Genomic DNA, 57,671 nt, shown 5'->3' with positions numbered 1-57,671 from the left:
TGGTGGACGACCCGGCGCTGGAAGTCTACACAACCGAGCCGTACGTCCACGCACTGCATCAGGTGATTCTGGCCAAGCAGCCGGCGGTGGTGCTGTACGGTGCGACTGCGATCGGGCGCGACCTCGCGCCGCGTGTTTCCGCGCGTGTGCACACCGGCCTGACCGCGGACTGCACCAAGCTGGAGATCGACCCGGAGAGCAAAAACCTGATGATGACCCGTCCAGCGTTCGGCGGCAACATCATGGCGACCATCCTCTGTCCGGACCACCGCCCGCAGATGGCGACCGTCCGTCCGGGCGTTATGCAGAAGGGCGAGGTCAAAGACGGCGCTCAGGCGCAGATCGAGAAATTCGAGGTTGCAGACCTGGCGTCCCACAAGAATGTGGAAATCCTCGAGATCGTCAAGAAAACTGCGGGCAAGATGGACATTCAGGATGCGAAAATCCTGGTGTCTGGCGGACGCGGCATGGGCGGTCCGGAGAACTTCAAGCTGCTGGAGGACCTCGCAGAGGTTCTGGGCGGAACGATCTCGTCATCGCGTGCATGCGTAGATGCGGGCTGGGTCGAGAAAGACCGCCAGGTCGGCCAGACCGGTAAAACAGTCCGTCCGAACCTGTATATCGCGTGCGGCATCTCAGGCGCAATCCAGCATCTGGCTGGTATGGAGGATTCGGAAATCATCATCGCGATCAACAAGGACCCGGGCGCTCCGATCTTTGAGGTTGCGGATTTCGGCGTCGTCGGGGATGTACATAAAATCCTGCCGCTGCTGACCGAGGCAGTCAAGAAAGAGCTTGCAAAAAAAGAATAAGCCATTTTTTAGGGCGCTCTGCGAGATTCCTCAGAGCGCTCTTTTTTCCTATTTTAAAATTTTGTCCTCAACTTTTGATCCCTGCGGCTATGGATGAAAAATGCCACAATAATTCTACTTAAATTCCCAGTTCCTGTATCATTCGTTCCAGTTCCCTCCAATTTTTAATCATCTCTTGCAGACGCTCCCGGCCTTTTCCAGTGATCCGATAATATTTTCGCACAGGACCTCCGGAACACTCTTTGGTAAAGGTTTCAGTGTCTCCATTCTCATGCAGGCGGCGAAGAATCGCATAAACCGTCCGTTCCTGCAAATCCGGAAATCGCTCCGACATCTGGCGAAGCAGCTCATATCCATAAGGCTCCTGCTGCTCAACAAGCCAAAGCAGAGCCATTTCTACCACTCCTTTGAGCATCTGCCGGTCAATCATCTTTCCATCCTTTCTGACGCAGAAGCGCGTATCCTGCCAGAGCTATCCCCAACCAGAGCGGATTACAGCAGACCAATAGTGCTCCATGCATCTTTTCCGGATCATCCAAATAGTAGAGAAACTTAGAAAGCTCGTACAGCGCGGCAAATAATCCCGCATCGAGAAATGCCAGCCAGTCTACCCCTTCCCTCCCCCAGAGGAAGGAACACTCCCATCCAACCAATGCAATCAACATTCCAGCCACCACAAGCCCGGTTACGAGCGGCGCCAGAATGGATACAGAACCGTGTGGAATCCAGCCGTCTCCTTTTCGGGTAAACCACAGCGGAATGCAGCTGGACACAATCAAGGTCAAAATTGGGAATGCTATGCACCCTGCCAGCATGATTGCGCTTTTTTTCCAAGGGGGCTGCCTGACTGACCGTCCCCGGCCCTTTTTGACACAGAACCACTGAAGCAGAGGCAGGAACGGGATTCCATAACAAAGTACCGACGGTATCCACCAATCCCGGCGGATAAGCGGAAGACAGATCAAACATGCAAGCAGCGGAAAACTGCCCCATCCGATCAGGTTGAAAACCGCCTGCCTGCTTATGTCAGCATCCAACAAGCCTTTTCCCGCTGTTGAAAAAAGGAGTCCCAACGTTGCTGACAATGCAGCAGATACCAAAAGCGGGATGCAGCTTTCCAATATCATCCCGGCAATCGCTTCTGGCGCGTCAAGCCAATGCAGCATCTCTCCAATCTCCTGCATCGTGGAAAAAAGCCCAGCATACAGCATGGCGCTCCAAAAAATACGCCGCCCTCCCCAAACGATGGCAATCCCCCACGCCGCCAGCACAATGAGCATTCCAAATTTCAAAAGATGATGCATCATAGGACCCAACGACGCAGGCCCAAACGGCAGCCAACCGCTTTCTCCACCTGCGACCCGCAAAAGGACATGGATTAGCCCAGCCAAAATCAGAACCGGGACAATCGTGCACCCTGTCATAACCGCTAACCGTCTTTTTTCGGAGAGGAGACTCGATCTGGCATGACCGGTTCCAAGTAGAGTGATCTGTATCAACGGTACAAACAGAAGCCCATAGTGTAAGAAACGCGGCGCCTCCAGTATGCTCCAGCTGATTGGAAAGAGGGTCAGATATGCAAGAAGCAGGAAACTTCCCCAGACGATCAGGTCGAAAAGATGCTGATGCCCATAACTGCCGAATCTTCCTTCCGATTGAAGCTCCGAAACAATCTCAGCCGGCGTGCCAAATGCTCTGCAGAGCGTATTCTCATCGCGCCCCTCTGCGAGACCATCGGAAAAATATTCCCGATAGTCATCCAAAATCTCTTGTACCCGTTCCTCTGGAATCCGCCGTCGCAGCCTCGCTCGCAGTTCATCCAGAAACATTTGCTGTGTCAAACCATTCTCCCTCCTATACTGTATAATATACAGTAGTTTTCTCTATCTTATCATGGCTTCTCTGAAATTGCAAGAGGCCGGTGTGCATTTGCTGCATACCGGCCTCTGTCAATCTGTATTATTTCATATACTTTTTCAGCAGATGCGCCACTTCATCAACGTCAATCGGCTTGGCCACATGCGCATTCATGCCGCTGTCCAGACATTTCTTGATGTCCTCCGAGAATGCGTCAGCAGTCATGGCGATGATCGGAAGGTTTGAATCGCTGCGTTCAAGCGCCCGTATCGCTTCAGATGCTTGATACCCGGTCATCACAGGCATCCGGATATCCATCAGGATAGCGTCATAGAATCCAAGCGGGGATTTCTGGAAAAGTTCCACACACTCCTGCCCGTTTTCCGCGCGCTGCAACTCCAGGCCAAGGTCAGAAAGCAACTCCTCCGCAATCTCCCAGTTGAGATCGTTGTCCTCGGCCAACAGAATATGTCTGCCGCTGAAATGTTCGCTGCTCTCCAGGGTGTCCTCCTGTGCCTGCCACAGAGGGTCAACAAACTTCTTGAGGCCATAAAACAGCGTAGATTTAAAGAGCGGCTTGGAGATGAAACCACTGATCCCTGCTCCCCTGGCATTTTCCTCGATCTCGCTCCAGTCGTAAGCAGAAATCAAAAGCAACGGCACATCGTCGCCTGTATGCTTGCGGATCCGGCGGGCGGTTTCAATCCCGTCAATTCCCGGAAGTTTCCAGTCCAGGAGGATAATTTGATAGTCATCATGCTGACAATGGCGTTTTTTCACCATTTCTACTGCACTTTCGCCGTCCAGCGCCCACTCCGCGTTGACCCCGATCGACTCGAGAGAAGCGACTGTGCTCTCACAGAGCTGCTTGTCGTCATCCACCACTAGCATATTCCAGTTAGGCAGAACCATGTCCATCTCCTGAAGTTCTGCTTTTTCCATATCCAGAGTGACATGGAATTCGGTCCCTTTGCCGGGTGCACTGTTCACTGCAATCGTACCGCCCATCGCATCTACGATATATTTTGTGATCGCCATCCCAAGGCCGGTTCCCTCAGTTTTATGGACACGGGTATTGTCTTCCCTTACAAACGACTCAAAAACTTTTTTCTGGAATTCCTCAGACATCCCAATTCCGCTGTCCTTCACCTGTAGATGAATACGGACATATTTATCCCCTTTCGGGGACTCTTCCTCATAGAGTGCCACCTGTATGGAACCGTCCTCCGGCGTAAACTTAACCGCATTGGACAAGAAGTTCAGCAGAACCTGATTCAGGCGTACACTATCGCAATAGACATTCTCAGTAGAAATGTCATGAATGAACACATCAAAATGCTGCTTTTTTGCTTTCACCTGTGGCTGTATGATACTCACGATGCTGTCCATGACCTCCCGCAGAGAAACCTGATCCATATTGAGGGTCATCTTCCCGCTCTCGATCTTGGACATATCCAACACATCGTTAATCAATCCCAGCAGATGTTTGCTGGAAAGGGCAATCTTTTTCAAACAGTTCTGAAGCTGCTGGGGATTGTCGATGTTGGCTGTGGCAATGGCTGTCATTCCCACAATGGCATTCATTGGGGTGCGGATGTCATGGCTCATGTTAGAGAGGAACTCGCTCTTTGCCTTGTTCGCGTGTTCCGCGCTTTCACGGGCCTCTTCCAGCGCCACCATCTGTTGGTGCATCAGACGGAAATACTTCCAGAAAAGCAGCATCAGCGCGGCCAGAATCAATCCGCAGGCACCCAAGACCATCCATATCCACTGGCTGCTCAGATCGGTGACCATCTCACTAAGCTGGCCATAGGGCATGACCATCACCAGATACCATTCGGAATAGGGCAGCGAGGTGCAATAGACATGACTACGATCGCGTCCGATCTCGAGCACATTGGAATAAATCTCGTTTTTCGACATCGCTTCCTGCAGCTCGGACAGATATGCTTCGGCATCCGCGCCGCTGATCGTCGAAAACTCCGCCCGAATCCGGTCGAAATAACTCTCCCGGAAAACATCACTTCCCCGGATCACCATACTTCCGTCCTGGCGGATGATATGCAGGTTCACCAGATCATTGGTCTCCAGCGCGAGCGTATCCCTGATATAGTCAATCGGAAGCGCCGCCACCAGAGCGATACACACTTCGCCATCTGACATGGGATATTGTGAAGGCACACCCAGCAGCAGAATCCGGTTTCCCTCGTTGTCGGTACCTACCGCCACCTTCTCCTCACCGTTTCTCATCGACTGTAAAAACGGCGGCGGATCGGCTAGCTTCACCCCGTCCCCACAGATCATCTCAAAATTGCCGTCTTGGGAATAGAAAGCCAGCTCAACAAATCCTCTGATCCGCGCATTATAAGACAGCTCTTCCCGCAGGCTGTCCATACTAGCGGCTGTATCAGGCGGGATCATCTCAACCAAAGCCTCCATCTGTTCCAGACGCAGCTTCATCGTCGTGGCAAAATGCTGGGAAACCTGCTGGCTCATCCCCTCCATATAGGTCAACCCCACCCTGCTGATCGTGTCCGAACTTTTCCGGTTCATGATAACCGCCAAACCCGTAAAGGTTACCACGCAGAGGGTCAGCACCAGAATCAGACTGGTCTTCAGGAAACGAGTCGTTTCGTTTTTCAAATAAGATCACCTCAAAAGGTTATTTTCGCGTAGAGTTCTCATTCATCCAGCTGCTGGATTGCTCTGGCAGTCTGCCGGTAGTCGTCCGCTACCTTATCTATCAGCCCGGCAGCTTCCGCGCTCCAGCCGTATCGCAGCGCTTCGGTGAGGCGGGTGCTGGATTCCAGAAGCCTGCTGAACCCCAGATTCTGACACAGGCCCTTAAGGGTATGGGATGCGCGGAATGCCTCCCCATAGTCCCCCTTCTCAAGGGAACTGCAAAGCAGATCATAGCTTTTATCGTTGAGAAATTTCAGTGCAAATTTTTTTACCGTCTTTTCGCTGCGAAGGCGGGCTACTACCCCTTCATAATCTCCTCCAAACGCTGCATAGCATTCCTGTAATGTCATTTGGCATCCTCCTCTTCAGTCGATCCTGCGGCGGATTCGTGCGGATGATGAGCCGACGGCCTTCCTTCGCTTTCAATCGGAGAGATTCGGGAAAGAACATCCCGCATCATGTTATTATAAAAGCGATAGTATCCTCTGCCGTTTCGTTTCACTATGTAAAGCGCCTGATCTGCTGCATGGAACAAAGAGTCATAATCCGCGCCGAGCAGCGACGCTTCCGCAATCCCCATGCTGATTGAAATGTCCAAATTCCCGTAGTTGCCGGAAAGGAACGAGAAGATCCGCTTGATAATCGGCTCCACATCATCCCGATATTCCAGAAAGATCAGAAACTCGTCTCCGCCAATCCGGGCGGCAATATCGCATTTTCGGATCCTCTGCCGCAATTTTTCCGCCATATGTACCAGAACACGGTCGCCAAAATCGTGCCCATAGTTATCATTGAAAAATTTGAAGTGATCCAGATCAAAGATAACCAACGCGAACTGACTGTCAAGGCTGGACTCCATGCGCTTCACGATCTGCTTTTTCGCACTGGCATGGTTCAGCAGGCCGGTAAGCTGGTCGTGGGAAGCCATCCGCTCAAGTGTATCCATCTTAGCCTGAGAATCGTGGATATCAATCGCCTTTCCGATTGCCCCTGTATACTGTGGTGGATCATCGGCCGACCAGATCGACTGGATGATGATCCGTGACCATCTCCATCTTCCATGTTGGTTGACTTTAAAGACATGCGTTACCGTCGGGTTTTCGGGGGTGGTGGCATGCAGCGTCTCGATCATCCGCTGCCAGTCGCCCTCATTGAGCAGCGAGCGAACCCTTTTGTCGTTGAGCGGATCCATAATCAGCTCATCCAGCCCCAGCTGCTCGGCACCCCATGGGGTGATAGTCGCCATCGCGGGTGATACAGTATATTCGAACTGAGTTTCCTGCGTCATCTGCGCAAAGAATCTGTACTTCATCCGTTCATGCTCGAGCAGATAAAGGGTGCGTTCAGATGCCGCCAGCTCCTCATGGCGAACCATCTCGTCTGCGATATTGCGCATCTCCCGCTGGCTTGCCCGCGCCGGCGAATCGCTGCTCAGTTCCCTCTGGATGGTTTCGGCCGAATTGGTCAGGCAATCCAACAGCAGCGGATTGAACGTTCCGCACTGCCCATCCAGAATCATCTTCACCGCTTCCTCATGCGGGATCGCCTTTTTATAGACACGGTCGCTGGTCAGAGCGTCATAGACATCCGCCAGCGCCACAATCTGGGCGGAGATAGGGATTTCGTCCCCCTTTAATCCATCCGGATAACCCCGGCCATCGTACCGCTCGTGATGCCAGCGGCATATCTCAGCGGCAACCCTGACCAGCGGTTCATTCTGGTGAATTGGCATCTCTTTCAGCATGTTCGCGCCAATCATTGAATGGGTTTTCATCACCTCGAACTCCTCGGGCGTCAGCCTGCCTGGCTTATTGAGGATCGCCTCGTCAATCGCAATCTTCCCAATGTCGTGCAGCGCCGAGGCAGTGCTGATGAGTGAGATATCCGCCCGGGAAAGCTTATAGCGGTCAGACATCTGCATCAGCTCTTTGAGCATCAGCTCGGATAGAATATGAACATGGCGGACATGAAGCCCGCTCTCCCCATTTCGGAACTCTACGATCTGGCTGAGAATATCAATCATCAGGTTGCTGCGCTGCTCTTTTTCATAAATCTGATCTGCCACCAGACCCACCAGTTTTTTCTGCTTGGCATAGAGCAGGATGGTGTTGACCACCCGGCGGTGGACGATCAGCGCATCGAACGGACGGCTGATAAAATCGGTGACACCCATCTCGAACGCTCGCTCCATATGGGAGGAGCGGGTTTCCGAGGAAATGATAATCACAGGAATTTCCTCGATCCAGTGACGCTTGTTCATAACCGACAGCACCCCGAATCCGTCCATCTCGGGCATCACGATGTCGAGCAGAACAAGCGACAGATCCATTCCATACTTCTGAAGGGCTGCTACCGCCTGTACGCCGTCTTCCGCCTCCAATATCTCGTATTCCTCTCCCAGCATATCCGCCAGAATCGAACGATTCATCTCGGAGTCGTCCACAATCAGGATTTTCTGCTTCTGCATGTGCTGCAAATGGGATTCCCTTCCTTCTATATCAAAATATAAACTGGAACGAAACGAAAACCAATTTGGATGAACCATACATTGCTATTGCGCTGTTGCCCTTTTGGGGAATACCTGAAATCCGCTGCCCAACTTCCAATACTTATAAAATATTTTAAAAACAATTATTTTTTTAAAAACATCAGGCGCAGGGTAGCCACAATCCCACGTACCCATGTATTAAGATACCACAAAATATGCAGTTCCTGCAAGCAGTCGACACAGATTCTTTGCAGCAAATGATAAAAAAGGTGATATTCCACAAAAAGAGGGCCGACAAATAGTCCACTTTTATCCCAGGGACCATCTGCCGACCCAAAATATCCTGTTATTCTTTGGACATCAGGTCACAAACTGCATTAGAAAATGCAACCGGATCTTCGAGCGACATCCCCTCAATCAACACTGCCTGTGCATAAAGCAGACCCGCATATGCCTTCACCCTATCCTTATCCTCGGCATAGAGCTTCTGGAGGGTCGTAAACACTGGGTGGGACGGGTTCAGCTCCAGGACACGGTCTGCCTTGACCTGTCCTTCCGACCCGGGCATCGAGTTGAGTACCTTCTCCATCTCAAGGGTGATCTCCCCGCCGCTGCTCAGGCAGACCGGATGGGACTTGAGCCGGTCCGAAACCCGGACCTCCTTCACCTTACCGTCGAGCGACTCCTTGAGGAAGTCAAGCAGCTCTTTGTTGTCCTCATTCTGCTTTTTGGTCTCCTCTTTCTCCTGCTCGTTCTCCAGCCCGAGATCACTGTCTGAAACCGAGCGAAACTCCTTGCCGCCAAATTCCCGCAACATCTTGAGCGCAAACTCGTCCACATCATCGGTCAAGTAGAGGATTTCAAAGCCGTTGTCCTTGATCCGCTCGGTCTGGGGCAGGCGGTCGATTCTTTCCACTGTTTCGCCGCAGGCATAATAGATGTACTTCTGTCCCTCGCCCATCCGGTCGGTATACTCGGAGAGTGAAACCAGCTTTTTCTCCTTGCTCGAACAGAAGAGCAGAAGGTCGGAAAGCAGGTCCTTCTTCGCGCCGAACTCGTTATAGACGCCATATTTGAGCTGCAGACCAAAATTTTTGAACAGTTCCTCGTATTTTTCCCGCTCATTGTTAAGCATCGTGAGCAGTTCGGAGTGGATTTTCTTTTCCAGACGCCCCGCAATGATCTTGAGCTGACGGTCGTGCTGGAGCATCTCACGGGAGATGTTGAGGCTCAGATCCTGCGAATCAACCAAACCCTTCACAAAGCTGAAACAGTCGGGCAGCAGGTCCGCGCACTTCTCCATAATCAGCACGCCGGAGGCATAGAGCTGGAGCCCTTTTTCATACTCGCGGCTGTAGTAGTTATAAGGCGCGCGGGCCGGGATGAACAGCAGTGCGTTATAGGTCGCTGCGCCCTCGGTGCTGCTGTGGATCACCCGCACCGGGTCCTGATAATCAAAGAATTTGTCCTTATAGAAATTGTTGTAATCCTCATCGGTGACCTCGGATTTGCTCTTCTTCCAAATCGGCACCATGCTGTTAAGCGTCTCGTTCACCGTATACTGTTCATACTCGGGCTTGTCCTCCGGGCTGCCCTCCTTGACGCGGGTTGCAGGCATATCCATCCGAATCGGGTAGCGGATATAGTCGGAGTATTTTTTCACGATGCCCGAAATCCGATGCGGCTCGAGGAACTCGTCATAGCTCTCCTCGCCCTCGTTCTCCTTGATGACCAGCGTAATCTCGGTGCCATGCCCTTCCTTCTCACATTCCTCGATCGTGTAGCCATCCGCGCCGTACGACTGCCAGCGGAACGCCTGTTCCGAACCAAACGGCTTGCTCACCACGGTGACACAGGATGCGACCATAAACGCCGAATAAAACCCGACGCCGAACTGCCCGATTACGTCGATCTCATCGTTTTTCTCGTTCTCCTGCTTGAACGCCAGCGAACCACTCTTGGCAATGGTGCCGAGATTGCTCTCCAGCTCCTCAGCGGTCATTCCGCAGCCGTTGTCGGTGATCTTCAGGGTGCGGGCATCCTTGTCCACCACAAGGTTGATCGCAAAGTCCGCGCGGGAGAGGCCAGTTGTACCATCCGACAGCGAATGATAGTAGAGCTTGTCAATCGCGTCAGAAGCGTTGGAGATCAGCTCGCGCAGGAAGATTTCCCGATGGGTATAAATCGAGTTGATCATCAGGTCGAGCAGGCGTTTGGATTCCGCCTGAAACTGTTTTGTCTGCATAAAACAATCCATCCTTTATTCTCAATGTTTTAAAAAACAAAATAGTTAGCACTCATTTATTTCGAGTGCTAACTACACTATAATACAACCTGTTGGGAAAATCAAGTATAATTTGTGAACAAATTACCGGAATGTAATCACAGCCTCCCCGCTCATTGCCGAAATTTCGATCCGGTTGGGCTTGCCGGGTTGGCTCTGCTCCTCGCCGCCTGACCCGTCGATGATCTTCACCCGTGACAGCCCCTCCCACGAAGCCGCCTGTTCAATCTCATAGTCCTGCCGCTGCCCGTCAATTTCAAATATCACATCCCCGGACATCGAGGTGATGCTCGTTTTCCCGAGCGGTTTCCCCACAAACTTCAGGTCCCCGTCAACCGCATCGCAGGACAGCTCTGACGTTGTCACCCGCAGCAGGTTCAAATCGCTGGAAACCCCTGCAATCTCGGCATACCCGAGGTTCGAGTCCTCCACGTCGGCCCTCCCGCTGACCGTATTAAATTCAAAGGAATCGAACCGGCAGTTTTTCAGATGCAGGTCTCCCGAAACAGACGCATGGGAAAACTTCCCCGCCTCCAGCTTCTCTGCATTCATATCCCCATCGACCACCGAAAAAACAGCCTGTTCGAGCGCGGCGCCCTGCGGCAGATAGACGGTCACTTTCCCTTCCCAGTCCATCTTCTGGTTTGTAACGGCACCCATGAAATCTTTGAACCCGGTCTTTCTATCTTTTTCTTTCAGCTTCAGCTCTCCGCCCGACACAGACCACGATGTCCTGGCCGCGCTGCCGCGCCCTTTCCCCTTCAGGTCGGCTTTCAGCCCGTAGTGGTCGGAATAGACAACCTCAATATCCGCCGTTATCACCGCGATGTCGATCTCCTGGAACGCTTCCAGGTTCTGTTCATCAATATGGAACGTCTCGGAAACTGCGCGAACGTCCATCCCCAGCAGGATCCCCGCCAGTGTAAAAACGCCGCCCATCACCACCAGCGCACAGCACATGCTCCAAAATACTTTTACCGACTTTTTCATTTGTCAGACCTCCGTTTCATCCATTTTGCCGTCAGGCGGGAAATCCCGACTACCGCCATACGTGCCAGCCAGCAGGCCACCCAGAGGATTGCCGCGCCGAAACCCAGCGCAATCATCCCCCTGCCCACATAATAAAGCGTGCTGGCCGGGTCGGATACAAGGCTCGTCATCCCCACGACCGCGGAAAATATACCCACTGCCGCGGCCACCAGCCCGGCGGCCCCCAACCCAAGGAGAATCCCAAGCACCGAGACAATAACCGCGAAAAATACAGCCAGGATCGCGATCCCAACCGGCAGGGCGATTGGCGACGCAAGGACGATCAGCACCACCCAGCCGATGGGCCCCATTCCTTTTTTGCTGTCCGGCTGGTTTTCGAGCTGTTTGAACGCAAACTCCCGGATGATCTTGCCCGCTACCTCGGACGGGGACCCCAGCTCCTTGATCACCTCCTGTTCGTTTTCCGGGCCGGCGTCGTCAAAGTAGCCCTGATAATAGGCGACCGCATCCTCCGCGTCGCTCTGCGGCAGCCGTTTGAGCTTGGTGCGCAGCTGAAACATAAATTCATTCCTGGTCATCCCCGATACCCCCTAAAAGCAGTTTGTCCACGCCCTCCTGGAATGTTTCCCATTCCGAAACATACCGCGCCAATCGTTCCCTGCCAATGTCGGTCAGGCGGTAGTATCGCCTGTTCCGCCCATTGAACGGTTCATCATAAACGGTCAGCGCACCGTCCTTTTGCAGCCTGCGCAAAACCGGATAGAGCGTCGACTCCGAAACCTCGACAACCGATTTGACTGTCTGGGTCAGGACATAGCCGTAAGCATCTCCCCGGTTGAGCGTTGCAAGTACGCAGGCATCGAGCAATGCCGAGCCAAGCTGAAAAACCATGCAACCACTCCTATAAATAATATTATACAATGTATAGCATTGTCTTTACCTATATTATATGATGTATAATATAGTTTGTCAAGTAATTTCTATCAAAAAAAGACAGCGCACATTTCACTTTGAATTGATATGGGATTTTCCTCTGTGTCGATTGCCGATCGGATAAACCATAAGAGTTCAGACAGGGCCTAGATTATCTATTTCGTAGTATAGCTAATAAAAGATGTCATGGCTATCTCCATTCTCTGCATATAAATAGCCTATCATCCTATCATCAGAAACGCTGAAAAGAATCATCGTCAGTCTGCGACAGTACGATCGCAGAGGGTTGCTTAACAGCGGTAGGAACTTCCGTAGGAATGCGCCGCCCCCTTCACCCACCGTATCACAGAGCGCTCGAACTCGTTTCCAAGCGCCTTTCCGATTGACTTTCCGGGAGGTGGATGGTATGATTTTGATATCGAAGGAGACTGGTTAATGGAGGGATTTTTTCGGACACTTACTGACCTGAACAGCCTGTTGAGCGGCCTTGTCTGGGGGCCGGCGATGGTCGGGTTTATGCTGCTGGTTGGGATTTATTTCACCTCCGGCACCGGTTTTTTTCAGATACGGCATTTTGGATTGCTGCTGCGGGAAACGCTTGTCGCAATTTTTCTTGACCAAGAGGTGCATGACAAGCGGGACCCTCACTCGATTTCACAATTTCAGGCGCTTTCGACCGCACTTGCCGGGACGCTCGGCACCGGAAACATTGTCGGGGTCGCAACCGCGATCGCCGCAGGCGGCGTGGGATCCATCTTCTGGATGTGGGTTTCCGCATTCTTTGGAATGATGACCAAATACGCCGAAAACGTCCTCGGAAACCACTACCGCTACCGGGATGAACGAGGTGCCTGGGTCGGCGGTCCAATGGTCTATATCGAGCGTGGATTGGGCTGCCGATGGCTGGCTGTGTTGTTCGCACTCTTCTGTATGTTCGCTGCCTTTGGAATCGGAAATATGACTCAAGCCAATTCGATCGCTGGTGCACTCGAGTCCGCTTTACGGATCGCTCCCCTTTCGACCGGCATCGTTGTCGCCCTGCTCTGTGGACTGGTCGTACTCGGCGGGATCAAACGGATCGCATCGGTTGCCGAACGGTGCGTCCCGCTGATGGCAGTTGTATACACCGCGGGCGCAGCGGCGATTCTCTGGCTGCATCGAGACCGGCTTCCCGATGCATTCTCCGCAATCTTTCAGGAGGCATTTAGCCTGCGGGCAGTAGGCGGTGGTGCAGGCGGCTATGCGATGATGCGCGCTGTCCGGTATGGAGTGGCGCGCGGGATCTTTTCCAACGAAGCGGGATTGGGCAGCTCAGTCATCGTCAACTCGGCCTCCAATGTGAAAGAGCCGGTGCGTCAGGGGATGTGGGGGATCTTTGAAGTGTTTGCCGACACGATCGTTATGTGTACGATCACCGCTCTCGCAATCATCGTTTCGGGCACGCATCTTTCCGGCGCGGAAGGTGCAGGAATGTCGATTGAAGCATTTGAAGGAGCATTCGGACGGGCAGGAGGATTGTTTGTTGCCATAGCGATTGCATTTTTTGCATTTTCCTCGATCCTTGGCTGGTCCTACTACGGCGAACGGGTGGTTGAATACCTGTTCGGCAGAAAACTGGTCGGCATCTATCAGCTGCTGTTTATCGGGATGACCGCTGTGGGCTGTGTCGGACATCTCGAATTGGTCTGGAGTCTCTCAGATACTTTCAACGGGCTGATGGCCATTCCAAACCTGATCGCGGTTCTCTTCCTCTCCAACCAGGTATTCGCGATTACCCGCGATTATGTCCGGCGAGTCTCCCAACGCCGCCATGCCAAGCACGTCGGGCAGTGGAATCCCGGCCCAGAACCTTCGCCCCGCTCTTGGAGGCTGTTTGAAAAAGAAAAGGAGCTGTCCAAATGAACTACCGTGTCATCCTGATGGATGCGGATGATACCCTCTTCGACTTTCGAAGGGCGGAAGATGCCGCGATACGCCGTCTCTGTGAGCTGCACCGGATTCCGGATGCAGATGCAGTCGTCCCACTGTATTCCCGAATCAACCTTGCGCAGTGGAAGCGGCTTGAGCAGGGAGAGATCACCCAGTCGGAACTGCGGATAGAACGGTTCGCCGAGCTTTCCCACGCGCTTGGACTACCGCTCGATCCGGACGCACTCAACCGGGATTACAGCCGGGCACTCGGAGAAGGGGCCTTTCTGCGGGACGGGGCGCTCTCCCTCTGCCGCATCCTGTCCGAATCCCTGCCGCTCTACATCGTCACCAACGGCATCCTGGAAATCCAGACCAACCGGTTCAACCGTTCCGAACTGCGGCCCTATATCCGCGAGATGTTCGTTTCGCAGGAGATCGGGTATTCCAAGCCTCGGCGGGAATACTTCGATGAAGTGCTGCGCAGGATCGGAAACCCGCCTCGGGAGCGGGTGATTCTGCTTGGGGATTCCCTCAGTTCTGACATGCGGGGCGGACGGGCAGCGGGAATCACGACCTGCTGGTATTGCCCAGATGGAGGGACGCCCACTTCCGACTGCGATTTTTCTATCTCACATCTCTCTGAGTTTCCGTCTGTTATCGGCCTTTGAAGAAAAATTCAGGAAACTGGCTTGAAAAGATTGACAGCTTTTTGGTAGTATGCTATAGTAGGAGCGTCAAAGTGAACTGGATAGTCCGGGGGAGTAGTCGGCACACCTTAGCTGTGTGCAGTTAAATCAACAGCATTGGCTCTGATGGGCCATGGTTTAACTTGAAATGGCAAGACCTGTGTTTCATTGAAGTGGAACGCAGGTCTTTTTCTATCGCGAAAAAAACTGGGCATCCTTTTACAAGAGGGGAAACAGCAGGAATCTCCGGCGGTTCCTGTTCAGCATTCCCACGCTCAATAGAGGCAAACAATCCAGTCAAGTTGAAAGGGGAAAATCAAATGGATTTCTTACTATCCGGAATCATGTCGGTCACCTGGCAGCAGATCGTCATGTATGGTATCGGCGGGCTTCTGATCTATCTGGCGATTGCCAAAGAGTTTGAACCCGCGCTGCTCATGCCGATGGGCTTCGGCGCCATTTTGGTGAACCTGCCGCTGACCGGCGTACTCGATCAGGTTTTACAGGGTGGGATTGAGGCGCAGGGGATCATCCAATGGCTGTTCCAGACCACCATTGAGGCGTCCGAAGCGCTCCCGATCCTGCTGTTTATCGGCATTGGCGCAATGATCGACTTCGGCCCCCTGCTTTCCAATCCAAAGATGATGGTATTCGGCGCAGCGGCACAGTTCGGCATCTTTTTCACGATTTCTCTGGCGGCGCTCTTCGGCTTTGACCTCAAAGACGCGGCCTGCATCGGCATCATTGGCGCGGCGGATGGCCCCACTTCGATTATGGTTTCGCAGATTTTCAAATCCCAATATATGGGTGCTATCGCAGTTGCGGCCTATTCCTATATGGCGTTGGTGCCAATCATCCAGCCAATGGCAATCAAGCTGGTCACTACCCGGAAAGAACGCTGCATCCGGATGCACTACAATCCAAAAAACATCACCAAAACCACCCGCATCCTTTTCCCAATCCTTGTGACAATCATTGCGGGGCTGGTTGCACCGATGTCGGTTTCGCTGGTCGGTTTCCTGATGTTCGGCAACCTGCTGCGGGAATGCGGGGTGCTTAACTCACTCGCCCAAACCGCTCAAAACGAGTTTGCGAACATCATTACCCTGCTGCTTGGCATCACAATCTCGTTTTCGATGCAGGCAGAACAGTTTGTCACCTGGGAGACCTTCCTCATCATGGGACTGGGTCTGATCGCATTTATCTTCGACAGCATCGGCGGCTGCCTGTTTGCAAAGCTGCTCAACCTCTTCCTCAAAGAGAAGATCAACCCGATGATCGGCGCAGCCGGTATCTCGGCTTTCCCAATGTCCGCACGTGTGATCCAAAAGATGGCGTTGAAAGAGGATAACCAGAACCACCTGCTGATGCACGCGATCGGCGCAAACGTCTCCGGACAGATTGGGTCCGTCATCGCGGGCGGAATCGTTCTCTATCTGGTTCCGCAGTTTGTGAAATAAGGAAGGAGGGAAAAACGGATGTTTGGTGCACAGGCAATGGCCAACTTTATGATTTCCCTGGAAATCATGGGTCTGGGGATGGTTGGCATCTTTGCGGTGATCCTCCTGATCATCGGGATTGTCACCCTGCTGACCAGATTGGGCGGCAAAGCTGACCGTCAAAACACTTCCAAATAAATGGAGATACGAAAACCGGACTGACGGGACACACCCGACAGCCCGGTTTTTTACAGGAGAAGCATTTCCAGCTTCCCCATATAGAAAAAGCAGGCTTTTCAGCCTGCGATTTGCCGGACAAACGGCGGAGGAGAAAGACGGTTGCGCAGCATCCGGCCCAGTGGCATCACTGGGATACAGAGCAGAAACCAGAGGATCGCGTAAAGCGGACAGATCTGCCCAAACAGGTTGCCCTGCTCGTCCGAGTAATCCCAGACATCCAGCCCCAGCAGCTTGTTGACCACGCAGCCCGCCGCAAATTCGACCGAGGTGAGGATGGCACAGCCGGTCAGCGCGCGCCGTAAAAGTGAACGCCCCTGCATCCGCAGATCCGCCAGGTAGAGCAGCAGGAATCCTGCACCGCCTGCTATCCCCATCGACCAATGGGTAAATCCCCGCCAGAGCAGTTCGAGCGTCTCGTAACCGAGCGAACCAATAGCGCAGACGGTCAGATATTCCTTCGCCGGCCTCATGCTGCCGCCCCCCTGCCCTCATTGTCCCCGTTGATTCGACGGTAGACCTCCTGCTTTTTCTCCGCACTCAGATTCCAGATGAACTGGTAGGCGAACCACGCAATCAGCATCCCGATTGCGGGCAGGCCCAAGGTCAAAAATTTGATGCCGAGCAGCGTCCCTGCACTCTGCACCGCCAGATCGGCGTTATAGCCAACCAGGTCCAGCCCCAGCCCCGCTAAAAACCCGGCGAATGCCTGACCGGTTTTTCGGACAAAGCTGTAGGTTCCATAGATAATCCCCTCCTGCCGGTTCCCAGTGAGATACTGGTTGTAGTCGATGCAGTCGGAAACCATCCCCCAGACCAGTGAATTGGGGATATTCATAGTCAGTGTGGAGAGGAAGGACAGGACGATATACAGCCAGATGTTATCGGGCAGCAGGAAGGTCAGCCCGAAAAAGACTGCCGAAAGGAGGCTCCCAACCGCTGTGACCGCCTGTATGCCGAACCGCCTGACCAGCCTCGAAAGAAACGGGGCGATCAGCAGGGACGGCACCATACTGATGATCGTCGTGACACCCATCAGCGTGAATGCATTCAGGTTGTTTTTGAAATAATAGATCAGCATGGCACCGTTGATCATGGTGCCGAAGATCATCGCGAGAGACGCAACCGAGACCGAGATAAACGGGCGGTTCTGCCCGATCACCCGCAGGTATTCGACCGGCCGTACCTCCTCCCGCGCCTTGGGAGGTTCGGTCGATCTGATATTCTCCTGTACGGTAAAATAGGCGATCACATAGGAAACGATGCCGATTGCACCCATTGCCACCATAGCCATCAGATAGCCTTTCGCCTGATCCTCCGCAAAATAGCTGAGGATCAGCGGCACCAGCATCCGCGGGATGAGGTTTCCCACCGTACTGCCGATTCCGCGCGCCACCGAAAGCGAAGCGCGTTCGGCGGTGTCCTGCGTCATCACTGCGGCCAGAGAGCCGTACGGAATATTGACAAACGTGTACGCCATCCCCCAGAGAATATAGGTCGCATAGGCCCAGACCAGTTTCTGGATCGGCGTCAGCCCGGACGGCATAAAGAACATCAGAATGGCGCAGGCAATCACGATCCAGGAGCCTTGCAACAGAAACGGACGGAATTTGTCCGCCGGTGCTCCCCGCTGACGCCGCAGACGGCGCGCAAACATCCTGTCGGTAAGGACACCCATGAACGGGTCATTAAACGCGTCCCAAAACCGCGCCACCAGAAACAGCACACCCGCTGCCGCCGCAGAAATTCCTGCTACATCGGTATAAAATGCGAGCAGGAAGGAAGAGGACATCGCAAACGACATGTTGTTTGCCACGTCACCCAGCATATAGCCCAATTTGTTTGCAAAGGTAATCTTTTTCATAACTTTCAGCCTTTTCTTTTTCCTTGCGGTCAACCGCATACTGAAAGTATGGAGCGGGGGTATTGAAATATGCGGCACGCCTGAATTTCCCTGCTACGCGCGAAAGTTGGATGGAAAAAATCACCAATCAATGCAAGCAAAAAACGCCCCCACCCCATCAAAGGCCGTGTAGGTACGGCCTTTGATGGTACGGAGGCGCTCCTCTATGGAAATCTATCTATTGCATCAGCAAGTGGAACCCTGCCCAATCATAATTTTGAGGATCTCGGTGTCGGTTTCCCGCATACCCTCCGCCGCCATCCGGCCAATGCTGGCAATGGTCTGTTCCACGCTCTCCTTTACCAGGCCTTCCCCGGCCCCGAAGGTATTTCCGTCCATAGACATCTCATGCGCCAGAATGGCCGCATCCACCGATGCAGCAATCTTGGCGGCGCAGCTGCCCTTGGCACCGTCGCAGACGATACCCGAGACGTTGGCCAGTGTGTTGGTGATGGTGCGGCCTATGGTGTCATAGTCACCACCGTGGAGATAGGTGATCCCCGCCCCGCTGCCGCAGGCGGCGCAGACCGCCCCGCAAAACGCGGAAAGACGTCCAATCCCCCTCTTCTGGAGCAGGGCCACGAGATTGCTCACCACCAGAGCGCGGTACATGGTTTCGTCCGCGGCGCCCAGGTATTTTGCATAGACCACGATCGGCACCGAGCAGGTGATCCCCTGGTTTCCGCTGCCCGAATTGATGACTACCGGCAGGACACAGCCGCCCATCCGGGCGTCGCTGCCAGCGGCAGCCATGGCCCGGGCGCGGATGCGTACGTTATCCCCATAGTGGCGCAGGAGCGTCGCCCCCACCCTGCCGCCATAGATATGGGTCATCCCTTCCTGGGCAATGCGGGTATTGTATTCCACCTGCCGGGACAGCATGGGCAGAACCTCTTCCAGATTCACTGTATTGGCAAATTCCAGAATATCAGCCAGATTCAGCGCATCCAGATCGGAGGTTTCCTCCTCCTCGGCGGCCTCTACCGGCTCCTGATAGAAGAGCTTCTCGTCATCCCGCTCGATGCGGATGATATTGGTATGCTCGTCCCGGATTTCTGCCAGAGCGGTATGGCCGCCCCCTTCCATCCAGATGACAATGTGAAGGCGGGAGGGGGTGTCCAGCAGCTCCTCGGTACAAATCCCGGCTTCCAACAGTTCCCGGGTCTTCTGAAGGTCATCGGGCCCCACTTTACTGAGAACTTCAAGTCCGAGGCTGGGGTCTCCAGCCACAGCACCCAGAATGGCGCTGGTATTGATGCCCTTCATGTTGCCGGTGGTCGGGACGATAACGCCCTTGGCATTCTTGATGATATTCCCGCTGCATGCGGCCCGGATTTTCTCGGGCATGACTCCGAGCGCCTCCCGGGCTTTGGCGGAGGCCAGCGCAATGGCGATCGGCTCGGTGCATCCCAGGGCGGGAACCAGCTCCTCCTCAAGGATGCGGATATAGGTTTCGTAAGTGCTTTTTTCCAGCATTTTTTACACTCCTGATTTTGAAAGAATGTTTGGATTCCTCGTGAAGCCTGCGGCACTTTGGCCGCTGAGAACCGCTTCTAATAGCTCTGCGGCGCACTGCATAACCAGCAGCACAGCTTGCGTACTTTATATGATCCTATTCCTGTTTCCCGCAGGAGGCACAGCTCTTCTTTTCAGCGTCAGCCATACCGGCGAGGTCTTTCCGATAAGCGGAATACAGGGTATAGCCACCAGAAAGGTTGTGGACCTCATTGGCTCCGCTCTGGGCAAGGATCCGCTGGGCGACATACCCCCGCAGACCCACCTGACAGGTGATATAGAGCGGTTTGGAAAGGTCGATCTCATCAAGGCGCTGGCGAAGCTGATCCACCGGTATGTTCACAAAGCCGGGAACCGTACCCAGTGCTTCCAGCTCCCTGGGTGCTCTGACGTCGATGCAGACCGCATTTTCCGGGAGATTCTCCACGTCCTCGGCGTAGAAGGGGTTCATGGTCCCTTCCAGGACGTTCTGCGCCACAAAACCGGCCATGTTCACCGGGTCCTTCGCGCTCGAGAAGGGCGGCGCATAGGCCAGCTCCATCTCCTGAAGGTCATAAACGGTGAGCCCAAACCGTACGGCGTTGGCCAGATGGTCGATCCGCTTGTCAACACCGTCCCCTCCCACGATCTGAGCGCCCAGTACCTTCCCTTCATCAGGGGTGTAGAGCAGCTTCACGATCATCTGGCTGCTCCCGGGATAGTATCCCGCATGGCTGGCAGAGATGGTAAAGGTCTTGTGGAACGGAATTCCGGCGGCTTTGAGGGACTCCTCCTTTTCACCTGTGCAGGCTACCACCTGGTCAAAGAACTTCATGACAGAGGTGCCCTGGCTCCCTTTGTAACGCGCCTTTTTGCCGCAGATCACGTCTGCCACAATCCGGGCCTGCTTGTTGGCGGGGCCGGCCAGCGGGATCACCTGCACCTTGCCGGTAACGATGTTTTTTACCGTGGCGGCATCTCCCAGCGCATAGATATCCGGGACGCTGGTGCGCAGCTCCTCATCCACCAGAATCTCTCCCCGTCCGCCCAGCTCGACCCCGCTCCCTTCCAGAAACCGGGTCTCAGGAGCAACGCCGATACTGAGGATTACCATATCGGCGGGGACAGCAGTACCGTCATCCAGAAGGACGCTGTCTTTGGTAAAGCCGGAGCATTTTTTCCCGACATAGAGTCCGAGGCCCTTCCCGCGGATATAGTTATGGACGGTATGTGCCATATCCATATCAAGGGGAGCCATGACGTGGGGAGCGGCCTCCACCACCGAGACTGCAAGCCCCCGGTCTGCCAGATTTTCCGCCATCTCCAGACCGATGAACCCGGCTCCGATCACCGCGGCAGTCTTGGGAGCGGCTTGCTGGATATGGTCATAAATAGCATATGTATCGGGGATGTTCCGGAGGGTGAAGATGTGGTTTTCCTCCATCCCAGGCATCTTGGGCCGGATAGGGGAAGCCCCGGGGGAAAGAACCAGGCTGTCATAACTCTCGGTATAGGTCTCGTCGGTGGCGTGGTTCTTTACTGTGACAGTTTTTGCGGCGGAATCGACGCCGGTGACCTCATGCTGTACCCGGACATCTACGTTAAAGCGGGCCCGGAATGCCTGCGGAGTCTGCACCTGAAGCTTTGCCCTTTCGGTGATGGTGCCGCCGATATAATAAGGCAGGCCACAGTTGGCGAAGGAGATATACTCCCCTTTCTCAAAGAGGATAATCTCTGCTTTTTCGTCGTTGCGGCGCAGACGGGCAGCCGCTCCGGCCCCGCCGGCGACGCCTCCTACAATCAGTACCTTCATCACTGCATCTTCCTTTCTTTCTTGAAATGACAGAGGATTAGAACCTGTACCACACCTTTTCAGAATGCTGTTTCCTCTGCAAAAAGCCTCTCCCCGCTCTCCTCCGGGAAGCGGTACCGCCACGCAAAGGCCGCCAAAGCATTCCGCCGGTGAGAAGCGGGGAGACAGTCCGGAACAGGCTCTGGGGATTAGAGGTAGTGGGGGGTATTGGGGGTGAGTACCTCGCAGCCGTCCTCGGTGATGAGTACCATATCTTCGATGTTAAAGCCTTGCACGCCGGGGATATAGCAGGGGACCTCCATGGCCAGAATCATTCCGGCTTCCAGCGGGCGAGTGGTGCCTGCATTGATGACGGGGGCCTCGCAGGTGGCAGGGCCCATGCTGATGCTGTGTCCCTGATGCCCCCGGACATAGGCGGGGAACATCTCCTTCACATAATCATATGCCACATGATACAGATCACAGATCGGAAGTCCCGGTTTGGCAGCGGCTATCATCCTTTGCAGGCCCTCATAGAGGCGGTCTTTCAGCTTGTAGAGGACGGGGTCCGCGCCTTCCATCACCCAGGAGCGGGAGGTATCGGTGGTGTAGAAATCGAACTCGGCGTTGACGCCTGCGTCAAATTTTACCACATCCCCCTTTTGGATGACGCCATCCCCCGGAAGGGTGAGTCGGGAACCGGACTCCCCTGTAGAGAACATCGACCAGGCGCTCGGTACAGCAAGGCCGGTGGCATTTACCGTCCTGCGGAAGGTTTCCACCAGCTCCCGCTCACTGACGCCGGGCTTCGCAATCTTGCTCACAGCGGTGAACCCCTCGTCGGCAACCCGGCAGAGGGTGCGGAACATCTCGATTTCTTCCGGGGTTTTGACACTCCGCGCAAAGACAAAAAGATCGGAGATATTCTCAAGTTTCGCCTCGGGGAAAGCGGCGGCAATATCATTATAACACAGAACCGGAAGATACTCCATCTCCAGCCCCAACTTTTTGTCCGCCAGGTCCATCTCCCGAACCATCTTTTTTACCACGTCCAGAGAACTTTCCATCACTGCCGGCGGGGGGATCATGGCACCGTTGGCGATCTCGTCCCATGTCTTGAGCCCCACCCAAGTGTCATACTTTTTGATGATGAACCGCCCGGCACTCTTCTTCTCAAAGGTCGGGACCTCAAAATCCATGGTGGTAAGCTGGGTGGGGACATCCTCCCGGGCAGAGACCACCGCCACAGAAAATCCGGGCTGGCGGGAAACGGTATGCTGATGGCCCCCAAAACCGGTGACATAATGAAAATTTTCCGGGGAAGAGACGATCGCCCCGTCCAGACCCTTCTGGCGGAGCAATTCTTTGATTCGGCCTTCCTTTGGCAGCATAATGGTTGCGCTCCTTTCGTTTTTTGTAATGGCTTGGGGAAGCGGTTGCGCGCAGTTCCAATACACACAGCCGCTTCCCGGAAAGAATGAAAATGATCAGGCAGGATAGAACAGGGATGCACCCGGGCCAAGAGGCAGGCCAAGGAGATACCAGATCGAGAAGAGAACGATCCAGCCCAGCAGGAAGCAGATCGAATAGGGCAGCATGGTGGAGATAACGCTGCCGATACCGGCTTTTTTGTCATACTTCTGGAAGAATGCCACTGTCAGGACAAAGAACGGCATGAGCGGGGCAATGATGTTGGTGCTGGAGTCCCCGATGCGGTATGCAACCTGGGTCAGCTCGGGAGAGAGGCCAAGCCGCATAAACATGGGCACGAAGATCGGCGCCATGATCGCCCATTTTGCGCTGTCCACGGCGATAAAGATGTTGATGAAAGCGGTGAGGATGATGAAGCAGATAACCAGCGGCAGTCCCACAAAGCCGATGTCCTTGAGGAAGTTTGCGCCCGATACCGAGATGATTGTGCCCAGATTGGAGTAGTTGAAGCAGGTGGTGAACTGAGCAGCAAAGAAGATCAGAACCATGAAGCTCGCCAGGCCGGAGATACATTTGTTCATCAGCTGGATAACGTCTTCATCGTTTTTGATGGTGCCCGCTCCGATACCGTAGGCAATACCGGAGATGAGGAACAGCAGCATGATGAAGAAGATGATACCGCTCATGAACGGGCTGGAGAGGAAACCGCCGGTCTCGGGATTGCGCAGGAGGCCGTTGGAGGGAGCCACTGCAATGACGATCAGAGCGACATAGATCAGGCTGGCGATCCCGGCAAATTTCAGACCTCTTTTCTCAGCAGGGGTGAGTTCCTCGGTAGCGCCATCCACAGCGCCCTCGTATTTGCCCAGATGGGGTTCAACCAGCTTATCGGTGACGAAGGTACCGACAGCGGTGATCAGGAAGGTGGAGACAAACATAAAGAACCAGTTGCAGACCGGAGTAACCATGTAGTTGGGGTCCAGTGTCTGGGCCGCCTGGGTGGACATTCCCGCGAACATCGGGTCGTTGGTACCGATCAGAAGGTTGGCGCTCCAACCGCCGGAAACACCGGCAAAAGCCGCTGCCAGGCCGGCAATCGGATGCCGCCCGAAGGCCATAAAGAGGATCGCGCCCAGCGGGACCAGCACCACGTAACCGGTGGAGGAAGCGATGTTGGACATAATGCCAAGGAATACGACCATGGCGGTAACCAGTGTTTTTGGGGCGGAGTTTGCGGCTCTTCTCAGCATGGCAGAGATCATGCCGCTGCCGTCCGCCACGCCGACACCGATCATAATGGTGAAGACGGTGCCAAGCGCGAAGAAGCCGGTGAAGCTGCTGACCACAGTGGTGACCAGATGGCGGATCGAATCAGGGGTGAGCAGGTTGACTGCGTTTACCGTCTTTTCGACGATGGCGTTGCCGTTGGCGGTGTCAATCGTCTCGTAGGTCACCGATACCCCCAGCGAGCCGCAGATCGCAGAGATAATGATGACTGCCAGGGTAAGGATCAGGAAAATGGTTGCGGGGTTGGGGAGCGCATTGCCCACCCGTTCCACGGCATCCATGGCCCGGACAATGGCACCCTTCTTTTCCAGGGAACTGCCGTTTTTGTTTTTTGCCATAAGTAAGTCCTCCTCATTTTTTTGCAGTGCCGCCCGCCTCCACAAGAGGTGGGGCAGACGGGGCTGCTCTTTCACATCCCCGCCGGGCGGGGAGGGAAACTGACATTAGCGGCCCATACGCTGGTCCACAGCCTGTTTCAGCTGGGACAGGGCCTTTTCCACAGTGGAGCGGGGACAGGCAATATTCATCCGCATATACCCTTCCCCATCCTCCTTACCGAATGCCCGACCGTCGTTCAAGGCGAGGTGCGCCTTCTCCACCATGAAATTTGGAAGCGCGTCACCGGGGAGGTTCAGGCCCTTGCAGTTGAGCCAGAGCAGGTAAGTACACTCGGGCCTTGCCATCGTGATTTCCGGGATGTTTTCCCGAAGGAACTCCTCCACATAGAGGACGTTCGATTCCAGATGGGCCAGAAGCTGGGTGAGCCATTCCTCTCCATGCCGGAAAGCGGCTTCCACAGCCACCAGGCTGAAGCAGTTGTTCCGATGAACGTCCAGCGATTTCCAGAACTTCTGATACTTGGCGATCAGCTCTTGGTTGGGGAAGATGATGGTCGCCGCCTGGAGTCCCGCCAGATTGAAGGTCTTGGTTGCAGAAGTGCAGGTGATCGTGTTTTCCGCGATCTTCCCTCCCAGTGAGGCAATCGGGATATGTTTGTTCCCGAAGAGCATCAGGTCGCTGTGGATCTCGTCGCTGATAATCAGGGTGCCATACTTCACGCAAAGTTCGCCCATCCGGCGCAGCTCCTCCTCGCTCCACACCTTCCCTACCGGGTTGTGAGGATGGCAGAGGATAAAGAGGGGCGGACGGCGCTTGAGCGCTTCCTCAAAAGCGTCGAAGTCGAGCGTGTAGTGGTTATCCTGCTCGATGAGCGAAACGGTAAGCGGCTTTCTGTCCCAGTTTTCCACCGAGTCAAAAAATTCTCCATAAACCGGGGTGAGGAAAAGGATCTCATCCCCTGGCTGGGAAAACTCCCGAACGCAGGTACAGATGGCGGGGACCACTCCCAGGCTGAAAATACACCGGGCGGGGTCGGGCCTCCAGCCGTTGTGCTTCTCCTGCCATTGGCATACCGACTCAAAATAGGAATCTGGGCGGCTGGTATAGCCAAACATCCCCTGCCTGTTCCGGGCGTCCATGGCGTCCATGATCGGCTGGGCGGTACAGAGGTCCATATCGGCGATCCACATGGGGACCAGGTCCCGGCGACCGTACTTCTGCTCCATCTCGTCATACTTGACGGCGTTGTTGTCCCACCGGTCAATGGGTTTGTTAAAATCATACTGCATCTCTGCATGTCTCCTTTCGCATCCTTCCGGGATACGCTCTATAATACTGCATAAACTGTGCCAATTTACAAGGGATCAAAAAACTTTGTGTATTTGACTAAAAATTAACGATAATTTTTTATCAATCTTACAAGAGAACCTGACGAAAAGAAAAAAAGAGTGCGCTTTTGGGATGCTGGAACTGCACTTCCAACATCCTTTTTTCTCAACCAATTCACCTGTTTTTGTTTTTCAGACACCCGTATCAACCTGTTTTTTCACCATTTTCAGATCGCCAGCACCATCGAAAATGATCGAAGTGGTTCGGCTATAAAAAAAGGCGCCCAATCACCCTGTTATTGCAGCAGGCTCAGAACCTCAAATCCCAAAGGGGTGAGACGGCTGCCAGCCCGGCCCCGTCGCACCTCTATCATCCCCCGCTCTTCCAGATGGGCCAAGGCGGTACGGATCGTCTGTTCCGTGGCCGGAATCCCCTCCAAAGCTGCCAGAGCTGCCAGGCTCTTCCGGCCCATAGAGCAGCCGGTTTCCAACCGCTTCAGGATAAAGCGATAGGCTGGCAGACTCTGCCCCGCCTTCCATTTCAACCAGTCCACAGTATCCATTGCCGGTGTGCGGGCCACCGGAAAAACAGGAGAAATAGAGGGAACGGGCGGAAAATCGGGGGAAACAGGCGGAATAGAGGGGGCATCCGGATCGGGGGAAATCCCTCGCTCTTTGGCGCAGGCAAGAATGGTCGCTGGGAGGTCCTCCGGCTCGATAGAGGGCTTATCCAGATAGGCCAGATATTCCACACAGTTGTGCAGTTCTCGGACATTCCCCTCCCACGGATGCGTCATTAAAAGCTGCCAGGCAGCCGGAGACAGGCTGAATTTCTTCCCCAATCCATCCCGGACCCCTTCAAAGAGCAGGCGCACATCCTCCCCCCGTTCCCGAAGCGGAGGCAGGCTCAAGGGGAGCACGCTGAGACGGTAATAGAGGTCTTTCCGGAATCCCCCCCTGCGAATGATCGCGGGAAGGTCCTCATTGGTGGCGGCGATAATCCGCACGTTCACATAGATGACATCCACACCGCCCAGACGGACAATCTCCTTTTCCTGCAAAACCCGCAGGAGCTTCACTTGGAGCAGCGGACTCATCGCTTCGATTTCATCCAGAAAAAGGGTGCCGCTCCGGGCAGCCTCAAAGAACCCGATATGCCCTCCTTTTTTTGCTCCGGTAAAAGCCCCTTCTTCGTACCCAAAAAGCTGGCTCTCCAACAGGGAATCGGGGATTGCCGCGCAGTTGATGGCTACAAACGGTTCCCTGCTTCGGGCGCTGGCGGCATGGATGGCGTGGGCGAACAGCTCCTTTCCCGTACCGCTCTCCCCGCTGATGAGGACAGAGGCATTGCTGGCAGCCATCTTTTTGGCCAGTGCTTTCGCGGTGACCATAGCGGGACTCTGCCCCACGATACTGTCAAAGGTGTATTTGGTGCTGTGCCCTTTCCCCAATATCTGCCGTCGAATCTTCTGCTGACGCTTTTCCTCGTCCCGGAACCGTTGGAGAATGCAAAAAGCCCCTATCAGTTCCCCATTCCGGAATACCGGCTGAAGGCTTACGTTCACCGGACTGCCGCTGATCTCCACCAGTCGGGAACGGATGGCCTTTCGATCCTCAAAACATTCCTCAAAAGGAAGGAATGGGAGTGACTTCCGGGCCTTCCGATCCAAAAGATCATTTGGAGAGACCTCCAGGATAGCCTCTGCCTTGGAGTTGCAGGCAAAGATGGTGCCGTCCGAGTCCACCCCGATGACCCCGGCTTCCAGTGTCTGCTGAAAGAGGTCGAAGATACTCTCCACCTGAATGGACCTGTGAAACATCCGCTCAATGCTGTATGCGTGCTCCGCCAACGAGGAGAGGTAAGCCCGAAAATCCGGGCGGTCCAGCATATGTTCACATTTGAGATGAAAGGCCAGCTCGATAAAGGTGTTGGCGCTGAGAAGCCGGGGGCCAAGATCAATAATCTCCTCTACCCACTGGGGGACGTACCTCCGTTCCCCAGTGGTGATCGCACAGGAAAGATGAGGCGGTTCCGAGGCTCCCGGATAGTAAGGATGCAGCTGAATGTGCCCCACCCCCAACTGGTTGAGCAGGGCGATGGTCTCGGTAACCATGGGCTGGTTGATGTTCACCAACAGTGCATTGGTTCCCCGCGGCATGGCCATCAGACGGTGGAGACTCTCCCGGGTGATCCGCACTTCAGTGATCACCACTGCCCCGCTATTGGGAATTGTGTGGGAAATCTCCCGCCCAATCAGGGCACAGGTGGAGATGAGATAGACGTCTGCCGGGGCAATCTGGTCGATAGTGCCCCCCTGCACGCTATAGGTACTGATCTGAATGTGCTCCCCCAGAAAATTCCGCACCTGCTGGGCATAGAGCTCCACCGAATCAGCATCCCAGGTAGCGATGGCCAGATGTTTTTCCATAAAACCCTTCCCCCTTTTGTAAAATGGGTAAAAACAGGAGATAAAACGGTGGATATTTTCAGAAAAAGCAACCCTATTTCCTCCAAATCCACCTATTTATTATGACATAGGCGGTTCTGCCCTGTCAAGAAAGGAGGAACCGGGTATGGCACCAAAATTGCTGCTATCTTATATACAGAATGAATCATCGAAGCAGGAGCGGGAGCACACCCGCAGATCGTCCTGCCGGTAAGCCGGTATAACATCCGTTTTTTAGCCGTTATACCATCAGAGCCAGAAAGGAGACGGAATCATGTTGGAAATGAAGCTGCTCTATGAGGAAGCGCTGGCGGAAAAGGATGCGTTGGTGTCCTGCCGCCGCACCCTCCACCAGATGCCGGAGCTGGGGATGGAGCTCCCCAACACGGTGGCCCATGTCTGCAAGGAGTTGGATACACTGGGCATTCAGCCACAGAAACTGGCGGGCGGAGTCACCGCCTGCATCGGCCGGCCCGGAGGGAAGGTGTTCCTCCTGCGGGGGGACATGGATGCGCTGGAGATGCCGGAGCAGAGCGGCCTTCCCTTTGCCGCTGCCGGAGGATATGCGCATACCTGCGGCCACGACATCCATACCACGATGCTCCTGGGCGCTGCCCGGCTCTTAAAACGCCATGAAGCGGAGCTGCCCGGACAGGTAAAACTCATGTTCCAGCCCGGAGAAGAGAGTCTCCAGGGTGCAGCAGCCATGGTAGAAGCGGGGATTCTCGAGAATCCCAAGGTAGACGCGGCTTTGGCGCTTCACGTCTTTCCAGGGGTCAACCATGTTGGAACTGTGATGTGGCGGCAGGGGCCGGCCCTGGCTTCCTCAGACAGCTTCCGTATCACCGTCACCGGCAAGGCTGGGCATGGCGCCATTCCACAAAATGCGGTAGACCCTATCAACATCGCCGCTCATATTCTTCTGGCCCTTCAGGAGGTAAACGCCCGGGAGACCGACCCACAGGACCCGCTGGTACTCACCGTCTGCACCCTCCACGCAGGGCAGCTGCACAATTCCATCCCAGAGGCCGCAGTCCTCACCGGCAGCATACGGGCGTTCTCCAACCAGAATCGGGCTATGGCCAAAGAGCGGCTGGTGCAGATCTGCCAGGGGATGGCGGCGCTTTTTCGTGGGAGCTGTGAGGTGGAGTTCCTCGCGGGAACTGCTTCCCTCCATAACCAGCCTGATCTGGCCGCAGAACTGGCGGATTACACGGGGCAGATCGCAAATAAGATGGTGGAGCTTCCCCGGCAGATGGGCAGCGAAGACTTCGCCGAAGTGACCCAACAGGTACCCTCGGTCTTTATGGGCATCGGCGCCGGCGGCCCAGAGGAAATCTACAATCGGGCAGGCTCCCACCATCCAGCCATCGTTTTTAACGAAGAGGTCCTTCCGTTGGGTGCCGCCGTTCTGGCAGGATGCGCCGGGAAGTGGCTGGAGAAACACAGTGTCTGACCTATAGGAGAACCATTTCTCCTGTCAAAGGATCGCGCATATGGACTTTTATAAAACAAAGGCAGATAGACATATGTCTATCTGCCTTTGTTCGTGATGTACCTTCTGGCGGCAATTTTGGAAATTACCGTACCGGAACAATTTCGATCCAGTAGCCGTCCGGATCACTGATAAAATAGATGCCCATTCCGGGATTCTCGAAACAGATCACGCCCATCTTCTGATGCTTTTCGTGCAGCTCATCGAAGTTATCAGCCGTAAAAGCGAGATGATACTCCAGATCCCCGAGGTTATAGAGGGTTTCACGATCCCGTAGCCAGGTCAGCTCAAGGGTGAAGTCACTTCCCGCTTCGTCTCCGAGATAAACCAGCCGGAACGAACCGTCCGGCGCTTTTTTCTCCCGCACCGGTGTAAGATTCAAGGCATCCTTATAAAATTCCAGGCTCTTTTCCAGATCAAATACGTTGAAATTAAAATGGTTGAATCGAATCATAAATGCTCCCTGCTTTCTAATATTTCGTTTTTATACGCTTTTTCGACAAAATTTGAAGTCTGCCGTTACATTCCCTCGTTTTGATAGATAGAAACTACAGTACATCATCAAATGGAGGGATTCCTTGTGGAACGCTGTGTCTATTTTGTCGTCAGCCAGACCGGGACCTGTTTTTCCCGGCTGTTACAACTTTTTAACCGCGCCGAATATAACCATGTCTCACTCTCGCTGGACGATTCCCTCGACCGGCTTTACAGCTTTGGACGTCAGTGCCTCTATTTTCCGCTGGCGGCTGGGTTTGTCCGAGAGCAGCCCCACTATGGCATCTACTGCCAATACAGCGACACCCGCTGTGCAGTCTACCGGGTGCCGGTACGGGCGCGCGAATTCTGGAATCTGCACCAGAGCATCCGCCAGTTTGAGCAGCAGGAATGGCGGTTCCGCTACAACTTCGCCGGCCTGCTCGCGATTCAGGCAGGTATCCCCCTCCACCGCCGCCGGCATTTTGTCTGTTCACAGTTTGTCGCCTATGTGCTGGAACAAAGCGGCCTGCACCTTTTTGACAAGGACTATTCACTCGTCCGTCCGCAGGATTTCATGCGGATCCCCCATGCAGAGCTGGTCTATCAGGGACCGCTGAACGCCTATCCGCATCCAGGACATGCCCCCGCGCCGCTCTATTCTTCCTCCTGGGATCGGATGTATGTGATGTAGTCCATGCAGTAGTCATCCTGCCCGGCGACTACCCTGGACGCCGCAAGTGCTGCCTGCATGGCCGGACTGGCAGGATCCAGGATCGCGCTGGTCAGGCCCGCGGAGAGCGCAGCGGAGACGAATGCGCTGTTGATAAGCGAACGGCGGGGCAGCCCGAATGAGATATTGGAAAGCCCGCAGGTGGTCTGTGCATCCGGATAGTTCGCGGCAACGTGGCGCAGAGCGGCAATCGCATTTTTAGCACTCTCTCCGTCGGTCGCAAGTGTCTCAATCAGCACATCGACATAGACGCGCGAATCGGGAATCCCCGCTTCGCGGAGCTTCCCCATCAGCAGGTCGATTTTGGCGCATTTCTCTTGGGCCGTGTGCGGCATCCCCTCGCTGTCGATCGGTAGCCCGACCACCGATGCACCGCTCTCGCGTGCCAGCCGGGTCACCTCCTCGAATCGATCGGTGATAGTCGCCGAATTGAGGATCAGCCCCCTGCCCGCAGCCGCCTGCACACCCGCAGCCATTACTGCCGGATCGGTCGTATCGATCATGATTCCGCAGTCGCAGTTGTCCTTGACCAGCCCAATCACCCAGAGCAGGGTCTCCTGCTCTGCTTCCCCGCAGATCGCAGTGTTGATGTCGAGAAACTGAGCGCCGCCATCCGCTTGACGGCGGATCAGCTCTACCACCGCGCTCTCGTCCTTTGCCTGGAACGCTTCCAGCGTTTTGGGGATCGAGCTGTTGAGCTTTTCTCCAATTAAGATCATTTTGACTCCTCCTGTTCTTCCCGGCGGTGTATCCGCTCGATCAGGCCCCGCACAATATCCACTCGCTTGAGCGGGGTCATGATGTAAAAGCCGTCCGCCGCGTCATAGACCTGCTCCAATATGCCCGCACTGTATGCAATGGAAATTTCCGCTGCCTGTGCAGGCGTTTTATCTTTCAGGGACTGCATTACTGCATCCGGTATCTCAATGCCAGAGACCTCATTGACCAGAAACAGTGCATTTCTGTAGCCTGCTACCGGCAGGATTCCCGCAAAAAGCGCACAGTCGAGCTCCCGGCTCGCAAGCAGAAAATTTTTGACCGCCTGTTCGCTGAAAATCGGCTGGGAAAAGAGCATCCCCGCGCCGCGTGCGATCTTTTTGCGGGCGCGCTCCAGTTCAACCGGGAAATTCGCCGCGTTTACATTGAGCGCTCCCCCAATCAGAAATGGGCGGCCCGAAAACAGATCGGTATTCATGCTCGCAATAAACGAGATCAGATCGAACGAATTGAAGCTGAATACCCCCGGGTTCCGCATATTGCTTTGCACCGGCGGGTCTCCTGTGATGACCAGCACCCGGTTGATCCCTTCCAGTGCCGCACCGAGTATCCCTGCTTTAAGTGCAATGTGGTTTTTATCCCGACAGCAAAGGTGCGGCAGAACCTCAATGCCAACCTCCCGCCGGATCTTCGCCGCAATCATCAGGCTGTCCGCGCGGGCGCGGGAAAGAGGGGAATCCGACACTGTAATCATATCTGCTCCGCAGCTTTTCAACTCCCCGGCTGCCGAGAGGAGAAACGAACAGTCGCAATCCTGCGGAGGAGCCAGCTCTACCGCAATCACCTTTTTTCCCTTGCCGCCATGCGGCAGGACTTGGGATGCCACCGTTTTTTCGGAAACGGCCGTCAAACGCTCCGGGCGGGTCACACTGCACACCGCCCGAACCGCCTGTGCAATATGGCGGGGGGTTGTCCCACAACATCCGCCTAAAAGGTCGACACCCGCCTGATAAAGCTCCACCATCCGGGTTGCAAAATATCCAGCATTGTCCTCGAAGATCACCCGTCCATTGAGGGAGGACGGATATCCCGCATTCGGCATTGCAATGATCGGGCAGCCGATTTCTCCCAGGCTTTTGACCAGAGAAACCATGTGGCTCGGCCCACAGACGCAGTTAAAGCCAACCGCATCCGCATACCCATCCGCTGCCGCTATCCCTGCGAGTGCGCGGTGGGACAAGCCTCGCCGGGTATATCCATCCTGAGAAACTGCGAACGAAACCACGATTTTGGCTTCCGGCTCCCGCTCCCGAATCCGCTTCAGGGCGGGAACCAATTCCTCGTAGGAGGGAAGTGTCTCAAAGAGGAACGATGTCACCCCAAGATCAAGGAACCGTTCGGCTACGGTAAGATAAAATTGTTCCGCATCCGTTGCGCTGATGCCTCCGATATCCGCAAATACCTCCGCACCATGCTCTGCCGCTGCCTTCTGCGCAATTTCCAAGCCGGCCTGGAGCACCGTTCCAAGCTGCTCCGGGTCGGGCAGCGTCCCGGGATTTGCTGCGAATGTGTTGGTTTTGAGCGCCGTTGCCCCCGCCTTGAGGTACTCCCGATGGATCTGACCGACCAAAGCGGGATTCTTTAGATTGGCAAGCTCACAGGGAGTTTCGTCCCCTGTGAGCGAAAAATAATAGGTTCCGAACGCGCCGTCAAACCAGAGCGGCGCCTGAAATGCATGTCGCAAGTTGTTTCCTCCGTCCGAAAGCGGTTACAGCCGCTTTTATCGCCAAAACACTTAAAAACAAGCAGCGGGCAAATGTCCGCAAGCTTCGCAGGCCTAGTGGCCATGCAATCTGAAGCTGGGCTGCCAGAGAATGTCCTCCTACCGTAGGCCTGAAAAGAATCAAAAGGATACTTTTCAACCGCTTCGATGCTGTCCTTTTTTATTATACCATAAACACGGCAAACTGTCTAATGTGGGGCTCTCCGGTCAGGATAGCATCTGCTTTCCTATGTAATGTTCGACTTTCTCCAGAAAAGCACAAGCATTTACTTCCTGCTGTTCGGCTTCCTGCCTGGAAACTGTAAAGGGATCGTCATAGTTGCAGGCGGTACACAGGTCAAATACCTTCCTGACGATTTGAGAGGAGCTTTCATCAAAGAGCCCGGTTGTAACATAATGCTCCGTGAAGTTTTCGGTAACAGCAGGGCCTTCTTTGAAATCGAAACCGTCCAGGATCAAGACCGCCCGCATCCCATGGAAGATCGCGAAACAGGAGCGGCCAACGCTGGCCTCATAATCCCCGTCAAAAAGGATGTTCCTGGCCGTAGCCGCGCACTGCCGGGCTTTCCCCATACGATACCTGGCCAGTTCTATTTGATTTTCACTCGGCATGGCTAAACATCCCCTCTGCGTATGATCTTCTATTTCATTATACGCTATCCCCTTAAAATCTTCAAGTCAGGTATCCTGGATTTTACAGGATGTCTTTATTTTATTCAAAAGGAAGTGCTGCCTATGTATCTCACCCGCTGGATGTGCCCTTTGCGCCTGAAACACCGTGTCACCCACAGGGAGCTGGCCGAGGCCGCCCAGGTATCCCGCCAGCGTATCATCGAGATTGAGCTGGGGACCGACTACACCACTGAATACCAGCGTCAGCTGGTAGCCAAGGCTTTTCGCTCTGTTATAACAAAACGAGGAGCGGATGGCGCCCCTCTGGAAAAAGATTTTGAAAAGCTGGAATCCCGGCTTCTGGAATACGCAAAGGACGGTGAAGAGCTGCTATGAGCTATGTGACCTACCATATCCCCGCCAACTACACCGATGCCGGGCGGCTGTTCGGCCTGTTCCCCATCCGCAACACGGTGGAGGCGGCTATCATCGCCGTTCCCACTCTGTTTTTCTGTTTCCGGCTGCTGCCTTTCGCCCTTACCACAAATATCGTCATCACCATGGCCCTAGTAGTCCCATCGGTGGGCTTTGCCCTCATCGGCCCGGGGGACGACAGCCTTTCCCGGGCCCTGATTGCCTGGTGGAGATGGAAACGGAGAAAGAAAATCATCACCTTCCGGGGGACGCCCCTGGAGAGCAAAAAGCGCGGGAGGACTGTGTAATGGGACTGAAAGAACTTATCTTCGGAAAGCAGATCAAGCAGGCCCACGCCGCCCAGTACCGCAACAGTACCCAGGGCTGGCTCCCGGTGCTGGATGTGCAAAACGGCGTCATTGTCACCAAGGATGGACGGTATATAAAGATACTGGAAATCATGCCGGTGAACTTTTATCTAAAATCGGCTAGGTTGTGTCGTCAATAGAAATGTGCTATAATAGTCCTCAAAGTAGCAGGAGGGCAGAAAAATGGCGAGGGAACAGCATCGACATGATATAAGCGACAGAGCGTGGGAGAAAATCAAACCAAACACAATAGGCGAAAAAGGCTGGCGCGCGGGGTGGAAATCAGGCGATGGGCCGTACAAAAGGGGGCTCAACACCAAGATACATTTGGCCGTGGATGCGCATGGTATGCCGGTGCGATTCTTTGTCACTTCTGGTACCACAGCGGATTGCACAATTGCAGCGCGGTTGATCGAGGGATTTCAGGCAGAATATCTTCTGGCAGATCGAGGCTATGATACGGACGCAATCATCCTCAAGGCGGTTGACGAGGGAATGATACCGGTCATTCCGCCAAGGAAAAGCCGAAAACATCCTCGGAAGTATGATAAATATTTCTACAAACTTCGCCATCTCGTCGAGAACGCTTTCCTGCTTCTCAAAAGATGGCGCGGTATTGCGACTCGCTACGCTAAAAATGCCGCTTCTTTCGCTGCTGCTGTCCAAATACGTTGTATTGCTATTTGGCTCCTTCTTTATTGACGACACCGTCTAGGCGGCACTCCTTTCGATTTATACGAAAAACCAATTAAAATCAGAAAAATCCTTATAAAATTGGTTTTTCAATGAGACGGGGCGGCGTGAAGCGACGCCAGCACGCGCAGCGTGCGTATCGCCGGATTTTAGCCGGCGATTAGTATCAGAGATGATATTTACGGGGGCGGGTGGGTATGGCGGTCTATATAGGTCTCCTCCTCCAAACACCGAACCACATCCCGTTTGAGAATGCGGTAGTGAACGCCTATACGGAAACAGGGCAGCCTCTCTTCCGCGATCAGACGGTAGAGATACGATTCGCTGGCACGAATGAGGCGGCTGACCTCACCGGGTGTCAGCACCTCCGGCGGAGCTTCAAACAGGGAATGCAGGTCTGCAAATTTCATAAGGGGCTCCTTTCTTACATAGGCAGGATCAGCCTGGGATTGTGGACAGATCCGTTTATCTGATACTCAAAATGGAGATGAGGCCCTGTGCTCAATCCAGTGCTAGTGCCTCCCACATAGCCGATCACTTGGCCGCGCTGTACCTTCTCCCCTTCCTGGAAGGCTCCAAAGGAGGACAGATGGGCATGCATGGTGGTGATTTCGCCGCCGTGGTCGATCACAATGTGGTGGCCGAAGGTACGCATATTGGTGAGTTTCAGCAGCACAACGCCATCCATCGCCGCGTAAACAGGCGTCCCCGCATCCGCAGCGAAATCCATGCTGGTGTGGATCGGATCGGGGGCGTAATTGCGGGGGCCAAATTCGCTGGTGATGCTGCGATAATCGCGAATCGGCATCCCCGCAGGGCCACCGAAAAATTCCTGGTTATCCTGCCCGGCCAATGTATCGCGGATCGTGTTATGGGTTCCGCCGCCGGGATAAGCGCCGGAGGCACCGCCGGTAATGCCGCCCATAGGCAGGTCAGCGAACTCCCCAAAGTAAATTCGGGTGTTGTAGGACATCTCCACACTTTTGAGATACTCCCGGTCATCCTGCAAACCAAACTTATTCCGGAATTGCTCCACGCCTTTGTCATGGAAACGGTAGGTCATCTCCACATGGATGGTGGATTCCGGTTCCTTCTCATCACCGTCCGACCAGGTGACGGTAGAGGTTTCGGACAGCTTTTCAGTCTCGACAATATCGTGCCAGAAATTTACGCTGTCCACCGCTCTTTTGAAGTGCGCAAAGGATGATTCCCGCCAATCATCGGTATGAATCTCAAACATAGCAATAATCAGTACGCAGGCTTCCTGTACTTCTGCGAGAAACGCTTCCTCTACAGGGTCAAAGGTGTAGGTATAGGTCACATGGTCATAGCCGGAAAACTTCCCGCTGGCAATGCGCGCCTCAAAATCCGCTTCGATTTTTTGCTTTTGGTGTTGGATGTCCTTCTCATACGCCTCCCGAACATGGTCCTTAAACTGCCCATAAACCATTTCCGGGCCGGTGTTGTCGGCCATATCAACCGGCTCTTCAAAGAACATACTTGGAAGGGAGGAAAAGACCATCACGAGAAAGAACGCAATGACGATCACTCCCTTGATTACCGGTTTAGCCAATAGTCCTGCCAGCAGCCCGGCAACTGTCCCAAAAACCGTGCCAGCAGGACCACCGGCCGTCGTTCCAGCAGCGGCTCCAGCTCCTGTAGCAGCGCCGGTTCCGGCCCCGGCAGCAGAGGCCGCTGCAGTTCCAATATTAGAGGCGGCGTCATAAACGCCCTTTGCGGCGGGTCCCGTATGGATACCGCTATCCAGCGACTGCTCCAATCCATCTGATGTTCTGTTTTCCTCGGACAAATCTCTCCCTCCTTTCCATCTGTTGGGAAAAGGAAAGAGCAGCCCAAAAGGACTGCTCTTTTCCATGAATTTTGTTATTCGGTTGTTTTAACCTTTGTTTCCCTTATCAAAGATTTTCGGGAAACAGTTTTTTGATATAATCGGTGCTGCTGTGGACAATATGACTAACATAAACGGTATTGCCATCAATGTGGTAAAAGCAGAGGTAACGGCCCACTACCAGCATTCGGTAGCCGTCCAGCCGTTTACCTGGCAGCTTTGTACCCATTTCCGGGAAGTCTTCCAGCTTATCAATCGCGTCCAAAATGCGGTCGGTGATCTTTCTGGCGGATTGCGGCCCTACATTCAGAAGATGATAGGCAGCAATATCCCGCAGCTGTAGGCGCGCCTCTGTCAGCAGCTGGACCTTATGCTTGCTCATATAGGTCCTCCAGTTCAGCCCTCACCTGACCGGTGGTATAGGTGGGCGCGCCCGCCAACCGGTTTCTCTCGGCAGTGAGCAGCTGTTCCAGCAGCTTCAACTCGGCCTCTCGTTTCTCGTAGTCCTCAATAGAAAGAAAAATCATTTCCCCTTCGCCGTTTCGGGTGATATAAATAGGCTCGCCGCTCTCTTTGGACAGCTTTACCAGGCTGTCGTAGTCATTTCGCAGAGTGGTAGAAGATTTAATCAGCATCTATCCGGCCTCCTCTAAAGTTATTTTAATATTATTATACACGAATTTAGTTAGAACAGCAATACCATTTTCACCCATTGCGCTGCCTTTCCTGTTACCGCCATCTTTTTCGGCTATGTGCTGTATAGAGCCCAGCACCTAAGATTGCCAGGCAAAGCAAGCCAGCTGCCATTCTGATCCACTTCATTTTCTGTGCCTCCTAATTTCTTCCTTTTATTTTGTAGAAGATGGTCACGCCGATAAACACCAACACAGCCATCCCGGCGCCAACATAATAGGGAATATGGCTTCCCCCGGCAGATTGTGCTGCGGCTGTCTCCTGCTGCGGCGCAGGGGATTCCTCCGGTAACTCCGGTTCTGCCGGCGATGCCGGGATAGGCGCTTTATCGGCCTCATCCCCGACCGACTCGCTGTAAGCAGCGGGCGGGACAGGGGATTCCGCACCAGTCTGTGCAAAAGCTGTTACACCAGCACAGCAAAGCGTCATCATCACAAACAACAGGGCAAAAAGATTCTTGATTCGTTTCATAGGGTATCGTTCCTTCCTTTTATTTTTTCTTTGGCGGCGCTACGGCAGGGCCAGGTTCCGGATCAGGCCTTGATTTTTCAAACGCCTCGATCCGGCTGCCATCTCTGCGGAACACCTCCAGGCTAGCGGGGTTGTTTTTAGAAAAGCGCCTGATTTGATTGGCCGACTGCATTCCGGTAGAGATGGACGACGTTTCTATTCTTACCGGTCGTTGGATCTATTGGGGAGGTGGTCCCCTAGATCACGCCGTTGTCCACGCTGGAGAACTGCACCATGTGTGCCTCTCCTGTGTCCGGCCTGCGGTAAACGGTGTCGGTGGAGCCATCCGCCCTTTTCAGCATGGAACGCTCTACACCCTCGGCAGGGGTCAGCTGAGAAGCGCCAATAAGATTGGCGTCCTCTCCGGTGAAGGCAGGGAATCCGCCGCCGGAAGAGGTGCCTTTCTCCGGGTCAAACTTATCATGGGGCAGGCCGTGGGCCAGGTTGGACAGCCTCTCCAGCGTTTCATCATCCAGATTACGGAATCCGGCAGCAGCTCCCGTTTTTCCATGGTCTGCGCCCTGTTCCAATGAAATTTTCCCCTCCTGTACCTCTGTGGGCTTCTTTTGGCCGTTTTCTTCAACACCTCCTGTTTTGTTATCGGCTGCGGGCGGCTCCTCTATCGTAAACGGTCCTCCATCCATCCTGGAGCGGGCGGCCCGCATCACATCGGCGACAAAGCCTTGTTTAGCAGCGGTGATCCCCAAAAGGGTCACGCCGCCAGCGGCAGCGGGCCCTTGAACGCTGGAAGGGGGGAGGGGCATTTGTCTCTCCGCTTTCGCCCTTTCGGCTGCCCATACCGCTGATCTCATCTGCTGCGCTGCAGTCAACGCCGCTTGCTGTTCCGCTGCTCTTGCCTGCAATGAAGCCTGCGCCGCTGAAATATTTTCCAACAGCGGAGGCCATACCGGCCGCTGAGCGGATGGTCATGGCAATCCCCGCAATGGTACCGCACAAAGAACGCACCACATCGCCGGTGCTGGCAGTATTCAGCCCCAGGATACGCAGCAGGGTATCGGCTTTTTGGGCGAATTTCAGAAAGGCGTATCCCATAAGGAAGGTAAAAATGATTTGATCGCCGCTCTGTTCAAACACCGGCATAAAGCTGAGGAACAGTTTGATAGACCAGATATTGATGAGCAGCAGCATGGCCTGGGAGGCCACCAGCCGGCACCATGATTTCAGAATCTGCGCAGTGGATTTGAAAGCGCTGGTGGCAAAAACCACCGGCGCGCAGTAGAGGGCAAAATAAAATACAATATACCGCTCCACGCATTCCACTGTCAGTTTTAGAAATTGCCAGCCCATTACCAGCATGAGGATCACTGCCACAATATTCATAAAGGGGTTGGAAAAAACGCTGTGGAAGATGGCGGTCACCAGTGTGCTTAACTCAAACTGGTATGGGGTGGAAGCGGCATTTAAGAATATCGCATAGGGGTCGGCCATCAGCCCCAGAATCAGGTCGATGATAGAACGGGAATAAACGATCATCCCGAAAAAAAGGGCGGTCTTTCCCAGCATCTTCAGCGGGTCTTCCGCCTCCATATCCAGCATAACGCCGAAGTTGCGAAAGATTTGAAATACCAACATAATGAACAGCAGCCCCACCGCAAACCCGATGATCACATCATGGAAATCTGCGGCAGCGGGGAAGTATTGCTCGAAAGTATTTAGGTCAAATCCCAATGCGCCGAGAAAGCCATTAGGGCTTGTTTGAAAAATAGTGAAGGCTGAGCTAAATCAACAAAATAGCGATAGCGGCAATGTAAACGAAAGCGAGAAAAGACGCATCCAATTTGTCATATCTGGTGGCGATTCTGCGAAACCATTTGAGCTTTTGGAAGAAGCATTCAACCAAATGACGCTCTTTATATAAGCACCAGTCTACCGGCCATGGCTCAGAAACATTGCTCTGCGGTGGGATCACATAGCTGGCTCCTTGTTCCGAGATGTAAGCTCGGATCGTCTTTGCCCCATAAGCCCGGTCTGCTAATACATTGCTGCCGCTGATTTTTACCTTTTCCAGCAGTTCAACAGCGTGGACTGAATCATGGTCATTCCCTGCAGACAGCATGAATTCAACCGGATTTCCCAGTCCATCCACAATAGCGTGCAGCTTTGTGTTCAACCCACCTCTGGTCCGCCCAACTGCCTTATCCGCCGTTTTTTCCCCCTCCGTTGGCACTCTCGTGAACCTTGATGCAGGTAGAGTCCAGGCTCAGGTTTTCCATATCCGCATCTGCGGTCAATGCGCGAAATATGGTTTCCAATGTACCATCGTCCCGCCATTTGGCAAATCGGGCATACACAGACTGCCAGGGGCCATACGCCTCCGGCAATTCGCGCCACTGTGTTCCGCTGCGGACGATCCAAAGCATCCCATTGAGCATATTTCGATCATCTTTCCGAGGTCGGCCTCGTTTCCCCGTCCTCCCTGCTGGAAGCAACTTCTTCACGCGTTCCCATTGTGCTTTTGTCAATTCATATCGCTTCATGGCTCTATTTTCGCACTTTTATTTGGTTTGTGCAATATTTATTTTTCAAACAAGCCCTAAAAGGGCAGCTTATCTCCGGAAACCCGGATTTCCTCGACCTCATCGTTTCCGGTATTGGGCGGCTACTGTGCCGCCAGGGACTGTGGCTGTACCGCCTCTTTTCCACCGCCGGGGACATACTCCAGATCGTACAGGGTATAAAGGACCCCACTGGCGTTGCATTACAAAACTCCTACCTGGATACCTCCCTCAAAGTGAGGGGATAGCTTAACAACAATTTGCTCTTTTAGTTTACCGTATACGATATCTTGTTGTCAGCGTGATTTCGATACTGTATATAGTTTCCATCTGCTTTTCTGTGCCTCCTAATGGTATAGATGAAGCTGCAACAGCTCTATCCATTTCATTTATCATGGAGAATTTTCTGTATCTTTTTTCCCATGCTTATAGTTCGTTGATGGTGTCTGTTACAGCCATATCCCGTATCCGTTTGGCTGGGGCATGGATAGCGGCAAAGGTTGCCGAGGCGACAAACAGTACAACGATGAGCAGCCGGAAAACCGGTATCGTCCATACGGCATAAGCGAAGTGGTCTCGGATCAGTATGTTGAACAGTATCTTTCCGATAGCCAGACCGCCGGTGCATCCGATCACCCCTCCGGCTAGGGCGTAGGTAACGGCCTCGGCGGCGATCATTTGGGTCACCTGGCGGCCATCCATCCCCACGGCCCGCATCGCCCCATACTGCTTGCCCCTGGCGGACACGCTCATGGAGATGCTATTCATGATGTTCAGCACCGTGACCATGGCAATGATGGCCAAAAAGCTGTAAACGCACAGCACAAAGGCGATATAGGTTCCAAAGGTACGCTGTCCCCTCTGGTCCCGGAAGAGAAGCCCCTCGTCCAGCAGGTCGCTTATCGCGGCCGCGCTCTCGTCTGTCAGATCACCCTGCACCATGACAAGGGAATAATCACCAATACCGGTCAGCCGGAGGAAGGTCTCGTCGGAGGTAATAACAGAAACTTTGCCATGGGAGAAGCCGTCCCCGCTAAACAGGTCGTATTTCAACAGCCCTGCCACGTTCAGCGCCTCGCCATTTACCCAGATAATATCCCCCTTGTGAAGCGGAGCGTCCGGGTCGCAGATTGCCAGCACATAGCTGTTGTCCCCGTAGACTTTGGAGAGGTCGCTGCCCTTTTTCAGTACATCGTCCTTTTTCAGTGCATTCAGGTCGAAATCGTCAAAGGAAATGAGGTCAACGGTCTGGGGCAAGCCCTCCTGCCCCAGCTCTGCCGGGACTTCAAAGACGCTCCGGCGGCCAAAAACATTCTCTACCCCGTCTATCGCCCGAATGGCCTTTGCTATTTGCGGGGATACGCAGTTCATCCCCGACTCCCCGTAGATCGTGATGTCGGCATCGCTGGCAGACTGGGGCAGCAGATAGCCCACCCAATCCAGCAGAACAGAGAAAGTCAGAAACAGGATGATACTCAAGGCAAAGGATCCTGTCATCAGAACAAGATTCTTTTTGGCCGATACCGCATGATGGGTTCCAAGGGAGAGCTCAATAGGAAGGGCACCGGTACGGACCGCCCGCTGCGTCCGATCGGTACTCCCTGTGTTTCCCGAAACCGCCGCAATAGGAGACACTTTAGCCGCCTGTCTTGCCGGCATCCAAGCGGCGATCAGTACGGTGACGATCCCCATTACAATGCCACTGACGACCCCGATGGCGCTGACGCCAAAGAGTGGAATAGCGGTAAACTCCTCCTGGACCACGAACCGCAGAATAGCGCACAGGGTCCAGGAACTGACTGTTCCCAGAATGATACCGATAGGAATGGCTGTTTTGCACCAGTTCAGAGCCTCCAAACGCACGAACCGTGCAAGCTGCTGGCGGCTCATGCCGATGCAGCGCATCATTCCAAAAAACTTTGTCCGTTGGGCTACAGTGCTGTTGATGCTGCCTGAGATCATCAGAACCCCAGCGATCAGGATCAGGAGGAACAGGGCCCCGGCAATCAAAAAAAGGGATTGCCCCATAGAAGTGTCCATGATTGCCTGAAGGGTAAACGCCTGACCATGCTTTTTGGCAAGCCGGCTCTGCTCCATACGAACCGCCATATCAGCCATACTGAAGATAGCCGACACCAGGAACACAGCGAAGATGATGCAAAGGAGGGTCATGCGGTTCTGCCTCCGGCGCACCTTGGCAGAGATTGGGATCAGGCTGAGATAGCTTTTCATTCCCGGCACCCCCCAAGGTCGGTCAGTACACCGTCAGACACCTGGAGCACCCGGTCCGCTGTGTGGGCGATGCCGGGATTGTGGGTGATCATAATAACCGTCTGCTCGTACTGCCTGGCGGTCTTTTTCAGCAGAGCAAGGACCTCGCTGCTGTTTTGAGAATCCAGATTGCCTGTAGGTTCATCGGCCAGAACCAGGGAGGGCCGGGTGATCAGCGCTCGCCCGATGGCTACCCGCTGCTGCTGGCCGCCGGAGAGTTGGCTGGGCAGATGGTTCCGGCGCTTCTCCAGCCCCAGGACGGCCAGCAGCTCCTCCAGATACCTCGTGTTAGGCCGCTGGCGATCCAGTAGCAGGGGGAAAATCATGTTCTGTTCCACGGAAAGCTCCGGGATCAGGTGGAACGCCTGAAAAATAAATCCGATATTCCGGCGCCGGAAGACAGTGAGGGCCTTTTCCTTCATAGCGAAGGTATCCTCCCCCCCAATATAGACCCTCCCAGAGGTGGGGGTATCCAGCGCGCCGATCATGTTCAGCAATGTGCTCTTGCCGGAGCCGGATTCCCCAACGACAGCAACAAATTCCCCTCTGGGGACAGAAAAACTGACATCCTTCAAGGCGTGTACTGCTGCTTCGCCACCGCCGTAGGTTTTGCAGATGTGTTCTACTTGTAACAAGTCCATCTGTGTAATGCTCCTTTCCTTCATTGGACTGCGTAGACAGCATACCACGCAAACCTTACTGTCCGATAAATCGCAGATGACTATTTTGTCATGATTGGAAAACAGATGGTGAATGTCGTTCCGTGCCCCAGTTCGCTATGGACTTCCATGCTGCCCTGATGGGCCTCTATGATCGACTTTGCCAGCGGCAGACCGAGACCCACTCCCTGAGTATCCTTGGAAAATCGGCTTCGGTAAAAGCGTTTGAAGATATGGTATAGGTCCTCTGAATGGATACCGCTGCCGTTGTCCTCCACGGTGATCTGGGTTAGGCAGGGGGATTGCTGCCACCGAATTTGGATGCGGTCCCCCTGTGTTGTGTGGTCCAGGGCGTTCTTGACAAGGTTCCCGATAGCCTCCGTCAGCCATACCCGGTCACAAAGGAGGACGCTCTGCTCATCCCCCGCCAGAACAAGTTCTTTTCCCTCTTGCCCGGCCCGGAAGGAATATTGTCCTTTGATCTGCTCCAGCAGCTCCGAGAGGTTTTCCGGCAACTGCTCCAGGGTGATGGCCCCTGCATCCAGCCGGGCCATTTTCAACAGGCTTTGCACCAACGATTCGAGCCGGTCAAGCTCCTGCTCCGAGAGGCCTGTAAACTCTCGGACCGTATCGGCGTTGTCTGCCTCCTGCTGAAGGATGCCGTTATAAATGTTCAGCGCGGCGATGGGCGTTTTAAGCTGGTGGGAGATGTCGGAAATGGTGTCCCGCAGAAATTCCTTGGCCTGCCGCTCACTGTCGGTGTGGGCATCCGCAATGGCCACCAGAGAATTGACCTCATGAAACAGGCGGTACATGGCCCCTTCTTCATTACATTCAATGCCGCCCTCTCGCCGGTCCAGAATGTACTCTGCAATCTGGCGGGCAGCTTCCTCCATTTTCCGCTCCTGCTGCCCCAGGCGATGGCAAACCACCCACAGGGCGGTCAATGCACCGCACAACACGCAGCAGAGCAAAGCCACCGGCAAATTCATTGTGTCCTTCCTCCCGTATTCCATTTGTATCCCATGCGGCGGACGGTGATGACCCGTGCCGGTCTGGCTGGGTCATCCTCTATCTTTGCACGCAGGCGGCGGATATAGACCGCCAGCGTGTTGCCGTCCGTAAAGTCTCCATCACAGTCCCAGAGCCTCCCCATGATCTGCTCCGGGGAAAGGATAATGCCGGGATGCTCCATGAAAAAACGCAGGAGTTTATATTCCGTCGCTGTCAGCTCTATCGGTCCGCCGTCCTTATAAGCCCGGCCCTCCAGCAGCTGAAGGGTGATTCCGTTGGAACACAATTCTTCGGGTGCCTGCCGGAAATGCTGGCTCCTGCGAAGGAGCGCATGAATCCTTGACATGAGTACCGCCAGCTTGAAGGGCTTTGTGATGTAATCATCGCCGCCTATGTCCAAGCCCATGATGATGCTGGTCTCCGCATCCGAGGCGGTGAGGAAAATAATCGGGACCTGTGATGTCCGCCGGACTTTTTCGCAAAATGCAAAGCCCGAACCGTCCGGGAGGGAAACATCCAAAACAAGCAGATCATACTTTTCCTCTTGCCACAGACTCTCGGCTTCCTGGAGCGTGCGTGCGATGTCCAGGTTATAGCCAGCCTTTTGCAAGGCAAAGGAAAGCCCGCTGATCAGGCTCAGGTCATCTTCCAACAGGAATAATTTACTCATGGCGCTCCCTTCCTTTCAAGCGTATTTTACGCAAATTTCCTATCGCCCTATCAAGGTCCGTAAAAAGGCGGAACACAGCAGCACAAGAACAACCGCCGTGTTCCGCTTTTGTACTTTGGGCAAAGCGTAACCCCCAACATTTATCCCTATGCCTGTCCATGTAGTCGGCCACAGAGGTTTCCCCCGCCTTCCCCGGCAAAGGGGAGCAGCCAGTCCGGGATGACACCGTCATCCGCTCTCAAAAATCCCAGCGTTTTTTCCATGGGCCGCTCCTTCCCATCCCATACAGGAATAAACCAGTCCACGGAGTATTCTTCGCCGTCCCCGCCTGCGAAAACGGGCTTTTCCGGGTAACCGCCATTATAGGCCAAATAGTGTTCCCGCACCTCTGCGGGGATTTTTACATGAAATTTCTGCTCAACACGATCTAAGAAGCCGTATTCACAACCATTCGACACCGTCTGAGCGGGTCTTTTGCCGGACTGCCGCGTTGAAAAACCTTGCAATACACAAAGTATTGTCTGCGTTTTTTCGCCTTGCAGGACAGCAAAATCCCTCGCCCATCCGGCATCCCCTGATTATGAATACAGGTTCTAAATCTTTTTTGCCTTCCCGCTGGCGTCTAAAATCGGATGGTTGTACATCGTTTTTGCCTCCTCCTCAAAAAACAGGGAAAATCCCTGCCGTATTTTTACGCTGGTATTATAAGGGATAATGTTCAACGTTTTATCTGCTTTTGAAAAAATCAGAGCACTTCATGGTGGAAACACCAGCACCGTTTTGAAGCCCTTCCCCGGCTCGCTTTCCATCGTCATCGTCCCCTTGTGGGCCTCTGCGATCTGCCGAACCAGCAGGATGCCCAATCCGTGGCGCAGGTTCAGTTTTTCGTCTGTGCTTTCCATAGGGCGGCTGTCTGCATCCAACTCCTTCAGCTTTTCCGCCGGTACCCCCACACCATCATCTGCAACGGCGATGATCGTATCCGTTGCCTCCCCTGTAACCGAAACATCGATCCGGCAGCCTTGGGGATTGTGGGCGATGCTGTTTTGGATGAGATTGCACAAGGCTCGTTTCAGCAGGGCTTCATCCCCCTGGAGGGCGGCCGATTCGCTTTTGGGGCCAGCGTAAAATCCGATCTCATACCGCTCCTCCAGTCCGCCATCGAGAAATTCACAGACGGCCTGCCGGGCCAGCTCCACCGGATAGACCTTCTCCATCCGAAGGGGCTGCATGGAATACTCCAGCCGGGAGGCAAGGTTCAGATCGGAGATGAGGCTCCGCAGCCGTTCCCCCTGCTTTCGGATGCCGGCGGCCTGTTCCCGGACAGAGGCCGGAAGGTTCCCGTCCTCCTCCAGTTGCCCGGCAAAGCCCAAGATCACCGAGAGGGGGGTTCGCACATCGTGGGAGACGCCGCTGATCCAATCGGCCCTGGCACTGTCCTTTTTGGCGATAAAGACCCCTGCCTTGTTCAGCTGCCGGTTGATCTCCGACAGCTCCCCCTTTTCCGGGAGGCTCACCGGCTGGCCGGAGGCCACCGTCTCGATGCCCTGCAAGATAGGGGCGACCGCTTTTTCCACCCGCCCCATATTCCACCAGATCAGCAGGACCACCGCAATCAGATTGACCACGACGGCAACGGCAAGGCCGGCAAAAATGATCCGGATATAGGGCTCCTTGTAGGTGGAGCAGTATTTGACAAAGCTGTTTTTCGCTGTGCCGACTACCAGAAGCCCCGCCGGATGCTCCAATACAAAAACGGGATAGTCCCTTAAATACCACCGGCTGAATTTGGCCACATCGGTGGGGGTGTAGCGCCGGGGCAGTTCTTCCGGCAGGCGCTCCTCCCAGACCACCGCCCCAGTGTCATCCAGAAGCATGGCCCAGGAGTCGTTTTCCTTTAGCCCCTCCTCCAGCCCGACCGCCGCGGTCAGGCCGCCTGTTTCGTCCACGGTGACACTGTCCCACACCTCATGGATGGAGATTTCTGGGCCGTTGGAGGCTTTCCAGGCCCATACCAGCATCGAAATGTACAACAGCGCGTTGAGCAGCAGGAACAGGAGGATAATCCCCACCATGGTCAAAAAATATTTCCGAAAAAAGCGCTTTACCGTTTTCATTTCTCCGGCTCCTTCACCATCAGCTTGTACCCCAGCCCCTTTACCGTAAGAAGGGAGACGGGCTTTGACGGGTTCTCTTCAATCTTCTCCCGTAGATGCCGGATGTGGGTCATGAGGGTGTTTTCGTATCCCTGCCAAATGTCGCCGCAGGCCATCTGGCAAAGGACCCCGATGGTAACGATGCGCCCCGGATTCTCCGCCAGCTTTTGAAAGATGGCGTATTCCTTTGCAGTCAGCGGGAGCCGCTGCTCCCCTTTGACAGCCTCCGCCCGGTCCAGATCCACATAGGAGGCTTCCAATGTGACGATATTGTTCTCCTGAGAATAGACCCGTTTCAGGATCGCCCGGACCCGCAGCAGCAGCTCCTTGGGAAGAAAGGGCTTCACCAGGTAGTCGTCCGCCCCCAGTTCAAAACCAGCAAAGCGGTCCTCCGCCTCCCCCTTTGCGGTGAGCATCAGCACCGGGACGCTGCTGACAGCGCGAACCTCCTGAAGCAGCGCAAAACCGTCCAGGCCGGGCATCATCACATCCATAATGATGATACCCGGCATTTTTTTCGAGAGCAGCGCCAAGGCTTCTTCCCCGGAGGCCGCCGTGACCAGCTGGGTATAACCTGCATGAGAAAAGATAGAACAGATCATGTCCCGCAAGTCTTTTTCATCGTCAACGATAAGAATTTCTTTATCCAGCACAGGACCACCTCCTACCCCAATTTTTATTATAGTCCGGGGAAGAAAAAATGTATAGCCCGCAGGCGTAATCTCAAGGTATTCTCAAGGTTCTCTCAAAGAAAACGCAAGGATGGCGTGGTAAACTGGCAGCGTAAAAAGGAGGTAGCTGCCATGAGCAGATATATCATCGAAACAGAACGGCTCACCAAACAATATGGAACCCAAAAAAGCGTGGACGGGCTGGATCTTCATGTCCGGCCGGGCCGTATCTACGGCCTGCTGGGCAGAAACGGCGCCGGGAAAACCACCACTATGAAGCTGCTGCTGGGACTGGCCACACCTACATCCGGGGAGGTGTCCATCTGGGGAAAGCCTCTTGGGGGTAACGAAAAGGAGCTACTGCCCCACATCGGCAGCCTCATCGAATCCCCCGGCTTTTATCCCAACCTCACCGGAACAGAAAACCTGCGTATCTTCGCCACCCTGCGGGGGGTGGACGGCCGCGGCACCATCAAAAACGCACTGGAGCTGGTGGGCCTGCCCTATCGGGACAAAAAGCTGTTCTCCCAATATTCCCTGGGGATGAAGCAGCGGCTGGCCATCGCCCTGGCGGTGATGCACGACCCGGAGCTGCTGATCTTGGACGAGCCCATCAACGGCCTGGACCCCATCGGTATTGCGGAGGTGCGCTCCTTCATCCGGGGGCTGTGCGACGAGCGGGGCAAGACCATCCTCATTTCCAGTCACATCCTTTCCGAGGTAGCCCTGCTGGCGGACGACATCGGTATCATTGACCACGGCGTGCTGCTGGAGGAGGAGAGCCTTGGAGAGCTGGAAGCCAAGAGCGACAAGTACCTTCACTTCACCGTCTCCGACGGGGAGCGGGCAGCAGAAATTTTGAGGGGCGTTTTCCCCGCGGACCGGTTCATCCTGGAGGACCGCCACAGCCTACGGGTCAATTCCACCAAGGTTCCAGTAAGCAAACTCGTCTCCGCCTTTGTGCGGGCCGGCCTGGGGGTTTCGGAGGCGGTGACGGTGGAGGAAAGCCTGGAGGACTACTTTAAGCGGGTGACAGGGGGTGAAGGGATTGCTTAAACTGATCGGCTGTGAACTGGCGAAATTAAAGCGAAAAAAATTCATCTCCTTTGTCATCCTCTCCGCCTTTCTGTTTCCTCCCCCTCTGGCAGTGATGATGCTGACCCCCAGCATGGTGGCCCGGTACGACACCAAAGCCCAGCTGTTTGACGATTTTTACCAGTTTGTCCTTGGTTACGCAGTGGAGCTGCTCTTGCCCTGCGTCATCGCCGTCATCGCCGCCATGCTCTTTTTTATGGAGCGGGACAACGACACCTTCAAAAACCTGCGGACCATCCCGGTGACCGGTACCCAGATGATCTTTGCCAAGATCACGGTTTTGTTTCTGTTCGGGCTGATCTTCTGCCTGTCCTCGGCCACGGTCGCCATCCTCTGCGGAAGCCTCATCGCCGAGGTGGGCGGGCTCGGCTATAAGCTGTGGCTGGCAGTGAAGCTGGGGGTGTTCATCACGGCGGGGACCCTGCCCCTGGTAGTGCTGGTGGTCTTTTTCAGCAGAACCTATATCTTCTCCACCCTGCTCTGCATCTTTTACAGTGTGCTGAGCCTGACCGCCGAGGGCTGTTACGAGGTCATGCCCAAGTTTCTCTGCTGGCTGATGCCCATTCCCCTCACAAATCTTTGGTGCGCTGGGGATATGATCCGGCACGGAGCCCGGGAGAGCGTGGGCAGATTGCAGTATCTGATCCCCACAACCATGCAGACGGTTTTGATCTTGGCCGTGATGTCGGTCCTGTCTGTTCTGCTCATTGACCTGCTGTACAAAAAGAGAGGGGGAGAGTAGGATGGTGGCACTGATGAAAACCGAGCTTTGGAAACTGAAACGGTATCACATGATCTGGGCAGGGGTTTTTCTGATGCTCCTTGCCGTCCTGCTCACTGTATTTTCCACCACCGCCCTGGACGGCACCGTCTGGACCTTTCCCTTTTTTGCGGAGCAGGTGATGAAGGAAAATATCACCACCATTTTCCCCATGTGTATCGCCCTCATCACCGGGTACATCATCAGCCGGGAGGAGACCGATGACACGCTGAAAAACATCCTGACCATCCCGGTGTCCTTTCCCGTTCTGCTGCTGGGCAAGCTAGCCACCGGCATGCTGCTCTCGCTGTTTCTGGGGCTCGCCAGCACCATGTTCACTGTGGCCGCATCCTTTCTGCTGGGCTTCCCCGGCGGGACGCTGCCGGCCATCCTCCAGGCAGCGGCGCAGATCATCCCCAACTGCCTGTTTCTCTATCTTGCGGTTTTGCCTATCATCGCCATCGCCGCCCGGCTTCCCAACGGGCACCTGATTGGAGCGGTGGTCGCCTTTGTCTATGGCTACGGCGGGATGTTCGCAGCGGGGAACATGACCCTGGCCAATTTGTATCCCGTGACCGCAAGCATGGGGCTGGTTGGATACCGCAGCTATGACCCGGCGGTGCATTGGAATCCACTGCTTTGTGTGTTCAGTCTTTTGGCTACCCTGCTGGTTTGTGCTGTCCTTGTCGTGACCACCAAACAAGGCACGCCAACAAAAGCGGCAAAAAAATCGAAACAGGTCATCACGAAAAAAGGTTGGTAAGGAGTGAATTACAATATGAAGAAAAAAGTGTTCATTGGTATTGGGACCGCCGCTGTCCTTCTGGTCGGTTTGGTATTCTTTGGCATCTGGTTTCTGTCGGGGACGGGCAGTGCCGGCTATTACACCCAAATCGACAACAGCCGGATGGAGGAGGTTCACAGTCGGGGAGGCGTTGTTGATTTCAAGGGTGGCCTGCCATACTCCTATACTCTATTGTCCTACGATGAAAATGGCGGCGAAAAGGAGATCACCTTCGGAACCTCCAAGGAACTGCGGGAGGGTGCTTTCCTCCGCCTCACTGTCATGCCCGTCCGGGGCGTTTTGGAGTGGGCCGAGGTGTCCTATGAGGAACTCCCCCCGATGGTCCAAAAGCGTTATGCCGTAGATTGAACTCCGAGGTAAAAAGGGGTATTCTATTGGGGAGACAGCACAGGAAAGTTGATAAAAAGTAGGAATTTACCTGATATGCTGCCCCAAAGGAGGTGTACCCCATAGGAACCAAACTACTCATCGTGGACGACGAGCCGGACATCGTCGCCATGCTGTCCAGTTTTTTCACCGGAAAGGGCTACGAGGTGCTCACCGCCCAAAGCGGTCGGGAGGCCCTGCGGCGGGCGGAGCAGTCCCCGGACCTCATCCTGCTGGATGTGGCCATGCCGGAGATGGACGGCCTTGCCGTCTGCCAGGCTATCCGGGACCGCTTGGCCTGCCCAATTCTGTTCCTCACTGCCCGGATCGAGGACGCCGACAAGGTGCGGGGCTTTTCCGCCGGAGGGGACGACTATATTTTAAAGCCCTTTTCCTTAATGGAACTGGAAGCCCGGGTCCAGGCTCATTTGCGGCGGGAGGTCCGGCATCAGTCCCAGGCCCGGATCAAGTTTTCCGGGGAATTGTCCGTCGATTTTTTAGAACGGCGGCTCTTCTTCGGCAAGGAGGAAATCCCCCTCACCAAAAAGGAGTTTGACATCGTGGAACTTTTGTCCCAGAATCCCGGCCAGGTCTTTGACAAGGAGCGTATCTACGAAAAAATCTGGGGCTACGACAGCGAGGGAAGCAGCGGGGTGGTGGCGGAGCATATCCGCAGGGTCCGGGCCAAGCTGGCCGTCCACTCGGACAGGGCCTATCTGGAAACGGTTTGGGGGTGCGGCTACCGATGGAGCAGATAAGGCGCCGCTGGTGGGATCTCCCCCTGAGAAAAGCCCTGGTGGTGTACATCACCGTCGCTGTTCTGCTGGCCCTGGCCCTCTGCGAGATGACTGCCAACCTGTGCGACCTGGGCGTAAAGAAGATCCGTGCCGCCTACCCGGACAACATGGAAAAATACTACCTCACCAACGAGCGCGGGGAACAGCTGGGGGAGGGGACCTATATCGGCACCGATCCCTTCCCCCTGTCCCCGGAGGACCAGCGGACAGTGGACATCCTCCGGGCCCTGCCCACGGTGACAACGCCGGTGTGGTCCGCCCTCTGCATCCTGGGGGCGGCGCTGCTTTTCTACCGGAACAAGCTGAAACGGCCCCTGGCAGAGCTGCGGCTGGCCTCGGAAAAGATCTCCCAGAACGACCTGGACTTTACCGTCACCGTCCACAGCAGGGATGAACTGGGGCAGCTCTCCGCCTCCTTCGAGACGATGCGGGCCGCCCTGGCCCGGAACTTCTCGGAGATGTGGCGGCAGATGGAGGAGCGCAAGCGTCTCAACGCCGCCTTTGCCCACGACCTTCGGACCCCCCTCACCGTCCTCAAGGGCTACAACGAGATGCTCCAAGCCAGCGGGGAGGAACCGACCCGGGCCACCGCCATCACCATGGGGCGGCATATCGACCGGCTGGAGCAGTATGTCTCCACCATGAGCCAGCTCCACCGCCTGGAGGACACCCGACCCGAACTCCGGTCAACACCCCTGTCCCCCCTGGCGGCCTCCTTGGCGGAAAGCGGTAAGATGGTCTGTACCCAGGCAGGGAAGGGTTTTTCCATGGAGGACCGGACTGCTTCCCCCCGGCTTGCCCTGGACGGGGCCTTTGTCGCCCAGGTGTTTGGCAACCTTGTTGCCAACGCCGCCCGGTACGCCGGGAGCGCCGTGGCCCTCTCCCTGGCGGAGACCGACGGCGGGCTGCTCCTCACGGTGGCGGACGACGGCCCCGGATTTGCCCCGGAGGCTCTGGAAAAGGCTGCCGACCCCTACTTCACCGGGGAGAAGGGGAGCCACTTCGGCCTGGGCCTTTACATCTGCACCACCCTTTGCCGCCACCACGGCGGCTGGCTGAAGGTGGAGAATGGCCCGGCGGGAGCAAAAGTTACCGCTTTTTTCGGGACTGACTCCGAAATCAGATAGAAAATAGAAAATTCTGATTTATACTCTCCATGAAACCATGGGGAGTATTTTCTTCCCCGGAAAGGAGTTTTCTATGGAACTAAAGACGGTCGGGCTGACCAAGCGATACGGCCCGAAAACAGCGGTGGATCACCTGGGCGTCACCCTCACCAGCGGGGTGTATGGCCTGCTGGGCCAGAACGGCGCCGGAAAGACCACCCTGATGCGGCTTTTCTGCACCGTGCAGGAGCCCACCTCCGGCAAGATCCTGCTGGATGGCGAACCGGTCCGGGAGATGGGGGAGGAGTACCGAAGCCTGCTGGGATACCTTCCTCAGCACTTCGGCTACTACCCCGACTTCACCGCCCTGGACTTTCTTCTCTACATGGCGGCGGCAAAGGGACTGCCAGACCGGACCGCCAAGAAACGGGCAGGGGAGCTGCTGGAGGCGGTGGGCCTTGCCGGGGAGAGCAGGCGGAAGGTGAAGACCTTTTCCGGCGGGATGAAGCAGCGGCTGGGCGTCGCCCAGGCCATGCTCAATGACCCCAAGATACTCATTCTGGACGAGCCCACGGCGGGGTTGGACCCCAAGGAGCGGGTGCGCTTTCGGAACCTTATCAGCGCCTTCTCCAAGGATCGGGTGGTCATCCTCTCCACCCACATCGTTTCGGATGTGGAGTTCATCGCCGAGGAGATCATCCTGATGAAGGCTGGCCAGATCATCCAGTTCGGGAAGCCCCAGGACATCACCGCCGAGATTGACGGCTTTGTCTGGGAGTGCGGCGTCCCCACCGGTCAGGCGGAGCGGTACGCCGCCTCCTGGAATGTCAGCAATCTTCGCAACGAGGAAAACGGCACCACCGTTCTCCGGGTCATCGGGGAGCGCCCTCCGGTGGCAGGAGCAGCGCGGGTCCAGCCCAATCTGGAGGACCTGTTTTTGTACTGCTTTGGGGGGAATGAAGGATGAAAAAACTCATCGGCTTTGAACTGAAAAAAATCTTTTCCCGGCGGCTAACCCAAGGGGCCTTTGCCCTGGTGCTGCTCCTTTCGGCCATTCTCGGCTTTTCCACCTACCAGAACAAGTATGCCTTTGACGGTGCGGGCCGGGAGGGCACCGGCAAAGAGGCGGTGTCCATCGACAAGGCGGTGGCCGAAAGGTACGCCGGGACCCTCACCGACGAGAAGGTCCAGCGGATGCTGGCCGACCTGGTCCCCAAGACCGGGGAAAATGAGATAAACGCCCTGTATATCTACCACAACGCCACCCAGTCCGCCGTCTCCACCCGCTTTGCCGACCGGTATGGCGGCTGGAACGGCAGCACCGTGGCCGATGTGTTCGGGGAGGGAGAAGTCACCATCGGCTATGTAGACGGGTGGCTGAGCACCAGCCGGAATCTGGTGAAAATTCTGATCTTATTCTCCCTCTTTCTCATGGTGATGACCGCCCCGGTCTTCTGCGGGGAGTACGGCGGGGTGGACCAGATCCTTCTCTCCACCCGGTATGGCAGGACCAAATGCGCCGGGGCCAAGGCAGTCGCCTGTGTCCTGGCCGCTCTGCTCACCACGGTAGCGGTGCTGGCCCTGAACCTCGCCATGGCCTTCACCTTTTACGGTACCGAAGGGCTGGATTGCAGCATTCTGTTCGCCCAGCTCACCTACATCGAGGGAGGAATCCCTTTCAACATCACCTGCGGGACGATGCTGGCCTATCAGGCTTTGCTGGCCTTTACCGGGGCGCTGGGGGTGGTGGGCATCACCCTGGTTTTTTCCGCCGCCTGCAAGAGCCCCATGGTAGCCCTAGCGGCCTCCGCCCTCCTCTACGGCCTGCCGGTGCTGCTCCCCGTTTCGGAGGTCAGCCCCCTGTTCCGGCTGGTGGTGCTTTTCCCCACCTATCATGCCCAGTTCGTTTCCCTCATGTCGGTGGAGCAGATGGGCGGCGGGGCGCTGTATGCTCTTTGGGCAATTCCCGCAGGGGTGGCGCTGCTGGCCGGGGGGAGCGTTCTTGCCCGAGGAATTTTCGCAAAGTACCAGGTTTCCTGAAAACAAGCACACAAAACGGCGATAAAAGAGAGTCGGTTTTTATTATGGCAGCTACACCGATTCTGCAAACGATCCAGCTGAAAAAATACTACCAGCAAGGAGAACATATTACCAAGGCTTTGGATGGTGTGGATCTCTCTATAAATCCGGGAGAATTTGTGGCCATTATCGGCGCCTCCGGCTCCGGCAAGTCCACCCTGCTTCACATGATGGGCAGCCTGGATACCCCCATCTCCGGGGAGATCATCATTAACGGAAAGCTGTTCTCAGAAAAGAACGAATAACAGATGGCGGTGTTCCGCCGCCGTCACATCGGATTTATCTTCCAGAATTATAATCTGATCTCAATTTTGAACGCCTATGAGAACATCGTCCTGCTTGTACAGTTGGACGGAAGAAAAGAGGATCAAAGCCTGATGGAGGAAATCGTCTCTACTTTGGGACTGCAAGATAAGCTCCAGAACCTGCCCAGCAATCTCTCAGGGGGCCAGCAGCGGGTTTCTATCGCGCGGGCTCCGCTCACCAAGCCGGAGATCATATTGGCCGATAAACCTACTGGGAACCTGGACAGCAGGACCAGCGAAGATGTGCTTTCTCTGCTGAAAACCACCAGTGTCAAATTCCATCAAACCATTGTGATGATTACCTACAACAACGCCATTGCCCGGCTGGCCGACTGGGTGATCCGCATTGAGGACGGGAGGATCAAAGAATGAAGTACAGGAAAAAGAAGACCGGCACAGAAGAGGCCATTCAGGCGATCAGCCAGCGGGCCTACCGGTCAAACCGGGCATCCAACCGTCTGATTGCCACTGCAGCTATCATTGTGGTGGTTTTGATTACAGCCACTTGCAGCGTCTTTCTCAACCTTTAAAGTTTTTCCGCTCTCCAGGGCCTGAAAAGCTATGGGATCACTACCAATGTGATTTTTCCCGATCCCAGCGATGAGTAGCTGTCTCGTCTGGAAGTGTGGTGCGTCAAGCAAAGCAAAACTGCGAAAAAAACGCAACCTTGAAAAATACTGAAAAACAAACAAAAACCTAGTTTTACGGTGATAAGGAAGTATTCACAACAACTTATCATTAACGTTGACAAACAGGGTGCAAGCAAGAGCAGAGAACATATCACTTCTTCGTTAGATAGGAGGAGGCATTTTTGAATATTATATCCACAATTTTATTTGTAATCGGAGTTGTCATTTTGATTTTTAGCCTTTCCTTAAAAACGAGCAATTTTCCTGATGTACGCAAAATATTTTTGGAGCATTTTAGAGCCTGTTTTAAAACCGTTAAAGTAACTCGGACAGCTTATGCACCATAGCCTCATAGACAAACTGCTCAAACTCCGCCGTCCGAAGCGTCCCGCAGCCCCCGCAGCTCATATTGTCCGCCCGCTTGGTGCAATAAAGGTAGTGGGTTCCGGCCCGGTTGCCCAGGCTTTTCAGCGCCCGCCCACAGTGGCCGCATTTCATCTTTCCGGCCAGCCATGTATTTTTCGGCTTGCGCCCGCCCTGGAACGTGATATTCGCCATCAGCTTTTTCCTGCACCGCAGCCAGGTATCAGCGGGAACAATGCCCTCGCTGGGGGCCAGCACAAGGATTTGATTTTTCAAGTCCTTGTTTTTTCGTTCCTGCACGTCCCGGCCCTGGTAGAGATAGCAGCCGTTGGTCCCGGCGAAGTCCGCCGCCTCGTTCACCACCACGGCCCCCTGCCCCTTGAAGAACTCGTACAGCTCCAGGTCAGCCTGGGCGTAAATGGGGTTGCGGAGCATTTGAGAAATGAAGCCCCGGCGCAGCTCCTTGTCATACACCAGTATGCCCTTCCTGGGCGAAGTACCGGGCAATATCTCCGAATGATATGGTATAAAAAAAGTTGACACCTTTTCCTCAAGGGAGTAGAAAAAAGAGAAGAAGAAGGAGGAAAGGCAATGGCTCGAAGCTACGATAAAGAGTACAAGGTACAGGCCGTAAAGCTGGCCAGAGAGATCGGCGGAGACAAAGCGGCGAAGGAGCTGGGCATCCCGAAAGGGACGATCCACGCCTGGCTGAAAGCGGTGCGGGAGGG

Annotated in this window: 54 protein-coding genes and 4 pseudogenes (1 of these 58 cut by a window edge); 21 read left to right on the top strand and 37 right to left on the bottom strand. The window is 54.8% G+C overall.

Going from position 1 to position 57,671, the window contains the following annotated elements:
• Positions 1-812 carry the 3' portion of an electron transfer flavoprotein subunit alpha/FixB family protein gene (locus C814_RS14275; RefSeq protein WP_016316053.1) on the top strand. The gene continues 202 nt to the left of window position 1, outside the view, so the window shows 812 of its 1,014 coding nt (coding positions 203-1,014); its start codon lies off the left edge, out of view; the stop codon is at positions 810-812.
• A 118-nt stretch (positions 813-930) separates the two neighbouring features.
• Here the strand turns inward: C814_RS14275 and C814_RS14270 are convergent, their stop codons facing one another.
• From C814_RS14270 to C814_RS14230, 9 genes are all read right to left on the bottom strand, one after another.
• Positions 931-1,242, bottom strand: coding sequence for a PadR family transcriptional regulator (locus C814_RS14270; RefSeq protein WP_016316052.1), 312 nt, complete (start codon positions 1,240-1,242; stop codon positions 931-933).
• Positions 1,235-2,653, bottom strand: coding sequence for a DUF1700 domain-containing protein (locus tag C814_RS22375; protein ID WP_016316051.1), 1,419 nt, complete (start codon positions 2,651-2,653; stop codon positions 1,235-1,237). The genes C814_RS14270 and C814_RS22375 overlap by 8 nt, the downstream gene beginning before the upstream one ends.
• A gap of 118 nt (positions 2,654-2,771) precedes the next feature.
• Entirely contained in the window at positions 2,772-5,312 is a 2,541-nt protein-coding gene (locus C814_RS14260; protein ID WP_016316050.1) for a response regulator, read from the bottom strand.
• Between the two features lie 38 nt (positions 5,313-5,350).
• Positions 5,351-5,701 (bottom strand): Hpt domain-containing protein, encoded by a 351-nt coding sequence (locus tag C814_RS14255; RefSeq protein WP_016316049.1) that lies wholly within the window; start codon positions 5,699-5,701, stop codon positions 5,351-5,353.
• Entirely contained in the window at positions 5,698-7,818 is a 2,121-nt protein-coding gene (locus tag C814_RS14250) for a bifunctional diguanylate cyclase/phosphohydrolase (RefSeq protein ID WP_016316048.1), read from the bottom strand. The genes C814_RS14255 and C814_RS14250 overlap by 4 nt, the downstream gene beginning before the upstream one ends.
• A 367-nt stretch (positions 7,819-8,185) precedes the next feature.
• Complete coding sequence (gene htpG / locus C814_RS14245) at positions 8,186-10,084, bottom strand: molecular chaperone HtpG (protein WP_016316047.1); 1,899 nt, start codon at positions 10,082-10,084, stop codon at positions 8,186-8,188.
• 123 nt (positions 10,085-10,207) lie between these two features.
• Complete coding sequence (locus C814_RS14240; RefSeq protein ID WP_016316046.1) at positions 10,208-11,113, bottom strand: DUF4097 family beta strand repeat-containing protein; 906 nt, start codon at positions 11,111-11,113, stop codon at positions 10,208-10,210.
• A complete protein-coding gene (locus tag C814_RS22370; RefSeq protein ID WP_016316045.1) occupies positions 11,110-11,691 on the bottom strand; it encodes a DUF1700 domain-containing protein in 582 nt (193 codons plus the stop codon). Before C814_RS22370 ends, C814_RS14240 begins: the two co-directional genes overlap by 4 nt.
• A complete protein-coding gene (locus C814_RS14230) occupies positions 11,678-12,004 on the bottom strand; it encodes a PadR family transcriptional regulator (RefSeq protein ID WP_016316044.1) in 327 nt (108 codons plus the stop codon). The genes C814_RS22370 and C814_RS14230 overlap by 14 nt, the downstream gene beginning before the upstream one ends.
• Before the next feature lie 477 nt (positions 12,005-12,481).
• Here C814_RS14230 and C814_RS14225 point away from each other — a divergent pair, with 477 nt between their 5' ends.
• The 4 genes from C814_RS14225 to C814_RS23685 all read left to right on the top strand — a co-directional run bounded on the left by C814_RS14225 (position 12,482) and on the right by C814_RS23685 (position 16,280).
• On the top strand, positions 12,482-13,948 hold the full coding sequence (locus tag C814_RS14225; RefSeq protein WP_016316043.1) for an alanine/glycine:cation symporter family protein: 1,467 nt from the start codon (positions 12,482-12,484) through the stop codon (positions 13,946-13,948).
• Entirely contained in the window at positions 13,945-14,625 is a 681-nt protein-coding gene (locus C814_RS14220; RefSeq protein WP_016316042.1) for a YjjG family noncanonical pyrimidine nucleotidase, read from the top strand. Before C814_RS14225 ends, C814_RS14220 begins: the two co-directional genes overlap by 4 nt.
• A gap of 338 nt (positions 14,626-14,963) precedes the next feature.
• Complete coding sequence (locus tag C814_RS14215; protein ID WP_016316041.1) at positions 14,964-16,103, top strand: sodium ion-translocating decarboxylase subunit beta; 1,140 nt, start codon at positions 14,964-14,966, stop codon at positions 16,101-16,103.
• A gap of 18 nt (positions 16,104-16,121) precedes the next feature.
• A complete protein-coding gene (locus C814_RS23685; protein WP_016316040.1) occupies positions 16,122-16,280 on the top strand; it encodes a hypothetical protein in 159 nt (52 codons plus the stop codon).
• A gap of 98 nt (positions 16,281-16,378) precedes the next feature.
• Here the strand turns inward: C814_RS23685 and C814_RS14210 are convergent, their stop codons facing one another.
• From C814_RS14210 to C814_RS14175, 8 genes are all read right to left on the bottom strand, one after another.
• Positions 16,379-16,792 (bottom strand): putative ABC transporter permease, encoded by a 414-nt coding sequence (locus C814_RS14210; RefSeq protein ID WP_016316039.1) that lies wholly within the window; start codon positions 16,790-16,792, stop codon positions 16,379-16,381.
• Positions 16,789-18,183, bottom strand: coding sequence for a glycoside-pentoside-hexuronide (GPH):cation symporter (locus C814_RS14205; protein WP_016316038.1), 1,395 nt, complete (start codon positions 18,181-18,183; stop codon positions 16,789-16,791). Before C814_RS14205 ends, C814_RS14210 begins: the two co-directional genes overlap by 4 nt.
• Positions 18,184-18,408: 225 nt before the next feature.
• Positions 18,409-19,698, bottom strand: coding sequence for an L-cysteine desulfidase family protein (locus C814_RS14200; protein ID WP_016316037.1), 1,290 nt, complete (start codon positions 19,696-19,698; stop codon positions 18,409-18,411).
• Between the two features lie 136 nt (positions 19,699-19,834).
• Entirely contained in the window at positions 19,835-21,529 is a 1,695-nt protein-coding gene (locus C814_RS14195) for an FAD-dependent oxidoreductase (RefSeq protein WP_016316036.1), read from the bottom strand.
• Positions 21,530-21,717: 188 nt separating this feature from the next.
• Positions 21,718-22,899, bottom strand: coding sequence for a M24 family metallopeptidase (locus C814_RS14190; protein ID WP_016316035.1), 1,182 nt, complete (start codon positions 22,897-22,899; stop codon positions 21,718-21,720).
• Positions 22,900-22,995: 96 nt separating this feature from the next.
• On the bottom strand, positions 22,996-24,564 hold the full coding sequence (locus C814_RS14185; RefSeq protein WP_016316034.1) for an AbgT family transporter: 1,569 nt from the start codon (positions 24,562-24,564) through the stop codon (positions 22,996-22,998).
• Between the two features lie 105 nt (positions 24,565-24,669).
• Positions 24,670-25,854, bottom strand: coding sequence for a MalY/PatB family protein (locus C814_RS14180; protein WP_016316033.1), 1,185 nt, complete (start codon positions 25,852-25,854; stop codon positions 24,670-24,672).
• A 335-nt stretch (positions 25,855-26,189) separates the two neighbouring features.
• Positions 26,190-28,322, bottom strand: a complete 2,133-nt coding sequence (locus tag C814_RS14175; RefSeq protein WP_016316032.1) for a sigma-54 interaction domain-containing protein — start codon at positions 28,320-28,322, stop codon at positions 26,190-26,192.
• Between the two features lie 292 nt (positions 28,323-28,614).
• Here C814_RS14175 and C814_RS14170 point away from each other — a divergent pair, with 292 nt between their 5' ends.
• Positions 28,615-29,796 (top strand): M20 metallopeptidase family protein, encoded by a 1,182-nt coding sequence (locus tag C814_RS14170; protein WP_016316031.1) that lies wholly within the window; start codon positions 28,615-28,617, stop codon positions 29,794-29,796.
• A gap of 124 nt (positions 29,797-29,920) precedes the next feature.
• Here C814_RS14170 and C814_RS14165 read toward each other — a convergent pair whose 3' ends face one another.
• Entirely contained in the window at positions 29,921-30,289 is a 369-nt protein-coding gene (locus C814_RS14165) for a VOC family protein (RefSeq protein ID WP_016316030.1), read from the bottom strand.
• 126 nt (positions 30,290-30,415) lie between these two features.
• Here C814_RS14165 and C814_RS14160 point away from each other — a divergent pair, with 126 nt between their 5' ends.
• A complete protein-coding gene (locus tag C814_RS14160; protein WP_016316029.1) occupies positions 30,416-31,003 on the top strand; it encodes a hypothetical protein in 588 nt (195 codons plus the stop codon).
• Here C814_RS14160 and C814_RS14155 read toward each other — a convergent pair.
• The 3 genes from C814_RS14155 to C814_RS14145 all read right to left on the bottom strand — a co-directional run bounded on the left by C814_RS14155 (position 30,967) and on the right by C814_RS14145 (position 34,154).
• Positions 30,967-31,761, bottom strand: coding sequence for a dihydropteroate synthase (locus C814_RS14155; protein WP_016316028.1), 795 nt, complete (start codon positions 31,759-31,761; stop codon positions 30,967-30,969). The two genes, C814_RS14160 and C814_RS14155, sit on opposite strands and share 37 nt — an antisense overlap.
• Entirely contained in the window at positions 31,758-33,503 is a 1,746-nt protein-coding gene (locus C814_RS14150; protein WP_016316027.1) for a bifunctional homocysteine S-methyltransferase/methylenetetrahydrofolate reductase, read from the bottom strand. The genes C814_RS14155 and C814_RS14150 overlap by 4 nt, the downstream gene beginning before the upstream one ends.
• Positions 33,504-33,749: 246 nt before the next feature.
• Positions 33,750-34,154 (bottom strand): HEPN domain-containing protein, encoded by a 405-nt coding sequence (locus C814_RS14145; RefSeq protein ID WP_016316026.1) that lies wholly within the window; start codon positions 34,152-34,154, stop codon positions 33,750-33,752.
• Positions 34,155-34,277: 123 nt separating this feature from the next.
• On the opposite strand from C814_RS14145, the gene C814_RS14140 reads away from it, so the two are divergent.
• From C814_RS14140 to C814_RS0104915, 4 genes and pseudogenes are all read left to right on the top strand, one after another.
• Entirely contained in the window at positions 34,278-34,550 is a 273-nt protein-coding gene (locus tag C814_RS14140; RefSeq protein WP_016316025.1) for a hypothetical protein, read from the top strand.
• The gene (locus tag C814_RS14135) at positions 34,547-34,876 is read left to right on the top strand and encodes a hypothetical protein (RefSeq protein ID WP_016316024.1); all 330 of its coding nucleotides are present in this window, start codon (positions 34,547-34,549) and stop codon (positions 34,874-34,876) included. The genes C814_RS14140 and C814_RS14135 overlap by 4 nt, the downstream gene beginning before the upstream one ends.
• On the top strand, positions 34,876-35,076 hold the full coding sequence (locus tag C814_RS14130) for a hypothetical protein (protein ID WP_016316023.1): 201 nt from the start codon (positions 34,876-34,878) through the stop codon (positions 35,074-35,076). The genes C814_RS14135 and C814_RS14130 overlap by 1 nt, the downstream gene beginning before the upstream one ends.
• Before the next feature lie 122 nt (positions 35,077-35,198).
• A pseudogene (locus C814_RS0104915) lies at positions 35,199-35,638 on the top strand (IS5 family transposase); the annotation flags it as partial.
• 170 nt (positions 35,639-35,808) lie between these two features.
• Here C814_RS0104915 and C814_RS14125 read toward each other — a convergent pair.
• From C814_RS14125 to C814_RS14060, 15 genes and pseudogenes are all read right to left on the bottom strand, one after another.
• Positions 35,809-36,039 (bottom strand): helix-turn-helix domain-containing protein, encoded by a 231-nt coding sequence (locus C814_RS14125; protein ID WP_016316021.1) that lies wholly within the window; start codon positions 36,037-36,039, stop codon positions 35,809-35,811.
• Positions 36,040-36,053: 14 nt separating this feature from the next.
• A complete protein-coding gene (locus C814_RS22365; RefSeq protein WP_016316020.1) occupies positions 36,054-37,439 on the bottom strand; it encodes a M23 family metallopeptidase in 1,386 nt (461 codons plus the stop codon).
• Between the two features lie 106 nt (positions 37,440-37,545).
• The gene (locus C814_RS14115) at positions 37,546-37,860 is read right to left on the bottom strand and encodes a type II toxin-antitoxin system RelE/ParE family toxin (protein WP_016316019.1); all 315 of its coding nucleotides are present in this window, start codon (positions 37,858-37,860) and stop codon (positions 37,546-37,548) included.
• A complete protein-coding gene (locus tag C814_RS14110) occupies positions 37,847-38,113 on the bottom strand; it encodes a type II toxin-antitoxin system Phd/YefM family antitoxin (protein ID WP_016316018.1) in 267 nt (88 codons plus the stop codon). The genes C814_RS14115 and C814_RS14110 overlap by 14 nt, the downstream gene beginning before the upstream one ends.
• 199 nt (positions 38,114-38,312) lie before the next feature.
• Positions 38,313-38,642, bottom strand: coding sequence for a hypothetical protein (locus C814_RS14105; protein WP_016316017.1), 330 nt, complete (start codon positions 38,640-38,642; stop codon positions 38,313-38,315).
• A gap of 236 nt (positions 38,643-38,878) precedes the next feature.
• Positions 38,879-39,388, bottom strand: coding sequence for a hypothetical protein (locus tag C814_RS14100; RefSeq protein ID WP_016316016.1), 510 nt, complete (start codon positions 39,386-39,388; stop codon positions 38,879-38,881).
• Positions 39,369-40,370 carry a conjugal transfer protein TrbL family protein gene (locus tag C814_RS14095; RefSeq protein ID WP_016316015.1) on the bottom strand — a complete coding sequence of 334 codons (1,002 nt, stop codon included), beginning with the start codon at positions 40,368-40,370 and terminating at the stop codon, positions 39,369-39,371. The genes C814_RS14100 and C814_RS14095 overlap by 20 nt, the downstream gene beginning before the upstream one ends.
• Before the next feature lie 49 nt (positions 40,371-40,419).
• A pseudogene (locus C814_RS23020) lies at positions 40,420-41,179 on the bottom strand (IS5 family transposase).
• 444 nt (positions 41,180-41,623) lie between these two features.
• Positions 41,624-43,429, bottom strand: coding sequence for an ABC transporter permease (locus C814_RS14085; RefSeq protein ID WP_016316013.1), 1,806 nt, complete (start codon positions 43,427-43,429; stop codon positions 41,624-41,626).
• A complete protein-coding gene (locus tag C814_RS14080; protein WP_016316012.1) occupies positions 43,426-44,109 on the bottom strand; it encodes an ABC transporter ATP-binding protein in 684 nt (227 codons plus the stop codon). Before C814_RS14080 ends, C814_RS14085 begins: the two co-directional genes overlap by 4 nt.
• 80 nt (positions 44,110-44,189) lie before the next feature.
• Positions 44,190-45,119: a sensor histidine kinase gene (locus tag C814_RS14075; protein ID WP_016316011.1), complete on the bottom strand. Its 930-nt coding sequence runs from the start codon at positions 45,117-45,119 to the stop codon at positions 44,190-44,192.
• Entirely contained in the window at positions 45,116-45,811 is a 696-nt protein-coding gene (locus tag C814_RS14070; RefSeq protein WP_016316010.1) for a response regulator transcription factor, read from the bottom strand. The genes C814_RS14075 and C814_RS14070 overlap by 4 nt, the downstream gene beginning before the upstream one ends.
• 146 nt (positions 45,812-45,957) lie before the next feature.
• Positions 45,958-46,269 (bottom strand): SMI1/KNR4 family protein, encoded by a 312-nt coding sequence (locus C814_RS23015; RefSeq protein WP_196809924.1) that lies wholly within the window; start codon positions 46,267-46,269, stop codon positions 45,958-45,960.
• A 297-nt stretch (positions 46,270-46,566) separates the two neighbouring features.
• Positions 46,567-47,928 carry a sensor histidine kinase gene (locus C814_RS14065; protein ID WP_016316009.1) on the bottom strand — a complete coding sequence of 454 codons (1,362 nt, stop codon included), beginning with the start codon at positions 47,926-47,928 and terminating at the stop codon, positions 46,567-46,569.
• Positions 47,925-48,620, bottom strand: coding sequence for a response regulator transcription factor (locus C814_RS14060; protein WP_016316008.1), 696 nt, complete (start codon positions 48,618-48,620; stop codon positions 47,925-47,927). The genes C814_RS14065 and C814_RS14060 overlap by 4 nt, the downstream gene beginning before the upstream one ends.
• Positions 48,621-48,770: 150 nt before the next feature.
• Between C814_RS14060 and C814_RS14055 the strand changes: the two genes are divergently transcribed.
• From C814_RS14055 to C814_RS23680, 10 genes and pseudogenes are all read left to right on the top strand, one after another.
• Positions 48,771-49,694: an ABC transporter ATP-binding protein gene (locus C814_RS14055; protein WP_016316007.1), complete on the top strand. Its 924-nt coding sequence runs from the start codon at positions 48,771-48,773 to the stop codon at positions 49,692-49,694.
• Positions 49,687-50,475: an ABC transporter permease gene (locus C814_RS14050; protein ID WP_016316006.1), complete on the top strand. Its 789-nt coding sequence runs from the start codon at positions 49,687-49,689 to the stop codon at positions 50,473-50,475. Before C814_RS14055 ends, C814_RS14050 begins: the two co-directional genes overlap by 8 nt.
• Before the next feature lies 1 nt (position 50,476).
• Positions 50,477-51,256, top strand: a complete 780-nt coding sequence (locus C814_RS14045; RefSeq protein WP_016316005.1) for an ABC transporter permease — start codon at positions 50,477-50,479, stop codon at positions 51,254-51,256.
• Positions 51,257-51,271: 15 nt separating this feature from the next.
• The gene (locus tag C814_RS14040; RefSeq protein ID WP_016316004.1) at positions 51,272-51,646 is read left to right on the top strand and encodes a YxeA family protein; all 375 of its coding nucleotides are present in this window, start codon (positions 51,272-51,274) and stop codon (positions 51,644-51,646) included.
• Positions 51,647-51,747: 101 nt separating this feature from the next.
• Entirely contained in the window at positions 51,748-52,422 is a 675-nt protein-coding gene (locus C814_RS14035) for a response regulator transcription factor (RefSeq protein WP_031219704.1), read from the top strand.
• On the top strand, positions 52,410-53,588 hold the full coding sequence (locus tag C814_RS14030) for a sensor histidine kinase (RefSeq protein ID WP_016316002.1): 1,179 nt from the start codon (positions 52,410-52,412) through the stop codon (positions 53,586-53,588). Before C814_RS14035 ends, C814_RS14030 begins: the two co-directional genes overlap by 13 nt.
• A 73-nt stretch (positions 53,589-53,661) precedes the next feature.
• Positions 53,662-54,534 carry an ABC transporter ATP-binding protein gene (locus C814_RS14025; protein WP_016316001.1) on the top strand — a complete coding sequence of 291 codons (873 nt, stop codon included), beginning with the start codon at positions 53,662-53,664 and terminating at the stop codon, positions 54,532-54,534.
• Complete coding sequence (locus C814_RS14020) at positions 54,531-55,607, top strand: ABC transporter permease (RefSeq protein WP_016316000.1); 1,077 nt, start codon at positions 54,531-54,533, stop codon at positions 55,605-55,607. The genes C814_RS14025 and C814_RS14020 overlap by 4 nt, the downstream gene beginning before the upstream one ends.
• A gap of 44 nt (positions 55,608-55,651) precedes the next feature.
• Positions 55,652-56,323: pseudogene (locus tag C814_RS14015) on the top strand (ABC transporter ATP-binding protein).
• Positions 56,320-56,481: a hypothetical protein gene (locus C814_RS23680; protein WP_016315997.1), complete on the top strand. Its 162-nt coding sequence runs from the start codon at positions 56,320-56,322 to the stop codon at positions 56,479-56,481. The pseudogene C814_RS14015 and the gene C814_RS23680 overlap by 4 nt, the downstream one beginning before the upstream one ends.
• 426 nt (positions 56,482-56,907) lie before the next feature.
• Here C814_RS23680 and C814_RS14010 read toward each other — a convergent pair.
• Positions 56,908-57,469 (bottom strand): annotated as a pseudogene (locus tag C814_RS14010) (recombinase zinc beta ribbon domain-containing protein); the annotation flags it as partial.
• Positions 57,470-57,671: the final 202 nt, after the last annotated feature.

It is taken from the genome of Anaerotruncus sp. G3(2012), assembly GCF_000403395.2.
Classification (GTDB): Bacteria; Bacillota; Clostridia; order Oscillospirales; family Ruminococcaceae; genus Anaerotruncus.
The sequence above is the reverse complement of the archived record's forward strand: the minus strand, read 5'-3'. Positions and strand labels throughout refer to the sequence as shown.

Bases quoted from the DNA above. Each gene is read 5' to 3' on its own strand.
- C814_RS14135 (WP_016316024.1), top strand. From the start codon at position 34,547: ATGAGCTATGTGACCTACCATATCCCCGCCAACTACACCGATGCCGGG.
- C814_RS14080 (WP_016316012.1), bottom strand. From the start codon at position 44,109: ATGGACTTGTTACAAGTAGAACACATCTGCAAAACCTACGGCGGTGGC.
- C814_RS14255 (WP_016316049.1), bottom strand. From the start codon at position 5,701: ATGACATTACAGGAATGCTATGCAGCGTTTGGAGGAGATTATGAAGGG.
- C814_RS23685 (WP_016316040.1), top strand. From the start codon at position 16,122: ATGTTTGGTGCACAGGCAATGGCCAACTTTATGATTTCCCTGGAAATC.
- C814_RS14045 (WP_016316005.1), top strand. From the start codon at position 50,477: ATGGTGGCACTGATGAAAACCGAGCTTTGGAAACTGAAACGGTATCAC.
- C814_RS14270 (WP_016316052.1), bottom strand. From the start codon at position 1,242: ATGATTGACCGGCAGATGCTCAAAGGAGTGGTAGAAATGGCTCTGCTT.
- C814_RS23680 (WP_016315997.1), top strand. From the start codon at position 56,320: ATGAAGTACAGGAAAAAGAAGACCGGCACAGAAGAGGCCATTCAGGCG.
- C814_RS14225 (WP_016316043.1), top strand. From the start codon at position 12,482: ATGGAGGGATTTTTTCGGACACTTACTGACCTGAACAGCCTGTTGAGC.
- C814_RS14030 (WP_016316002.1), top strand. From the start codon at position 52,410: ATGGAGCAGATAAGGCGCCGCTGGTGGGATCTCCCCCTGAGAAAAGCC.
- C814_RS14070 (WP_016316010.1), bottom strand. From the start codon at position 45,811: ATGAGTAAATTATTCCTGTTGGAAGATGACCTGAGCCTGATCAGCGGG.
- C814_RS14115 (WP_016316019.1), bottom strand. From the start codon at position 37,860: ATGAGCAAGCATAAGGTCCAGCTGCTGACAGAGGCGCGCCTACAGCTG.
- C814_RS14145 (WP_016316026.1), bottom strand. From the start codon at position 34,154: ATGCCGAGTGAAAATCAAATAGAACTGGCCAGGTATCGTATGGGGAAA.
- C814_RS14020 (WP_016316000.1), top strand. From the start codon at position 54,531: ATGAAAAAACTCATCGGCTTTGAACTGAAAAAAATCTTTTCCCGGCGG.
- C814_RS14195 (WP_016316036.1), bottom strand. From the start codon at position 21,529: ATGAAGGTACTGATTGTAGGAGGCGTCGCCGGCGGGGCCGGAGCGGCT.
- C814_RS14200 (WP_016316037.1), bottom strand. From the start codon at position 19,698: ATGCTGGAAAAAAGCACTTACGAAACCTATATCCGCATCCTTGAGGAG.
- C814_RS14230 (WP_016316044.1), bottom strand. From the start codon at position 12,004: ATGGTTTTTCAGCTTGGCTCGGCATTGCTCGATGCCTGCGTACTTGCA.
- C814_RS14110 (WP_016316018.1), bottom strand. From the start codon at position 38,113: ATGCTGATTAAATCTTCTACCACTCTGCGAAATGACTACGACAGCCTG.
- htpG (WP_016316047.1), bottom strand. From the start codon at position 10,084: ATGCAGACAAAACAGTTTCAGGCGGAATCCAAACGCCTGCTCGACCTG.
- C814_RS14055 (WP_016316007.1), top strand. From the start codon at position 48,771: ATGAGCAGATATATCATCGAAACAGAACGGCTCACCAAACAATATGGA.
- C814_RS14130 (WP_016316023.1), top strand. From the start codon at position 34,876: ATGGGACTGAAAGAACTTATCTTCGGAAAGCAGATCAAGCAGGCCCAC.
- C814_RS14250 (WP_016316048.1), bottom strand. From the start codon at position 7,818: ATGCAGAAGCAGAAAATCCTGATTGTGGACGACTCCGAGATGAATCGT.
- C814_RS14140 (WP_016316025.1), top strand. From the start codon at position 34,278: ATGTATCTCACCCGCTGGATGTGCCCTTTGCGCCTGAAACACCGTGTC.
- C814_RS14180 (WP_016316033.1), bottom strand. From the start codon at position 25,854: ATGCAGTATGATTTTAACAAACCCATTGACCGGTGGGACAACAACGCC.
- C814_RS14075 (WP_016316011.1), bottom strand. From the start codon at position 45,119: ATGAATTTGCCGGTGGCTTTGCTCTGCTGCGTGTTGTGCGGTGCATTG.
- C814_RS14240 (WP_016316046.1), bottom strand. From the start codon at position 11,113: ATGAAAAAGTCGGTAAAAGTATTTTGGAGCATGTGCTGTGCGCTGGTG.
- C814_RS14125 (WP_016316021.1), bottom strand. From the start codon at position 36,039: ATGAAATTTGCAGACCTGCATTCCCTGTTTGAAGCTCCGCCGGAGGTG.
- C814_RS14220 (WP_016316042.1), top strand. From the start codon at position 13,945: ATGAACTACCGTGTCATCCTGATGGATGCGGATGATACCCTCTTCGAC.
- C814_RS22370 (WP_016316045.1), bottom strand. From the start codon at position 11,691: ATGACCAGGAATGAATTTATGTTTCAGCTGCGCACCAAGCTCAAACGG.
- C814_RS14210 (WP_016316039.1), bottom strand. From the start codon at position 16,792: ATGAGGCCGGCGAAGGAATATCTGACCGTCTGCGCTATTGGTTCGCTC.
- C814_RS14185 (WP_016316034.1), bottom strand. From the start codon at position 24,564: ATGGCAAAAAACAAAAACGGCAGTTCCCTGGAAAAGAAGGGTGCCATT.
- C814_RS14170 (WP_016316031.1), top strand. From the start codon at position 28,615: ATGTTGGAAATGAAGCTGCTCTATGAGGAAGCGCTGGCGGAAAAGGAT.
- C814_RS14175 (WP_016316032.1), bottom strand. From the start codon at position 28,322: ATGGAAAAACATCTGGCCATCGCTACCTGGGATGCTGATTCGGTGGAG.
- C814_RS14205 (WP_016316038.1), bottom strand. From the start codon at position 18,183: ATGAAAAAGATTACCTTTGCAAACAAATTGGGCTATATGCTGGGTGAC.
- C814_RS14105 (WP_016316017.1), bottom strand. From the start codon at position 38,642: ATGAAACGAATCAAGAATCTTTTTGCCCTGTTGTTTGTGATGATGACG.
- C814_RS14085 (WP_016316013.1), bottom strand. From the start codon at position 43,429: ATGAAAAGCTATCTCAGCCTGATCCCAATCTCTGCCAAGGTGCGCCGG.
- C814_RS14065 (WP_016316009.1), bottom strand. From the start codon at position 47,928: ATGAAAACGGTAAAGCGCTTTTTTCGGAAATATTTTTTGACCATGGTG.
- C814_RS14155 (WP_016316028.1), bottom strand. From the start codon at position 31,761: ATGATCTTAATTGGAGAAAAGCTCAACAGCTCGATCCCCAAAACGCTG.
- C814_RS14190 (WP_016316035.1), bottom strand. From the start codon at position 22,899: ATGCTGCCAAAGGAAGGCCGAATCAAAGAATTGCTCCGCCAGAAGGGT.
- C814_RS14215 (WP_016316041.1), top strand. From the start codon at position 14,964: ATGGATTTCTTACTATCCGGAATCATGTCGGTCACCTGGCAGCAGATC.
- C814_RS14040 (WP_016316004.1), top strand. From the start codon at position 51,272: ATGAAGAAAAAAGTGTTCATTGGTATTGGGACCGCCGCTGTCCTTCTG.
- C814_RS14165 (WP_016316030.1), bottom strand. From the start codon at position 30,289: ATGATTCGATTCAACCATTTTAATTTCAACGTATTTGATCTGGAAAAG.
- C814_RS14025 (WP_016316001.1), top strand. From the start codon at position 53,662: ATGGAACTAAAGACGGTCGGGCTGACCAAGCGATACGGCCCGAAAACA.